Origin of the sequence: Shimia biformata, from assembly GCF_016888515.1 — a bacterium.
GTDB lineage: Bacteria > Pseudomonadota > Alphaproteobacteria > Rhodobacterales > Rhodobacteraceae > Shimia_A > Shimia_A biformata.
This window is the reverse complement of sequence record NZ_JAFEJK010000004.1, coordinates 1-54,797: the sequence shown is the minus strand read 5'-3', so window position 1 is coordinate 54,797 and position 54,797 is coordinate 1. Positions and strand designations below refer to the sequence as shown.

At 63.4% G+C, this 54,797-nt stretch carries 59 protein-coding genes and 1 riboswitch (1 of these 60 running past the window's edge); of the genes, 19 read left to right on the top strand and 40 right to left on the bottom strand.

Annotated elements, in window-relative coordinates:
* The 3 genes in view from xdhC to xdhA are tightly spaced (at most 11 nt apart) and all read right to left on the bottom strand, a layout consistent with a single transcriptional unit that may run on beyond the window.
* Window positions 1–86 carry the start of a xanthine dehydrogenase accessory protein XdhC gene (gene xdhC, locus JQ863_RS18630; RefSeq protein ID WP_204115850.1) on the bottom strand. Its footprint begins 742 nt before the window's first position, so the window shows 86 of its 828 coding nt (coding positions 1–86); the start codon lies at window positions 84–86; the stop codon falls past the left edge of the window.
* 4 nt (window positions 87–90) lie between these two features.
* Entirely contained in the window at window positions 91–2,403 is a 2,313-nt protein-coding gene (xdhB, locus tag JQ863_RS18625) for a xanthine dehydrogenase molybdopterin binding subunit (protein ID WP_204115849.1), read from the bottom strand.
* A gap of 11 nt (window positions 2,404–2,414) precedes the next feature.
* Entirely contained in the window at window positions 2,415–3,866 is a 1,452-nt protein-coding gene (gene xdhA, locus JQ863_RS18620) for a xanthine dehydrogenase small subunit (RefSeq protein ID WP_204115848.1), read from the bottom strand.
* Window positions 3,867–4,051: 185 nt separating this feature from the next.
* Here xdhA and JQ863_RS18615 point away from each other — a divergent pair, with 185 nt between their 5' ends.
* On the top strand, window positions 4,052–4,957 hold the full coding sequence (locus tag JQ863_RS18615; RefSeq protein ID WP_204115847.1) for a LysR family transcriptional regulator: 906 nt from the start codon (window positions 4,052–4,054) through the stop codon (window positions 4,955–4,957).
* Window position 4,958: 1 nt separating this feature from the next.
* Here the strand turns inward: JQ863_RS18615 and JQ863_RS18610 are convergent, their stop codons facing one another.
* The 6 genes from JQ863_RS18610 to JQ863_RS18585 all read right to left on the bottom strand — a co-directional run bounded on the left by JQ863_RS18610 (window position 4,959) and on the right by JQ863_RS18585 (window position 11,202).
* Window positions 4,959–5,954: a GGDEF domain-containing protein gene (locus JQ863_RS18610; RefSeq protein WP_204115846.1), complete on the bottom strand. Its 996-nt coding sequence runs from the start codon at window positions 5,952–5,954 to the stop codon at window positions 4,959–4,961.
* On the bottom strand, window positions 5,951–6,541 hold the full coding sequence (locus JQ863_RS18605) for a heme NO-binding domain-containing protein (protein WP_204115902.1): 591 nt from the start codon (window positions 6,539–6,541) through the stop codon (window positions 5,951–5,953). The genes JQ863_RS18610 and JQ863_RS18605 overlap by 4 nt, the downstream gene beginning before the upstream one ends.
* A gap of 78 nt (window positions 6,542–6,619) precedes the next feature.
* Complete coding sequence (locus JQ863_RS18600) at window positions 6,620–8,383, bottom strand: DUF4153 domain-containing protein (protein WP_204115845.1); 1,764 nt, start codon at window positions 8,381–8,383, stop codon at window positions 6,620–6,622.
* An 81-nt stretch (window positions 8,384–8,464) separates the two neighbouring features.
* The gene (locus JQ863_RS18595) at window positions 8,465–10,033 is read right to left on the bottom strand and encodes a trimethylamine methyltransferase family protein (RefSeq protein ID WP_204115844.1); all 1,569 of its coding nucleotides are present in this window, start codon (window positions 10,031–10,033) and stop codon (window positions 8,465–8,467) included.
* Window positions 10,034–10,144: 111 nt separating this feature from the next.
* A complete protein-coding gene (locus tag JQ863_RS18590) occupies window positions 10,145–10,834 on the bottom strand; it encodes an HAD family hydrolase (protein WP_204115843.1) in 690 nt (229 codons plus the stop codon).
* A gap of 83 nt (window positions 10,835–10,917) precedes the next feature.
* Window positions 10,918–11,202, bottom strand: coding sequence for a DUF3572 domain-containing protein (locus JQ863_RS18585; RefSeq protein ID WP_204115842.1), 285 nt, complete (start codon window positions 11,200–11,202; stop codon window positions 10,918–10,920).
* A gap of 83 nt (window positions 11,203–11,285) precedes the next feature.
* On the opposite strand from JQ863_RS18585, the gene JQ863_RS18580 reads away from it, so the two are divergent.
* Window positions 11,286–12,692, top strand: coding sequence for a diguanylate cyclase domain-containing protein (locus JQ863_RS18580; protein WP_204115841.1), 1,407 nt, complete (start codon window positions 11,286–11,288; stop codon window positions 12,690–12,692).
* Window positions 12,693–12,746: 54 nt separating this feature from the next.
* Here JQ863_RS18580 and JQ863_RS18575 read toward each other — a convergent pair whose 3' ends face one another.
* From JQ863_RS18575 to JQ863_RS18560, 4 genes are all read right to left on the bottom strand, one after another.
* The gene (locus JQ863_RS18575) at window positions 12,747–13,283 is read right to left on the bottom strand and encodes a periplasmic heavy metal sensor (RefSeq protein WP_204115840.1); all 537 of its coding nucleotides are present in this window, start codon (window positions 13,281–13,283) and stop codon (window positions 12,747–12,749) included.
* Between the two features lie 4 nt (window positions 13,284–13,287).
* A complete protein-coding gene (locus JQ863_RS18570) occupies window positions 13,288–13,668 on the bottom strand; it encodes a hypothetical protein (RefSeq protein ID WP_204115839.1) in 381 nt (126 codons plus the stop codon).
* The gene (locus JQ863_RS18565) at window positions 13,665–14,252 is read right to left on the bottom strand and encodes an RNA polymerase sigma factor (protein WP_204115838.1); all 588 of its coding nucleotides are present in this window, start codon (window positions 14,250–14,252) and stop codon (window positions 13,665–13,667) included. The genes JQ863_RS18570 and JQ863_RS18565 overlap by 4 nt, the downstream gene beginning before the upstream one ends.
* Before the next feature lie 82 nt (window positions 14,253–14,334).
* Window positions 14,335–14,847, bottom strand: coding sequence for an EF-hand domain-containing protein (locus JQ863_RS18560; protein WP_204115837.1), 513 nt, complete (start codon window positions 14,845–14,847; stop codon window positions 14,335–14,337).
* 201 nt (window positions 14,848–15,048) lie between these two features.
* Between JQ863_RS18560 and JQ863_RS18555 the strand changes: the two genes are divergently transcribed.
* Window positions 15,049–15,441, top strand: coding sequence for a DUF983 domain-containing protein (locus JQ863_RS18555; protein WP_204115836.1), 393 nt, complete (start codon window positions 15,049–15,051; stop codon window positions 15,439–15,441).
* Between the two features lie 26 nt (window positions 15,442–15,467).
* Window positions 15,468–16,166: an NUDIX hydrolase gene (locus JQ863_RS18550; RefSeq protein ID WP_204115835.1), complete on the top strand. Its 699-nt coding sequence runs from the start codon at window positions 15,468–15,470 to the stop codon at window positions 16,164–16,166.
* Window positions 16,167–16,175: 9 nt separating this feature from the next.
* Here JQ863_RS18550 and JQ863_RS18545 read toward each other — a convergent pair whose 3' ends face one another.
* The 3 genes from JQ863_RS18545 to JQ863_RS18535 are packed head-to-tail and all read right to left on the bottom strand — an operon-like array spanning window position 16,176 to window position 18,204.
* A complete protein-coding gene (locus JQ863_RS18545; protein WP_204115834.1) occupies window positions 16,176–17,078 on the bottom strand; it encodes a DMT family transporter in 903 nt (300 codons plus the stop codon).
* A 15-nt stretch (window positions 17,079–17,093) separates the two neighbouring features.
* Complete coding sequence (locus JQ863_RS18540; RefSeq protein WP_204115833.1) at window positions 17,094–18,008, bottom strand: fatty acid desaturase; 915 nt, start codon at window positions 18,006–18,008, stop codon at window positions 17,094–17,096.
* Window positions 18,001–18,204 (bottom strand): DUF2061 domain-containing protein, encoded by a 204-nt coding sequence (locus JQ863_RS18535; protein ID WP_204115832.1) that lies wholly within the window; start codon window positions 18,202–18,204, stop codon window positions 18,001–18,003. The genes JQ863_RS18540 and JQ863_RS18535 overlap by 8 nt, the downstream gene beginning before the upstream one ends.
* 106 nt (window positions 18,205–18,310) lie before the next feature.
* Between JQ863_RS18535 and JQ863_RS18530 the strand changes: the two genes are divergently transcribed.
* Window positions 18,311–19,168, top strand: coding sequence for a helix-turn-helix domain-containing protein (locus JQ863_RS18530; RefSeq protein WP_204115831.1), 858 nt, complete (start codon window positions 18,311–18,313; stop codon window positions 19,166–19,168).
* Here the strand turns inward: JQ863_RS18530 and JQ863_RS18525 are convergent.
* The 4 genes from JQ863_RS18525 to bcoG form a co-directional block, all read right to left on the bottom strand.
* Complete coding sequence (locus JQ863_RS18525; RefSeq protein WP_204115830.1) at window positions 19,165–20,640, bottom strand: carnitine 3-dehydrogenase; 1,476 nt, start codon at window positions 20,638–20,640, stop codon at window positions 19,165–19,167. The two genes, JQ863_RS18530 and JQ863_RS18525, sit on opposite strands and share 4 nt — an antisense overlap.
* Window positions 20,637–21,269 carry an SGNH/GDSL hydrolase family protein gene (locus JQ863_RS18520; protein ID WP_204115829.1) on the bottom strand — a complete coding sequence of 211 codons (633 nt, stop codon included), beginning with the start codon at window positions 21,267–21,269 and terminating at the stop codon, window positions 20,637–20,639. Before JQ863_RS18520 ends, JQ863_RS18525 begins: the two co-directional genes overlap by 4 nt.
* A 7-nt stretch (window positions 21,270–21,276) precedes the next feature.
* On the bottom strand, window positions 21,277–21,825 hold the full coding sequence (locus tag JQ863_RS18515) for a lipocalin family protein (protein WP_338055551.1): 549 nt from the start codon (window positions 21,823–21,825) through the stop codon (window positions 21,277–21,279).
* A 62-nt stretch (window positions 21,826–21,887) separates the two neighbouring features.
* Window positions 21,888–22,802: a 3-dehydrocarnitine:acetyl-CoA trimethylamine transferase BcoG gene (bcoG, locus tag JQ863_RS18510; RefSeq protein WP_204115828.1), complete on the bottom strand. Its 915-nt coding sequence runs from the start codon at window positions 22,800–22,802 to the stop codon at window positions 21,888–21,890.
* Between the two features lie 93 nt (window positions 22,803–22,895).
* On the opposite strand from bcoG, the gene JQ863_RS18505 reads away from it, so the two are divergent.
* The gene (locus JQ863_RS18505) at window positions 22,896–23,873 is read left to right on the top strand and encodes a GlxA family transcriptional regulator (protein ID WP_204115827.1); all 978 of its coding nucleotides are present in this window, start codon (window positions 22,896–22,898) and stop codon (window positions 23,871–23,873) included.
* On the opposite strand, the gene modC is transcribed toward JQ863_RS18505, so the two are convergent.
* From modC to JQ863_RS18460, 9 genes are all read right to left on the bottom strand, one after another.
* Window positions 23,870–24,952: a molybdenum ABC transporter ATP-binding protein gene (gene modC / locus JQ863_RS18500; RefSeq protein WP_204115826.1), complete on the bottom strand. Its 1,083-nt coding sequence runs from the start codon at window positions 24,950–24,952 to the stop codon at window positions 23,870–23,872. The two genes, JQ863_RS18505 and modC, sit on opposite strands and share 4 nt — an antisense overlap.
* Entirely contained in the window at window positions 24,945–25,646 is a 702-nt protein-coding gene (gene modB / locus JQ863_RS18495) for a molybdate ABC transporter permease subunit (protein WP_204115825.1), read from the bottom strand. Before modB ends, modC begins: the two co-directional genes overlap by 8 nt.
* The gene (modA, locus tag JQ863_RS18490; protein ID WP_239113608.1) at window positions 25,643–26,350 is read right to left on the bottom strand and encodes a molybdate ABC transporter substrate-binding protein; all 708 of its coding nucleotides are present in this window, start codon (window positions 26,348–26,350) and stop codon (window positions 25,643–25,645) included. Before modA ends, modB begins: the two co-directional genes overlap by 4 nt.
* Before the next feature lie 122 nt (window positions 26,351–26,472).
* Window positions 26,473–27,921: a cobyric acid synthase gene (locus JQ863_RS18485; RefSeq protein WP_204115824.1), complete on the bottom strand. Its 1,449-nt coding sequence runs from the start codon at window positions 27,919–27,921 to the stop codon at window positions 26,473–26,475.
* Window positions 27,918–28,451 carry a hypothetical protein gene (locus JQ863_RS18480; RefSeq protein ID WP_204115823.1) on the bottom strand — a complete coding sequence of 178 codons (534 nt, stop codon included), beginning with the start codon at window positions 28,449–28,451 and terminating at the stop codon, window positions 27,918–27,920. Before JQ863_RS18480 ends, JQ863_RS18485 begins: the two co-directional genes overlap by 4 nt.
* The gene (locus JQ863_RS18475) at window positions 28,448–28,801 is read right to left on the bottom strand and encodes a Lin0512 family protein (protein WP_204115822.1); all 354 of its coding nucleotides are present in this window, start codon (window positions 28,799–28,801) and stop codon (window positions 28,448–28,450) included. The genes JQ863_RS18480 and JQ863_RS18475 overlap by 4 nt, the downstream gene beginning before the upstream one ends.
* Window positions 28,798–29,145: a Lin0512 family protein gene (locus JQ863_RS18470; RefSeq protein WP_204115821.1), complete on the bottom strand. Its 348-nt coding sequence runs from the start codon at window positions 29,143–29,145 to the stop codon at window positions 28,798–28,800. Before JQ863_RS18470 ends, JQ863_RS18475 begins: the two co-directional genes overlap by 4 nt.
* A complete protein-coding gene (gene cobO / locus JQ863_RS18465; protein WP_204115820.1) occupies window positions 29,145–29,759 on the bottom strand; it encodes a cob(I)yrinic acid a,c-diamide adenosyltransferase in 615 nt (204 codons plus the stop codon). The genes JQ863_RS18470 and cobO overlap by 1 nt, the downstream gene beginning before the upstream one ends.
* A gap of 66 nt (window positions 29,760–29,825) precedes the next feature.
* Window positions 29,826–30,956, bottom strand: a complete 1,131-nt coding sequence (locus JQ863_RS18460) for an NnrS family protein (RefSeq protein WP_204115819.1) — start codon at window positions 30,954–30,956, stop codon at window positions 29,826–29,828.
* 32 nt (window positions 30,957–30,988) lie between these two features.
* A riboswitch (cobalamin riboswitch) is annotated at window positions 30,989–31,206 on the top strand.
* Window positions 31,207–31,285: 79 nt separating this feature from the next.
* Between JQ863_RS18460 and JQ863_RS18455 the strand changes: the two genes are divergently transcribed.
* Genes JQ863_RS18455 through cobJ form a run of 7 tightly spaced genes read left to right on the top strand, consistent with a single transcriptional unit; the run spans window position 31,286 to window position 39,296 of the window.
* Window positions 31,286–31,681, top strand: a complete 396-nt coding sequence (locus JQ863_RS18455) for a DUF1636 family protein (RefSeq protein ID WP_204115818.1) — start codon at window positions 31,286–31,288, stop codon at window positions 31,679–31,681.
* Window positions 31,678–32,715: a cobalamin biosynthesis protein CobW gene (gene cobW, locus JQ863_RS18450; RefSeq protein ID WP_204115817.1), complete on the top strand. Its 1,038-nt coding sequence runs from the start codon at window positions 31,678–31,680 to the stop codon at window positions 32,713–32,715. Before JQ863_RS18455 ends, cobW begins: the two co-directional genes overlap by 4 nt.
* Window positions 32,716–32,721: 6 nt before the next feature.
* Window positions 32,722–36,069: a cobaltochelatase subunit CobN gene (gene cobN / locus JQ863_RS18445; RefSeq protein WP_204115816.1), complete on the top strand. Its 3,348-nt coding sequence runs from the start codon at window positions 32,722–32,724 to the stop codon at window positions 36,067–36,069.
* A complete protein-coding gene (locus tag JQ863_RS18440) occupies window positions 36,066–37,199 on the top strand; it encodes a cobalamin biosynthesis protein CobG (RefSeq protein WP_239113607.1) in 1,134 nt (377 codons plus the stop codon). Before cobN ends, JQ863_RS18440 begins: the two co-directional genes overlap by 4 nt.
* Window positions 37,199–37,828: a precorrin-8X methylmutase gene (locus tag JQ863_RS18435; RefSeq protein ID WP_204115815.1), complete on the top strand. Its 630-nt coding sequence runs from the start codon at window positions 37,199–37,201 to the stop codon at window positions 37,826–37,828. Before JQ863_RS18440 ends, JQ863_RS18435 begins: the two co-directional genes overlap by 1 nt.
* Complete coding sequence (locus tag JQ863_RS18430) at window positions 37,825–38,553, top strand: precorrin-2 C(20)-methyltransferase (RefSeq protein ID WP_204115814.1); 729 nt, start codon at window positions 37,825–37,827, stop codon at window positions 38,551–38,553. The genes JQ863_RS18435 and JQ863_RS18430 overlap by 4 nt, the downstream gene beginning before the upstream one ends.
* Window positions 38,550–39,296 (top strand): precorrin-3B C(17)-methyltransferase, encoded by a 747-nt coding sequence (gene cobJ, locus JQ863_RS18425; RefSeq protein WP_204115813.1) that lies wholly within the window; start codon window positions 38,550–38,552, stop codon window positions 39,294–39,296. Before JQ863_RS18430 ends, cobJ begins: the two co-directional genes overlap by 4 nt.
* Window positions 39,297–39,403: 107 nt before the next feature.
* Here the strand turns inward: cobJ and JQ863_RS18420 are convergent, their stop codons facing one another.
* On the bottom strand, window positions 39,404–40,138 hold the full coding sequence (locus tag JQ863_RS18420) for a cobalt-precorrin-6A reductase (RefSeq protein WP_204115812.1): 735 nt from the start codon (window positions 40,136–40,138) through the stop codon (window positions 39,404–39,406).
* Between JQ863_RS18420 and cbiE the strand changes: the two genes are divergently transcribed.
* The 6 genes from cbiE to cobF all read left to right on the top strand — a co-directional run bounded on the left by cbiE (window position 40,137) and on the right by cobF (window position 45,391).
* Entirely contained in the window at window positions 40,137–41,336 is a 1,200-nt protein-coding gene (gene cbiE / locus JQ863_RS18415) for a precorrin-6y C5,15-methyltransferase (decarboxylating) subunit CbiE (RefSeq protein WP_204115811.1), read from the top strand. The two genes, JQ863_RS18420 and cbiE, sit on opposite strands and share 2 nt — an antisense overlap.
* On the top strand, window positions 41,318–41,701 hold the full coding sequence (locus tag JQ863_RS18410; protein WP_204115810.1) for a cobalamin biosynthesis protein: 384 nt from the start codon (window positions 41,318–41,320) through the stop codon (window positions 41,699–41,701). The genes cbiE and JQ863_RS18410 overlap by 19 nt, the downstream gene beginning before the upstream one ends.
* Window positions 41,698–42,492 (top strand): precorrin-4 C(11)-methyltransferase, encoded by a 795-nt coding sequence (gene cobM / locus JQ863_RS18405; RefSeq protein ID WP_204115809.1) that lies wholly within the window; start codon window positions 41,698–41,700, stop codon window positions 42,490–42,492. Before JQ863_RS18410 ends, cobM begins: the two co-directional genes overlap by 4 nt.
* A 114-nt stretch (window positions 42,493–42,606) precedes the next feature.
* A complete protein-coding gene (locus tag JQ863_RS18400) occupies window positions 42,607–43,920 on the top strand; it encodes a cobyrinic acid a,c-diamide synthase CobB (protein ID WP_204115808.1) in 1,314 nt (437 codons plus the stop codon).
* Window positions 43,917–44,639, top strand: coding sequence for a uroporphyrinogen-III C-methyltransferase (gene cobA / locus JQ863_RS18395; RefSeq protein WP_204115807.1), 723 nt, complete (start codon window positions 43,917–43,919; stop codon window positions 44,637–44,639). Before JQ863_RS18400 ends, cobA begins: the two co-directional genes overlap by 4 nt.
* Complete coding sequence (gene cobF, locus JQ863_RS18390) at window positions 44,639–45,391, top strand: precorrin-6A synthase (deacetylating) (protein WP_204115806.1); 753 nt, start codon at window positions 44,639–44,641, stop codon at window positions 45,389–45,391. The genes cobA and cobF overlap by 1 nt, the downstream gene beginning before the upstream one ends.
* A 4-nt stretch (window positions 45,392–45,395) precedes the next feature.
* On the opposite strand, the gene JQ863_RS18385 is transcribed toward cobF, so the two are convergent.
* The 10 genes from JQ863_RS18385 to JQ863_RS18340 all read right to left on the bottom strand — a co-directional run bounded on the left by JQ863_RS18385 (window position 45,396) and on the right by JQ863_RS18340 (window position 54,630).
* On the bottom strand, window positions 45,396–46,067 hold the full coding sequence (locus JQ863_RS18385; protein WP_204115805.1) for a DNA-3-methyladenine glycosylase I: 672 nt from the start codon (window positions 46,065–46,067) through the stop codon (window positions 45,396–45,398).
* 40 nt (window positions 46,068–46,107) lie between these two features.
* The gene (locus JQ863_RS18380; RefSeq protein WP_204115804.1) at window positions 46,108–46,803 is read right to left on the bottom strand and encodes an RraA family protein; all 696 of its coding nucleotides are present in this window, start codon (window positions 46,801–46,803) and stop codon (window positions 46,108–46,110) included.
* Window positions 46,800–47,495 carry an alpha/beta fold hydrolase gene (locus JQ863_RS18375; protein WP_204115803.1) on the bottom strand — a complete coding sequence of 232 codons (696 nt, stop codon included), beginning with the start codon at window positions 47,493–47,495 and terminating at the stop codon, window positions 46,800–46,802. Before JQ863_RS18375 ends, JQ863_RS18380 begins: the two co-directional genes overlap by 4 nt.
* Window positions 47,492–48,625 (bottom strand): cobalamin-independent methionine synthase II family protein, encoded by a 1,134-nt coding sequence (locus JQ863_RS18370; protein ID WP_204115802.1) that lies wholly within the window; start codon window positions 48,623–48,625, stop codon window positions 47,492–47,494. The genes JQ863_RS18375 and JQ863_RS18370 overlap by 4 nt, the downstream gene beginning before the upstream one ends.
* Before the next feature lie 83 nt (window positions 48,626–48,708).
* A complete protein-coding gene (locus tag JQ863_RS18365; RefSeq protein WP_204115801.1) occupies window positions 48,709–49,677 on the bottom strand; it encodes a cupin domain-containing protein in 969 nt (322 codons plus the stop codon).
* Window positions 49,678–49,699: 22 nt separating this feature from the next.
* Window positions 49,700–50,758, bottom strand: coding sequence for a GlxA family transcriptional regulator (locus JQ863_RS18360; RefSeq protein ID WP_204115800.1), 1,059 nt, complete (start codon window positions 50,756–50,758; stop codon window positions 49,700–49,702).
* A 35-nt stretch (window positions 50,759–50,793) separates the two neighbouring features.
* Complete coding sequence (locus JQ863_RS18355) at window positions 50,794–51,777, bottom strand: nuclear transport factor 2 family protein (protein WP_204115898.1); 984 nt, start codon at window positions 51,775–51,777, stop codon at window positions 50,794–50,796.
* A 5-nt stretch (window positions 51,778–51,782) separates the two neighbouring features.
* Window positions 51,783–52,817 (bottom strand): LacI family DNA-binding transcriptional regulator, encoded by a 1,035-nt coding sequence (locus tag JQ863_RS18350; protein ID WP_204115799.1) that lies wholly within the window; start codon window positions 52,815–52,817, stop codon window positions 51,783–51,785.
* Window positions 52,817–53,581, bottom strand: coding sequence for an SDR family NAD(P)-dependent oxidoreductase (locus tag JQ863_RS18345; protein WP_204115798.1), 765 nt, complete (start codon window positions 53,579–53,581; stop codon window positions 52,817–52,819). The genes JQ863_RS18350 and JQ863_RS18345 overlap by 1 nt, the downstream gene beginning before the upstream one ends.
* Window positions 53,578–54,630 carry an ester cyclase gene (locus JQ863_RS18340; protein ID WP_239113603.1) on the bottom strand — a complete coding sequence of 351 codons (1,053 nt, stop codon included), beginning with the start codon at window positions 54,628–54,630 and terminating at the stop codon, window positions 53,578–53,580. The genes JQ863_RS18345 and JQ863_RS18340 overlap by 4 nt, the downstream gene beginning before the upstream one ends.
* Window positions 54,631–54,797: the final 167 nt, after the last annotated feature.

The window sequence follows — 54,797 nt, the reverse complement described above, 5'->3', positions numbered from 1 at the left end:
CGTGGCGAAGACCCTCGCACACGGGTCAGCGTGACCCGGACCACCGGGCCGCTGGCAAGGAAGGATTGCAGACGGGCGGGGGTCATTGGACTACGCCCCCTGAAGACGGTCAATCGCCATCAGCACCCGTTCCGGGGTCGCCGGCGCGTCAAGGCGCGGGCATTCGCGGTAGTCAGCAACCGAGGCAACAGCCATGCCAAGCGCTTCGAACACCGAGATCGGCAGCATGAAGGGCGGTTCGCCCACTGCTTTCGACCGTTTGATCGTCAACTCGCGGTTTTCGGACCAATCCGCCAGCTTGACGTTGAAGACGCGCGGGATGTCGGATGCCAGCGGGATCTTGTAGGTCGACGGCGCGTGGGTTTTCAGCTGCCCTTTCTGGTCCCACCAAAGTTCCTCGGTGGTCAGCCATCCCATGCCCTGCACAAAGGCGCCCTCCACCTGGCCCTTGTCCAGAATCGGGTTCAGCGACTTGCCGACGTCATGCAAAACATCAACGCGATCAATGACATACTCACCCGTCAGCGTATCAACACTGACTTCCGAGACCGAGGCACCATAGGCATAGTAATAGAACGGGCGCCCCTGCCCTTTGGCCCTGTCCCAGTGGATCTTCGGCGTTTTGTAGAAACCGGCCGCCGACAATTGCACGCGGTCCATGTAGGCCGCCTTGATGAAGTCATTGAAGCCATGCACATCGTCGCCGACGCGCACTTCATTCGGCAGGAACCGCACCTCTTCCTCGGTCACGTTCCATTTCGCCGCCGCCCATTCGACCAGCCGCGTCTTGATCTGATCGCAGGCGTTCTGCGCCGCCATCCCGTTCAGGTCCGACCCCGAGGACGCGGCGGTGGCCGATGTGTTCGGCACCTTCTCGGTTGTGGTCTTGGTGATCTTGATGCGGTCGATATCGACCTGGAAGGCATCGGCGACGACCTGCGCAACCTTGGTGTTCAGCCCTTGCCCCATCTCGGTCCCGCCATGATTGAGCATGATTGAACCGTCATTATAGAGATGCACCAACGCGCCGGCCTGATTGTACCAGGTCGCGGTAAAGCTAATGCCGAACTTGACCGGCGTCAGCGCGATCCCCTTGCGGATCAACCCGCCCTTTGCGTTGTGATCCAGCACCGCCCTGCGCCGCGCCTGATAGTCGGCGTCCTCTTCCAACTCCTCGACCAGCCGCAGGATCACGTTATCCTCGACCGTCTGGTGGTAAGGCGTCAGGTCACGTCCCGGACCGCCGTAGAAGTTCAGTTTTCGGATCTCCAGCGGGTCCTTGCCCAACTGATAGGCGATTTCTTCGACCATGCGTTCCGCCGCGATCACCCCCTGCGGACCACCAAACCCCCGGAAGGCAGTGTTCGACACGGTGTTGGTCTTCATCGGCCGCGAGGTCAGGCGCACATGGGGATAGAAATAGGCATTGTCAGCGTGGAACAGCGCCCGGTCCGTCACAGGACCGCTAAGGTCCGATGTCCAGCCGCAACGCGCCGCGAATTGACCTTCGACCGCGTGAATCCGACCTTCCTCATCAAAGGCAACGTCATAATCGACGACGAAATCATGCCGCTTGCCGGTGCTTTCCATGTCCTGATCGCGGTCGGGGCGGATTTTCACAGCGCGGTTCCATTTCTTGGCGGCAACCGCCGCCACCGCGCAAAACAGGTTCATCTGGCTTTCCTTGCCGCCGAACCCGCCACCCATACGCCGCACGTTGACCACCACGGAATGCGACGGCACGCCAAGGACATGGGCCACCATATGCTGGGCTTCGCTTGGGTGCTGGGTCGAGGAATGCACAATCACGTCCTCATCCTCGCCGGGCTCGGCAAAGGCGATATGACCTTCAAGATACGTGTGATCCTGCCCGCCAACCCGCATCTGACCCTTGATCCGATTGGGGGCCTTCTGGCCCTCGGCCACGTCGCCACGTTCCAGTTTCAGCGGCTCGGTGACATGGGGATAGCCCTGCGCCATCGCATCGGCAGCGTCGGTGACGTGGGGCAGAATCTCGTAGTCCACCTTGGCGAGAGCCGCCGCACGGCGCGCCTGATCCCGCGACTCGGCAACCACGGCAAAGATCGGCTGACCCCAGAATTCCACGATGTCCGTTGCAAAGACAGGCTCATCGTGGCGCCCGGTTGGACTGACATCATTGACGCCGGGAATATCGGCGGCGGTCAGGATACCAACGACGCCCGGCGCGGATTTGACCGCATCGAAATCAATGTCCCTGATGCGCCCGTGCGCCACGGTCGAGGTGCCCAGATAGGCATGCAAAGTCCCGATTGGTTCAGCAATGTCGTCGGTATAGTCGGCCCGCCCGGTGACGTGCTTGACCGCGCTGTCGTGTTGAAGATCGGTATGGGTGGCACCCCGGATGCTGACAGTCTGTTTCATCTGATCCCCCTTCACGCGCTTTTCAGTTGGGCTTGGTCGCCCGTTTGATCGTGCCAGAAGCGGCGGAACAGGTTGCGGGCAACCTTCAACCGATATTCGGCGCTGGCACGCATGTCCGTAAGCGGTGTGAAATCGCGGCCCAGTTCATCCGCCGCCGCCTGCAACGTGGCCTCGGACCAGGGCCGACCGACCAGCGCGGCCTCTGCATGGGACGCCCGTTTCGGAGTCGCCGCCATGCCGCCAAAAGCAATCCGCGCGGCGGTGATGACGCCGTTTTCCACCGTGACATTGAAGCCTGCCGCCACGGAAGAAATATCCTCGTCCCGGCGCTTGGAAATCTTGTAGGCCGCATGTCGTCCGGGTTGATCCAGAGGTACCGAGATGCTTTCGACAAACTCGCCCGCCGTGCGGTCCTGCTTGCCGTAGTCGATGAAGAAATCCTCAAGCGCAACAACCCGGCGCGCGTCGCCCTTGCGCAGCGTGATGGACGCTCCCAGCGCGATCAGCACCGGCGGCGTATCCCCGATGGGCGAACCATTGGCGATATTGCCGCCAACCGTACCCATATTGCGCACCTGCCATCCGGCAATCCGGTCCCAATACGGGGCCAGATGCGGGAAATGGCGCGCCAGCACGTCCTGGCTTTCGGAATAGGTCACGCCAGCGCCAAACGTCAGACTGCCGTCGGTTTCGCTGATCTCCTTCAGCCCGTCCAGATGGCCGACAAAAACCGCCGGAGAGACGGTGCGCAGGAACTTCGTCACCCAAAGCCCGACATCCGTTGCACCCGCGATGATCGTGGCTTCGGGCGATTCCGACAGCACGGCAGAAAGGTCATCGACATCCGCCGGCAGGATCGCCTGAGACTCTCCCTTCTGGACCAACACCCGCTGCCCATCCTTCAACGCCGCAAGCCGCGCCGCAATCCTGTCGCGTTCGACCGTCAGATAGTCTGACGACGGCGTGCCATGTTCCGACACCGCCAGCGCCGCGCGGATGATGGGCGCATAGCCGGTGCAGCGGCAAAGATTGCCCTGAATTGCGGTCTCGACCTGTGCCGCTGTGGGATGCGGCACCTGCATCCAGAGCGCATAGAGCGACATCACGAAACCCGGCGTGCAGAACCCGCATTGCGAGCCGTGATGCTCGACCATGGCCTGCTGCACCGGATGCAGGCGGCCATTGGGCCCGGCAAGATGCTCGATCGTCACGACATGACACCCGTCCAACGAGGCAAGGAACCGGATACAGGCATTTACGGTTTCATAAACCAGCCCCCGCGTCGTCAACCGGCCAACCAGCACGGTACAGGCACCGCAATCGCCTTCGGCGCAGCCTTCTTTCGATCCCGTCAGCCGCCGATCAATGCGCAGGAAGTCCAGAACCGTGTCGTCGGCACCGACGTCGGACAGGCGGACCTCCTGGTCATTCAACAGAAACCTGATCTCGGGGCGATATGTCATGAAACCTCCTGCCGGCGCACACATGGGCACCGTTGAGTGTCAGCTTAGAACACTTGCAGGCTTCAACGAAATGAGGGTTTTCGCTAATCTATTTCAACGATTCCTTGAAAAACTGCTGCCGATTGCGGCGCTATGCTGAGGCAATCGGCAAAGTTCAGCCGCCGGGAGGCCGAAAGGAGACTGTCATGCCCTATCTCGAAAGCCTCAAGGTTTTTGTGCGCGTGGTCGAACTGGGAAGCATAACGGCAGGCGGGCGCGACCTGCGGCTGACACCGGCGGTGGCGTCGAATCGCGTCAAGGAACTCGAGTCGCGGCTTGGTGTGCGGTTGTTCAACCGCACCACGCGCAACCTGTCCCCAACCGAGGTGGGCAAGGTGTTTTACGATCACGCCAAGACGGTGATAGAACATCTGGAGGATGCCGAGGCCGTGGTCGCCGGGTTTTCTGACACGCCACGCGGGGTGATCAGCGTCACGGCCCCGCTTGGCGTCGGACGACGCATCATCGCGCCGCTGATCCCGCGGTTTTCCGAAACCTACCCAGAGGTGCAAATCCGGCTGCGCCTGTCGGATCGCAAGGTCGACATGTTCGAAGACGGGCTGGATGTCGCCTTCGTGCTGGGTGAACTGGTCGATTCCAACTTGAAGCTGCGCAAGATCAAGGACTGTGACCGGGTTTTGGTCGCCGCACCGTCCTATGTCGAGAGGTTCGGGGAACCGGAACGGCCCGAGGACCTGTTGCGCGGCCATAACTGCCTGCTCCTCCGGTTTCCCCGGTCGCCCGAGTATTTCTGGACACTGAAAACCCCTGAGGGCCCGCGCAAGCTTGAGGTCACGGGGCGTTTCGATGCCGATGACGGTGACGTGTTGACCGAATGGGCACTGGATGGGCGCGGCATTGCCAACAAGCCGCGATTTGACGTGGCACGTCATCTGGCCAGCGGCGACCTGGTGGAACTGCTGCCCCAGACCCCGCCGATGCCGGCCAGTTTCGGGTGCCTTTACCCGCACCGCAAGTTTCAGGATCCCAAGATCCGGCTTTTCGTGGACTTCATGACATCCGAAGCCCGCAAACGGCTTGAGGTGCTTTAGCTCAAACGCCCACCGCGTCCGTGTGGATGGCCGGATCAAACAGCGTGGCCTGCCCCCGCCCCGCGTGTTTCGACGCGTAAAGCGCAAGGTCGGAATCACCCAGGATCCGGTCCTCGGTCAGCGGGTCGGTCACGTCCGAAATCGCGATTCCGATGCTGGCTGAAATCTCGCACGTCGTTCCTTCGAACGGGATCGGCACACGGCAACGTGAAATGATGCGGTCTGCGATATCCTGAAGGCGGCGTCTGTCGGTCAGTTCGGCGAAGATCAGCAGAAACTCGTCACCGCCGGTCCGGGCGACGCAATCGCTGTCACGGGTTTCGGCCCGAAGGATAGCAGCGACTTCCCGCAGCACATGATCGCCAGCGGCGTGTCCGCGAGTGTCATTCACCGACTTGAAGAAATCAAGGTCCAACTGCATGACCGAAAACCCCCCGCCGCCGGCAATGAGACGCGGCAGGATATGGTTCACCGCGCGGCGGTTCTTGAGACCGGTCAACGTGTCGGTAAATGCCTTCTCCTCGGCCTCAACCATCGCGCCCTGCAGCCGCAGGTTCAGTTTGCGCGAGGCCGCCATCGCCGCCGATTTTGCCTCAACGAGGAACAGCATTTCCATGGCGAGGTCGGTCAGTGCGAAATCCGCGCTATTCAACCCGAACTGCCCAACCGCGTCCGGCAAAGAGATACCAAACGACAGGTTTACGATGGCCCCGCCGCAGGCCTGCGGCACCAGAAGCCCCTTGAGGCGGGTCGCGGGCGGACACCTCAGGCGCAGGCGCAGCGGCACTCCGACATGTGTCATCAGGTCGGCAAAGGCGCGGACGTCGCGCGGGTGGATCAATTCGAACAACTCAAGAAACCTTTGGCCCGCGACCGGCCGATCAACCAGTTTGGCTGCGGTGGGCCCGGCATGGGTCACGTGCCCGGTTCCGGACAGGCGCAGGTGCATCGGACAAATCAGGTCCAGCATCCCGGCATCGATGGCAACCGCACTCATCCCACGGCCCGCGCGCCCAGGTCAAAGGCTCGCCCATCAGCAAAGGCCGTTTCGATCACGGTAATGTCGATCAACTCGGATCGTTGCACCCGCCCCATGTGTTCAAGCAGAACCAGTGTGCCGTAATCATCCGCCATTGCCCGCAGCATGCCGACCAGCACGTGGCCGCAGCCCGGATAGCGGGAGTCGACGCGCAGGCTGAACATGTTGCAGCTATGTTCCCGCAGCTCCAGCCGCGGCGGGTCGAGGTCGTCCACCGCAAGGCGGGCGCGTTCGGGCAATTCGTCAAGTGAATGCAGGAACTCGACAAAATCGGCACCGCCAAACCGCAAAAGCCGCCGCACTGCCTGAACCTTGGGATTGGCAACCAGATAGGTGCCGACATCCTCAAGCACCGTGTCATAGGGCGTGCCAAAAGTTCTCGTGATTGCGTCGATGACCTGAAGCGTCATACGGTCAGGGTAATGCAGCATGGTTTCGAACTCGACGAATTCCAGCCCGGCAAGATGGGCGATCTCCACCCACCGCGCGCGTCCGAAGTTGTCCTGAACGAAACCTTGTATCGACCTGTTGACCAGCCCGTGCATTCCTGTCCCCATCTGAACCGACGCCAGCGCGCCATTGCCATCAAGGTGGGGCAGAAGGTTTAAGACTTCCTCAAAAGATCAATTCTTAGGGAAAATCTCCTTGCCGCGGATCCACAGCGCCTTTTTCCGGGGGGCAGCGGCGCGCCAGTTCCCGTTGAGCACATCGCGCACATCATCCTGAGTCAGATCGACCCGGCCCGATCCGGCCATGGCATCGACGTAACGGCCCAGCACCAGGTTGCCGTCGATCACGCGAAGGGATACGGCATCATAGGTATCAAGGCCTCCCTTGCGGGGCAGCAGCATCACGCCTTCCAGCCCCCGTTCGCCGGGGTCGAACTGCGACAGAACCATCACGCAGCCCGGTGGTGCTGCGCCAATGCAGACGTCCTCCCAGTCTTGAAAGACATAGTCGCCAAGCGTGCCCAGAGTGGCCAGAGACAGGGTTTCGTTTTCCGGCCGAAACGAAATCGACCCGTGCAGCTTCTCGATCCGATCAGACTTGTCCAGAACCGCAGTTTCCCGGTCGTATTCGAAAAACGTGTCAGTTTCGCGCGCCTTGGTTATGGCGACCTGCAGCTCGGCTGTGTCTTCACCGGGCAGCGCGTCCAACTCGGCAAGTGCGGCACGGCCGGGTTGCCCCCAGTCACGCGCCATTTCCCAAAGCGGCATCTGGCCAACGGTCACACCGCCACGCATCCAGCGGGCGAGCTGGCTATTGGCCGAAATCTTCTCGGCGTTGAACAGCGGTGTCAGCCACAGGCACGAGACCAGTACAACAAGCGCCGCCATCACCACATTGGCTGCACGGATGCGCGCCATCCAGCCCGCGCCCATGACCACGGAGACCGCATAGACCAGCGCATATGCCAAAGCAAACCCCGCAGCAGTGGCCGCCGCCACCCGGTCCGGTGTCCAGCCATATTGCCCAAAGCGCAACCAGACCGCATAAAGCGCAAGCCCGGAAACCACGGGCAACAAGAGGGCCAAAACCCGCGTCGCGGTCTTCATCCAACCTGCTGACACGGCCTCGCGGTCATTTTTGTCCAGGGCAGTCGAGATCAGCGTGATCGCGCCCAGCGCCACTGCCATCAACGTGGTCGCGGCGGAAAAGTTGCGGAACAGCCCGTCGAGGCCACGGAAAGGCAGCGCGGCGATAAAAACCGCGACCACGACCACCAGCAGCGGCAAGAGAAGCCGCAGCAGGCGAAGAATCAGGAAGGGCGAGACATAGGCCCGCATCTCATGCACCACCGACAGCGCCAGTCCCAGCATCAGGCCGCTCAGGGCAAAGGGCACGGCGTCGATGTCGATCAAGTCCTCGATCAAGGTGATCCCGACCATCTCGAGCAACGCATTCGACAGAAACAGAACCAGCCAGAAGATGCTGACAAAAATCCACGCGGCGGCATAGCGGACGACGATGTTCCAGCTGTGGTCGAACAGATGCGCATAGTCCGGCCAGCGCCCCCGAACTTCCAGCATGGCCGAGGCAATCGGCGTCGCGACGAACAGGAAGACCCCCCACGCCAGAAGCGCGTAACTGCCTTCGATGAACGGATCAAGCGCATCGTAGCGCAGTGAGGACCAGCCGATCAGCGCCGCTCCCAGCCCGGCCAGAATTGCCGCGGCAAGCACCGAAACCCCAATACGTGCCGGGCCCGCCAGCGCCAGGAGAACCGAGAAGAAGCCGGCCACTGCGGTTGTCACCACAAGATAGAGATGCGGGCTGATCAGAACATCGTCCAGCCACTCGATCAATGCCCACAGGGACAGGCCCGCCAGCCCCCCGATCAGAGCCATCAAAAGGCGGCCTCCAAGGTCCCCGGTTTCGTTTCGCATGTGACGTCCCTCACGGCTTTCCCGGAACTCTAGGGTCAAATGCCGTGCGAAAACAGTTTTGTTTGCGTGACCAATCGGGGATCAGAAGTCGGTTGGTGCGCCGCCTTCTTCTTTGCGGCGGGCCACAAAAGCGGCGAGTTCCTCGCGGATGGCCTCATCCATTGGCGGGGCTTCGAAGCTGGCAAGTATGTCCTTGAAGATCTGATGCGCACGTTCTGGCGTCCAGACCGCTCCGGCCGCTTCCCACGCCTCGTAGTTGCGCCAGTCCGACACGAAGGGCTGATAGAATGCGGTGGTATAGCGGTCCTGCGTATGCTGGATGCCAAAGAAATGTCCGGCACTGCCAACGTCGCGAATTGCGTCCAGGGCAATCTCATCCGGGCCGGTCGCGGTGATCGAAGGTTCGAAATAGCGCTGGATCATCTGCAGCACTTCGCAATCCATGATGAATTTTTCAGGGCTCGCGATCAGCCCGCCTTCAAGCCAGCCAGCGGCGTGATAAACCATATTGGTGCCCGACTGGACCGCCGACCAGAGCGAGTTCGACGTCTCCCACATGGCCTGACCGTCGGGCACGTTGGCCGCACAGACGCCGCTGGCGCGCATCGGCAGCTTGTAGAACCGCGCCATCTGCCCGGTCATCTGGGTTGCGCGCATGTATTCCGGGGTGCCGAAGGCCGGGGCGCCGGACTTCATGTCGACATTCGAGGTAAACGTCCCGATCGCGCAGGGCGCGCCCGGACGGATGTACTGCGCCAGGGCAATCGCGCACAGCCCCTCGGCCAATGACTGCGCCACCGCGCCCGCCATGGTCACGGGCGCCATCGCGCCCGCCAGCGTGAACGGCGTCACCACCAGCCCCTGCCCACGCCGCGCCAGCCGCATCCAGCCATCCATCATCGGCTCGTCATGTTTCAAAGGCGAGGTCGAGTTGATGTTCGTGTACATGCGCGGCGTGGCGTCAAACTCCTCATGGGTCAGACCACCGGCAATCCGCACCATCTCCATCGCATCTTCGACCCGTTCGGCCCCCAGCGAATAGGTATGGGCCACCTTGTCGGTCAGCGTCAGCTTGTCATAGAGGACATCAAGATGCCGGACCGAGGCATGAATGTCCTGCGGCTCAACCGGATAACCCCCGGCAAAGTGGATACAGTTGAAATATTGTGTCAGTTTCAGAAGGTTGGCGCATTGTTCGCGGGTACCCGGCACCTTGCGGCCCAGTTCCAGATCCCAGTAATTCGGCGGGGACGAGACATTGCCGAACACAATGTGATTACCGCCAATGGTCAGGGTTCTGTCGGGATTGCGCGGGGTCAGGGTCCAGCTTTCGGGCGCCTTGGCCACCATCTCCATAACGAAGTCTCGGCCCATGCGGACGGTATCACCTGAAACCGTGCAACCGGCCTCTTTGAGGATGGCGCGAGATTCGGCGTTGAAGAATTCAATCCCAATCTCTTCGAGGATCCGCATCGCGCCCTCGTGGATCGCGGCGACGCCCTCCTCGGTCAGAGGTTCGGTCGGACGGTCGGTATTGACGGGGATCCGCCATGGCATCTGGTCAATTACTGCCGTCCCGCGCCGTGCTGCATTGCCAGCGCGCCCGCCGCCGCGTTTTCTTCTGCCAGCCTGTGTCGCCTGATCCGCCATGACACCCTCTCTGTTCGCGTCCCTGTCTTCAGGAAACACGCAAACCAAATGGGGAAACACGTCCGAAAGCGACAGAAGCTGTCGATTTCATGGCGCCAGCCAAATGCAGGGTCAGGCGGACAGCCAATCGGGGATGTGGCCGATATCGGGAAACACCACGTCGGCAAAGGGCGCAAGTTCATCCGCCCCCGCCATTCCGGTCAGGACGGCGACGGTCTGCATCCCGGCCGCGCGCCCGGCAATCAGATCGTGGGTGCTGTCACCAACCATGACGACCCGCGCAGGTTCCAGCCCCATACGGTCGGCAAACGCCAGAAGCGGGTCCGGGTCTGGCTTGGCGCCATAGCCGCTGTCAAAACCGAGGATCAGGTCAAAATCCTGCTCGACGCCAATCGTGCGCAGGTGCGCGCGCGCTGCAAATTCCGTGTCATTGGTCATCACGCCCAGCCGCAAACCCTGCGCCGAAAGCCCCGCAAGATAGTCGCCCAACCTCAAGACCGGCATCGGCGGCGCCTTGGCCGCGCTTTCCATCAGAACAATCTCAAGGGCCGAGACGTCCGACCCCGGCAGGGCCGATGCTACGGCCTCGGCCGCGTCGCGGTTGGTACCCGCGATAATGGCGCTGTGCGGCAGGAAGGTTCGGTTGGCCAGATCATATGCCAGGGCATCGGCAATCCGGTTCGCCGTTTCGATGTCGCCCTCGGCAAAGTCCGCGATCATCTGGCCGGCCCAGGCATTCCAGGTACCTGCGAAATCGATCAACGTGCCGTCCTTGTCGAACAATATCCCGTCAGCCCGCATTATCCTCGCCTGCCCGTTGACCCGTGTAACGATTGCAACCTGCCTGCCCCGGTGTTGATTAACAAGGGGCTTCGAAGTGGCGCTCAGGTCCAGTGCCGCCCGGCCTCGCCTGCAAGCACCGCGCTGGCGATCATCGGTGCCTCGTAAGGGTCGCCTGTCGTATCGCAGAATGCCACGACCCACGCGTCGTCCATGGTCAGAAAGCCAAGCACAGAACCAAGGAACGCGCGGTCGGTGGCGGCCGATTTCAGATCATCGACAGAAGCCCCGGACGCACCGAGAAACACGCCCAGTAGTTCATCATTGCCGGCCAGCCAGCCCAACGCGCGCAAGGCCAGAAGTTCGGCGGCATCCTCGGTCATCGACATTTTTTGTCACTCCCGAAAGGTTTCCTTAACCAATCCGATTACAGACTGGTTTAACCCGTTGGCAAGCACTGAGGTCGTCATCCATGCCCGGAAAGATCCTGATCGTCGACAGCACAGCCACGAACCGCATCGTGCTGAAGGTCAAGCTGACCGGCGCCTTCTATCAGGTCGTTCAGGCGGCATCGCCGGAAGAGGCACTGGACGCACTCAAGTCATCCCCACCGGATCTGGTGCTGCTGGGCGATGGTGGCTCGAAAGAGGCGATGGAAGGGTTGTGCCGTCACCTGAAAAACGACCCGAAGCTTGCCGTGACGCCAATCATCGTCGTCAGCGCCACCCCGACACCGCGCCTGCGTCTGGCGGCACTGCGGGCCGGCGCCGATGATGTTCTGGACGCGCCGGTGGATGACCAGTTCCTTCTGGCCCGAATCCGCGGCCTTTTGCGCAGTCGCGATTCGATGGAAGAAATGCGGATGAAAGGCGGCACCGCGCAATTCTTTGGCCTGGCCGAGGCGCAACAGGAGTTTGCCGGATCCGCAAACGTGCTGATCTCGGGTGGAGATGCGGGATCGGCCCTGCGATGGCGCGCTTTGCTGAAACCGCTGGTGCCCTACACTGTCCGCAGCCAGCGCATTGGCGAAACCATGATGAGCCTGTCGAAATCCGCTGCGCCGGACGCGGTTATCATCGTCCCGGGACCGGGTGATGGCGACGATGGGCTGCGACTTTTGGCGGAACTGCGCGCCCACAAGGACACCCGCCGCGCAGCGATACTGGTGGTTGGACAAACCCCCAACCGCGATGTCCTGGTCGACGCGCTTGACCTTGGCGCCGATGACGTGATGCCTGCCGGGTTCGATCCAGAAGAGGTCGCCCAAAGGCTTGAGGCACTTTTGCAGCGAAAACGCCTGACCGACCGGCTGTTGCGCGACGTGCAATCGGGTCTGACGGCTGCCATCGTCGATCCCCTGACCGGGTTGTTCAATCGCCGCTACGCCATGCCGCGACTGTCTGCCATGGCTGACCTCGCCGCCACCGCTGGGGGCGAGGACTGCGCGGTCATGGTTGCTGATCTCGACCATTTCAAAAGCATCAACGACCGTTTCGGCCACTCCGCCGGGGACGACGTGCTGATCGAAGTCGCACGTCGGCTGCGATCCGTTCTGGGTCCAAGGGACCTGATCGCGCGGATCGGTGGCGAAGAGTTCCTGATTGCCCTGCCCACCGCCACCAAGTCCCGCGCCCAGGATGTTGCCCGCCACCTGTGCCAGCGCGTCGGCCAAACGCCCGTGGTTCTGGCACGACAGGATATCTCGATCCCGGTGACAATTTCCATCGGTGTGGCAATGGGCAGCGAACTGGCGGAAAATTTCGCCTATTGTGATGGGTCACAGCTGGCGGCCTCGATCCTCGACCGGGCCGACCGCGCGCTTTATGGGGCGAAGTCGCACGGCCGCAACCGTGTCACGATGAGCCTTCCGGTCGCCTGACCCAAGCCAAAACTAAGCTACGCAACGGTCAGAAGTCAGAGGTAAGTATCCAGCTTAGTCGTCGTGACCGTCGCGCTTCTTTTTGTCGTCCTTGTGGCCCTTGTCCTTACGGTCCTTGTGCCCCTTGTGTTCCAGCACCTCTTCCAGCCGGTCGGCATAGGCTCGGCGGGTCTTGGCATCCATTGCGATGACATGAGCCAGCCATGCCTCCTGGGATGTCGTGAACCGGGTCCGCGCGGTGGCTGCCTGCCGCTCGAGCAAAGCGCGCATCGCATCGACGTCGAAAGGGTCGGCGCGCAGCGCGGCAACCGCGGCCTGATAGTCCTGGCGGTCGCCGTCCCGGTCGATCCCGATGTTGCGATATGCTTTGCGGATTGCCCGTCCGACTTCGCGACGGTCGTGCGAATCCAAAGCCCGCACAAACGGAGGCGCGCCGCTGTCCACGCGATGCGGCGGCGGGCCGTCCCGCGCGATTTTTGCACCCACCCCGACTGCTGCGCCGATGACCAGAAGATTCAGCCCAAGGGAAAGGATCAGCACGACGCGCATCTTGCGGCCCATTCGCTGCGGTGTTTCTTGTGTCTCGCTCATGGCATCAACCTTCTTCGGTCTCAAGCGTCAGGTCAAACCCGCCCGACAGCTCGGACAGGTAAACTTCGGTGCCAGCACTTGTCAGGCTGTCCAACCCGTCGGGTAAATAGGTCGACGACAGCCCGAAGCCGATCCAGACCCCGGCGAGCGTTGCGACTGCCAGCCCGCCAACCGGCTGCCAGCCGCCCAACGCCGCGACCAACGCCGCTATCGGCCCTTTGCGCTTGCCACGCACCGGTGCAGGCGCGGTTGCCGCGAACTGCTCTGCGGCAGCATCCGCCATGATGCGCTGCAACAGCGCCTCGGACGGGGTCGCGGACGGATCGGCGCGGGCTGCGTCGAAGAACGTCTCTAGCACGTCTGTGTCGTCGTGTTTTCCGGTCATTCCGTATACCCCAACTCATCCTTGCGCCCCTGAAGGGCCGCTGTCAGTCCCCGTTTTCCCCGTGCGACCAGGCTTTCCACTGCCTCGACCCCGATGCCCATGATCCCGGCGATCTCGGGATTGCCCAGACCCTCGATGTGCCGCAAGATCACGGCCTCGCGCTGTCGGTCGGGCAGCGTCGCAAGCGCGGCCTGCAATGCTTCGGCCCGCGTGCGCGCCTGTATCTGATCGGCCGCGCTTGCGGTTTCGTCCTCGGGTTCAGCCACGCTGTCCAGCGCCTGACCTCGCCGCCGCCGCAGACGGTCGGTGCACAGGTTCGCCGTCACACGATACAGCCAGGTCGTGACCTTGGCCTCACCCTGCCGCCAGTCCGGGGCCTGCTTCCACAGCCGCAACATGGCCTCTTGCGTGACGTCTTCGGCCTCGGCCCGGTCAGAGAGAAGCCGGTAGGCATGACCAAAAACCTGCGGCGTCAAGCGTAGCGTCAAAACCCGTGCGGCATCCGCGTCGCCGTTGGCATAAAGCACCAACAACGCTTCGTCCGGGGCCGCCTCCGGGTCATCGTCACGCGCATCATAAGGCATCTCTGTCACACGTCTGGCCTAGCCCGTTCCCGCCAACCTGACAAGCGGGGCCGCGTATCCGGACGCGACCCCGCCCTACGTCTTATTGATCGTCCGCCTTGCCGTGGCGCTTCTTCTTCCATTCGGCCTTGCGCATTTCGCGGGCTTTCGCCGCCTCTTCCTTCGAGATCAGGCCGTCGCCATCGGTATCCAGCATTTCGAACATCTTGTCCTTGCGGTCGCTGCGGGCCTGCATGTCTTCAAAGCTCAGCTTGCCGTCCTTGTCCGTATCCATGCGTTCGAACATGCGTTCGGCACGTTTGTTCATACGCTCCTTGTGCTCGGCTTCGCGCCCGGCAACGAATTCTTCGGCCGAGATAAAACCGTCACCGTCCGTGTCCATCTTGTCAAAACGCGCCTTTGCATGGGCATCCAGTTCCTCGCGGCTGAGCATGCCATCACCGTTGGTATCGGCCTCATCGAACAGCATCTCGAAACGCGGGCCATGGTGTTTGCCCTTCGGCCCCTTGCCTTCGCCATCATGCGCGACTGCGATGCCCGACGTCGTGGTCAGGGCAACGGCAATGGCGCTGGTCAGCAGAATGATCCGTTTCATGTTATGTCTCCTGTCTCGGGTCTTGATTGTCATTGAAACCGACGTTTCCGCCGCTTTCTGAAGTGTCTTACGGAGCCGCAGACTCTTTCCGTCGCAAAAAATTTGTCGACTTTTTTGCGACATCGGGACGCGGGGCGGTTTTGTCCCCTTCAAAATGCCCCATCTTGCTTCCATCCTGCGAACGGGACGAGCGAGGACAAGATGACTGATATGGTGATGGCGGCGGACGACCGACCGCTCTGGCCAGCTATTTTCAAGGGCTGGCGGCGGAAATGCCCGAATTGCGGCAATGGGCCTCTGCTGAAGAGCTATCTCAAGGTGCGTGACAGGTGCCCGGTCTGCCGGGAAGAGTTTCACCACCATCGGGCGGACGATGGTCCGGCCTATCTGACGATCCTGATCGTCGGGCATATCCTTGCGCCGATGCTGCACATCGTCTTTGTCACATGGCGTCCCGAGCCTTTAATCCTGTTCACCATTTTCGCGGTTGGCTGCGTCGCGCTCTCGCTCTACCTTCTGCCAAGGCTCAAGGGGGTCGTGGTGGCGTTTCAGTGGGCCCGGCGAATGCACGGGTTTGGGAAGACGGCCGAATGACCCCCGTCACAGGGGAGTGAGCGAAGATGGACAAGACCGCCATTCGCAACGCCGCGACGGTGATCGTGCTGCGCGACAGGAAGACCGATCCGCATATCCTGATGGGACAGCGCGGCGCCAAGGCCGCGTTCATGCCCAACAAGTTCGTCTTTCCCGGCGGCGCAGTGGATGCCGATGACGCCCGCATCCCGCTGGCCCGCCCCCTGCCCCGCGTCTGTCGCGACCGTCTGGCCGAGCAATGCACGAAGGACATCAGCCACGCGCTGGCGGCAGCGGCGGTGCGCGAATTGTGGGAAGAGACCGGGCAAATTCTGGGTCAGACCGGAACATGGCCCGTCGACCCACCGGATGACTGGTCGGATTTCGCCGATACCGGCCATGTTCCAACCGCCAATGCCCTGCAATTCGTGTTTCGTGCGATTACGCCTCCGGGCCGCCCGCGCCGTTTCGACGCGCGTTTCTTCCTGCTGGACGCGGATGCGCTGGTCAGTGATCTGGACGATTTCTCATCGGCCCATGACGAGCTCTCGCACCTGCAATGGATTCCCCTGAAAAAGGCGCGCGAGTTTGACCTGCCGTTCATCACCGAGGTCGTTCTTGCCGAGGTCGAAGGCCGCCTGCATGACACCGCGCCGCCCTACAGCGTGCCGTTTTTCAAGAACGATGACGAGGAAAGCCTGTTCCTGCGCCTGAAAGGGCGCAGCCCCGATGCGCGGGACGAATGACGCGCGCGTTCAGTGCAGCAGGACCAGCGCCACAATTGACAGGCTGAGAAGCGCGATACCCGTGACCTCGCGCCCTGTGATCTTTTCGCGGAAGAACAGAACCGAGGCGGCGATCGAGAAAATCACCTCGACCTGACCAACGGCAAAGACATAGGCCGCGTTCTGAAGCGTGAAGGCCGTGAACCAGCACAAGGACCCGGCGAGCCCGGTGATCCCGGTCCAGACCGCCGTGCGCCGCGCGGCCCAGACGCGGCTCAGCTCTCCTTTTTCGCGCCAACCCAGCCACAGCGCCATGCCAATGGCCTGAGACAGCGTGACCGCCATCAGTGACAGCGACGCGCGCATCAGCGGATCTGTGCTGGAAATCTCAAGCGTTGCGCCGCGATAGGCCACCGCGGAAACGGCAAAGAACACCCCAGACAACAGGCCCAACCCCGCCGCGCGGTTGATCAGACGCCGCGCCCAGCCACCCGCCCCGCCGGGCATTTCCGACAGGATCAGCACTCCGATCAGCCCGATCAGAATGGCGATCAACCCCGACAGGCTGATGCTGTCGCCCAGCACCACAAAGCCAACCAGCGCGGTCAGGACGACTTCGGTCTTCTTGAAGGTTATGCCGACGGCGAAATTGCGGCTGGCAAAGATCGCCACCACGCACCATGTCGCCAATATCTGGGCCAGCCCGCCAACCAGCGCATAAGCCCAGAACACGCCCGAAAGGGCACCGGGTGTGTCCGGGGTGACCTGCCAGTATGCGGCCGTCAGCAGGGTGATGAAGGGCGCGGAATAGGCAAACCGCGCAAATGTCGCGCCACCGGTGCTGAGTTCACCAGTGCTGAGGTGCTTTTGCAGCATGAAACGCAACGTTTGAAACGCTGCCGCTGCGATTGAAATGAAGACCCATGCGCTCATCCGCGCAGTTGTGGCCTAGTTTCCGCGCCCTGACCAGAGCGGATGCGGCACCGGGTCCTTGGCGCGCCAGAAATACTGCCGAAACACCTGCCGGTATGAGCGGAAGTAATAGCCATCATTGCGCGACAGGTATCGGTCGCGATTGGCGGCAAACAGCTTCGGAAGCCGGTACCAGGGCATCTTGGGGTGCATGTGATGGACGACGTGCAGATTGTTGTTGAGGAACATCCACGAAAGCGGCCCCTTGTCCTCGATAATGACCGTACGACCACGGGCACGTTCATGTGCCTGATGCTCAAGGAAGGTGCGGATCTTCAGGACCGACAGGGCGGCATAGGCGCAGATCAGGTAGGCCCAGAACGGCATCCTGGCCACGAACACCACCCAGACCAGCGTCAGCATCAGCGCCGGAACGTGCCACATCCAGCCCTTCAAAACCGCCCGGTTCCCGCCCCGGATCGCCTGCCAGTCGTTTGCCATGAAACTTGCCTGCCCCAGCGCCGGCCCAATGACCAAGCGCCCCAGAAGCGTGTTGTTGAAACGGTGAAGCACTTTTCTCCACCCCGGCAACGCATCCCAGACAAGTGGGTCCAGATAGTTCGATTCCGGGTCGTCATAAGGATCGGTCAGGATCGAATCCTGATGATGCGCCAGATGGGTGTCGCGGAACCTGAGGTAAGGGATGAACAGGCCGACGGCAGGAAAAACCAGCGCCTCGGACGCGGCGCGATTGTTGAACGGGTGGCCGTGCAGGACCTCGTGAGACAGCGAGGAATGCAGAGCTATGGCAAGCGTGGTGAACGCCATGCCCAGAGGCAGCCACAGCGCCGTTGCCCAGGTCGTGCCGAGAGCAAACAGACCGTAACACAAGCCGATCATGGCCAATGTCGGCCATTCGATATCAAATCCGATCACGCGCCGATCAGACATGGCGCCCCCAGCGGATCGCCGTCCAGACCCGTTCATAGATGACGTAGAATGCCAACCCGACTGCGGTATTGATCAACGCCATCATGCCGCCAAGGGCAACTGACCCCGTCGAGATCAGTCCAACGACCGACATGACAATCAGTCCGATGACATTCCAGATGACGGCCTTCACGACCGTTCTTGTGCGGCTTTCCATTTGGTCCTCTTTTCGCGATCTTCACAAAAGCGTTACACCGCCCCCGGGACTTGCGGAATTCGGGCTTTGGTTCACAAAACTCGGCAATTGTGATATTTCTCACCATATGAGTGAAAAAATAGACAAACGAGACCGCGCCGACCTGTTTCGTACCCGCCTGGCGCGTGCCATGCGGGACCGGGACAGCAACCAAAGCGCCCTTGCCCGCGCCATTGGTGTCGACCGATCTACCATTTCCCAGCTTCTGAAGGATGAGGGCGCACGCCTGCCCAACGCCCATGTGTTGGGGGAATGCGCCTTTGCGCTGGGGGTGTCGGCGGACTGGCTTCTGGGGCTGACGGACCGGCCAGAGCGGGCCGCCGATGTGCTGGCCAACAGCCTGACCCTGACCGAAGCGCCGCGCGCGCTGGTCGACGAACAGATCTTTGCCTGGCACCAAGAGGCGATGGGCTACAAGATCCGCCACGTTCCGGCGGGGCTGCCCGATATGCTGAAAACGCCCGAGATGCTGGAATGGGAATACTCGCCCCATCTGGGCCGCACCACCGAACAAGCGATCAATGCCTCGCGCGACCGGCTGGACTGGATGCGTGCCTCACCTTCGGATTACGAGATCGCGCTGCCGATGCATGACCTTGCCGCCTTTGCCGCCGCAGAAGGTTATTATCGCGGGGTGCCCATCGACATCCGCCGCCGCCAGTTGGACCATTTCGCCGAGATCAGCGCCGAGATCTATCCCCGCCTGCGCGTTTACCTGTTTGACGCGCGCCAGCTTTATTCATCCCCCATCACGGTGTTTGGCCCGCTTCTTGCGGTTCTGTATCTGGGGCGGAACTACCTTGCCTTCCGCGACAGCGAACGGGTGGAGAATTTCACCACCCATTTCGACAACCTTGTCCGGCAGGCGACGGTGACAGCGCGGATGCTGCCCGATCACGCCATCGCGCTGCGCAACCAGCTTTAGCGCGGCTGCCCCACATACCGCCCCGCCCCTTCGGGTGCGGGCAGACCGGCATGAGCCGCCACAAGCGCGCTCAGGTTCTGCGCGATCTCGGCCGAAGGCGGCGAAGGGCGGCGGGTTTCAAGGCTGACATGCAAAAGGAAATGCTCGCCCGTGGCCAGCAATCGGTCGCCGCAAAACATCTCGTGCCACAGGTGCATCTTCTTGCCCTCGCCTCTAAGGACACGGGTGCGGACCTCGATCACCTCGCCCAGCTTCGCCTCATCGATATGGCGGATATGGGTTTCGGCGGTAAAATAGCTGCCGCCCGAAGCGATATAGTCCTGATTGCAGCCGATGATCTCCATCAGCCGGTCGGTGGCGTCGGCAAAAGCCTGCAAATAACGGCTTTCGGTCATGTGGCCATTGTAGTCCAGCCAATCGACCGGCACGGCGCGGCGCTGGGTCAGGACGGGTTGAGAGAGGTCGCCGATCCCGTCCATGTCGCGCGGCATCGCGCCTTGTTCGGACAAGCGGCGGTCATGGGCATTCATCACCGCCCCCGCGCCCCAGTCCTGTCCTTTCAGCGCCCGCATCATCGACACGAGGTTGTCATCACGGATCCGCTCCATCTGGCGGATCGGGATATGGCCTGACTGCGCATCCGACTGGCCCGCGATCAGGTCGACCAATTCGTCGTTGAACTCGGGCACATCCATCAACTTGGTCCATGGCCATTCCAGCGCCGGGCCGAACTGCGCCATGAAATGCCGCATCCCGGCCTCGCCGCCCGCCACGCGATAGGTGTCAAACAGACCCATCTGCGCCCAGCGGATACCGAACCCCATGCGGATCGCCTCGTCGATCTCTTCGGTGGTGGCAATGCCGTCCTTGACCAGCCACAGCGCCTCGCGCCAGACCGCTTCCAGGAACCGGTCCGCGACATGGGCGTCGATTTCCTTTTTCAGGTGCAGCGGGAACAGGCCAAGACCCTCAAGCGTCTCTTTGGCGCGGGCAATCAGCGCGTCCGGGTTCTGTGGTGTCGTCACCAGTTCGATGAGCGGCAACAGGTAGACCGGGTTGAAGGGGTGCGTGACCACGATCTGGTCGGGGCGTGAAGCGCAGCCCTGCAACTCGGACGGCTTGAACCCAGAGGTGGACGAGCCGATGATCACCCCCGGATCGCAATGTTCCTGAAGGGTCTGGAACACTTTGCGTTTCAGGTCCAACCGTTCCGGCACGCTCTCCTGTATCCATTCCGCCCCGGCGACCGCGTCCGACATGGTGTCGTGAAAACTGAGTGCACCCTCGGGCGGCAGGGGCGCATCGCTAAGACCTGGCAAAGCGCGGCGGGCATTGGCCAGCACTTCGCCGATCTTGCGCTGTGCTTCGGGATCGGGATCAAAGACCCGCACATCCCAGCCGTTCAGCAGGAACCGCGCGGCCCACCCGCCGCCAATCACGCCGCCACCGATGATCGCTGCCGTTTTTGTCATGATGCCCCCATCAGCTTCGCAACTTCATCCGCCAGCGCCCGCCCCAGCGCGTCATGCGCCTCGGGACCGAAATGCACGCCATCCAGCGGATCGGTCGCAATCACCGAATTGGCGTCGAAAAACGCTGCCCCGGTCTTGGCCGCAACGGCGTGGATATGATCGGCCAGCCCCTGCCCCCGCGCCTCGGCCCCGGCAAAGACTTCGGCCAGACAGCCGCGTTCCTGCACCATGGGCGGGCAGACCAGCAGGGTCCGGGCGACAAATCCGGTGCCTTTGGCGAATGTGATCAGACCGCGGATGTCTTCGGCAATGGTATCTGCTGCGACGCCATGCACCGCCTTCAGGTCATTGGTCCCGAGCATGAACACCATCACGTCGATCGGCCAATGGCTTTCGAGAATCGCCGGAAAGACGCGGGTGGCGTTGCGGTGTGGTCCCACGTCAGGGTCGTCGCGCGTGGTGGTGCGGCCCGGGTTTCCTTCCTCGACCAGATGCCAGCGCTCGCCCAGCGCCCGCCGCATTACCCACGGCCAGCGGATATCCGGCCCGAACCGCCGCTTGTCCTCAAGATGCACCATCGGCGGAGTGCCGAACGTGTTGCTGTCTCCGAAACAGAGGACCGTGGGCATGGGCTGTTTACCTTTCCATCTGCGGCACTGCACGCAGTTCAGTCACATCATAGCCGTTGTCGGAGAGAACCTGCATCGCTTCGCTGAGCGCCGCATCTGAAATCTGCGGGCTGCGCGCCAGGATCCAGCCGGTCCTGCCCGCAGGAGTTCCTACAACGGCAACCGAGTAATCGGGCGTCACATCCAGAACCCAGTAGTCCCCGCGCAGAAACGGCAGGACACTGGATCCCGGCGCAAAGCCTACCTCAAGCTTGCCGGGTTCCGCGACAATTGCCACGCCTTCCGCCTGTTTCACGGGGCCGTCCACCGCCCCCGTCCGGCAGGTGTTCACCACCGAAATCTTGCCGTCCTCGCGCAGTGCGTATTCCGCGGTCACGGCAAAGCAGTTTTTCTCGAATCGGTTGGGAAACCGGGCGATTTCATACCAAAGCCCGGAATAGCGGTTCAGGTCCAGCCCGGTGTCGACCTGCATCGGAACGGCGGTATCGCGATAGCTGTCGGCAATGGCGGGCGTGGTGGCAAGCATCAGGGAAAGGGCGGCAACAAGGCGGATCACGGGTGTCTCCTTCAGGTCAGCGATCAAGGTCACCTCTTGAACGTCCGGGACCGGCGTTTGGTTCACTTTGAAACCGGCGCCCGCTTGGTCAGACGCAGTTTTTCGCGCACCTCGGCGGGGCCAATGACCCGCGCTCCCATGTTCTCGATGATCGTGCCTGCTCGTTCGACCAGTTGCCAGTTTTCGGCCAGCACCCCCTTGTCCAGCCATAGATTGTCCTCAAGCCCGACACGCACGTTGCCGCCTGCCAGTACCGCCGCCGCGACATAGGCCATCTGGTTGCGGCCCAGCGAAAACGCGCTGAACGTCCAGTCCTGCGGCACGTTGTTAACCATGGCCATGAAGGTGTTGAGGTCATCCGGCGCGCCCCAAGGCACCCCCATGCACAGTTGTACCAGCGCATCCGATTCCAAAACGCCATCTGCAACCAGTTGCTTGGCATACCACAGGTGGCCGGTGTCAAACGCCTCGATCTCGGGCTTTACGCCAAGCTCGGTCATCATTCGCCCCATCGCCTGCAACATGCCCGGCGTGTTGGTCATGACGTAATCGGCCTCGGCGAAATTCATCGTGCCGCAATCCAGTGTGCAAATCTCGGGCAGGCACTCGGCGACATGGGCCACACGTTCGGTTGCGCCGACCATATCGGTGCCCGCAACGGGGGGCAGCGGCGTTTCGGTGCCGCCAAAGACGATGTCGCCACCCATGCCGGCAGTCAGGTTCAGGACCACGTCGGTGTCACTGTCGCGGATGCGTTCTGTGACCTCTCGGTAATACGCCAGATCGCGGCTGGGCGCGCCGGTTTCGGGGTCGCGCACGTGGCAATGCACGATCGCCGCCCCAGCCTTGGCCGCGGCAATGGCGCTGTCGGCGATCTGTTTCGGAGATCGCGGGACATGCGGGCTGCGGCCCTGTGTCCCGCCCGACCCGGTGACGGCACAGGTGATGAAAACCTCGCGGTTCATGGCAAGCGGCATGGCGGACCTCTCTTTTCCCGACCTGATTCCCACGGTCTGATTGACAGTATCTCCTGACTTGGCAGCAACTATTTGATGTTTTACGAATCACTTATGACTAAAATCGAAGACACCAAGTGGGCCGAACGCGGCGATCCTGTTTCGGTCGTGGCGCTTGTTCTGACGGACACGAACACGTTGACCTTTGCGGCCGCGATCGACCCGATGCGCGCGGCGAACCGGCGTGCCGGGCGGCAGCTGTTTGACTGGCGTTTCGCAACCCCCGAGGGCGCCACGGTGACGCTGACCAGCGGGGTTGAGATTGCCGGGGCGCCCCTGCGCCAGATCGACAGTTGCGATCTCTTGATGGTGCTGGGCTCATTCGGAGTTTCGGCACAGGCGACCCCTCCTCTTCTTGCCGGTCTGCGCCGCCTCGCGCGGGCGGGCGCGCGGGTCATCGCCGCCGATGGCGCGGTCGAAGTGCTGGCCCGATCCGGGCTTCTGGACGGGCATCGCGCCACCTGCCACTGGGAGGACCTGACCGACTTCGCGTCGCGCCACCCCGCGATCCATCTGGTCCGTGACCGCCATGTCATCAGCGGCCCATATGCCACGGCGGGTGGCGCGTCGCCGACACTGGACCTGATGCTGCAGCTGATCGGGTCATGGTTTGGCGCGTCATTGGCAACGCAGGTCGCGAGCGCCCTGGTGCATGAGGCCCCCCGCCCCGGTAACCGTCCGCAAGGCCCGCTTCTGTCGCTGCGCCCAGAGGTCAGCGATCCCGTTGTGGCGCGCGCCCTGAACTGGATGGAGGCAGCCATTGACGATCCGATACCCATCGCCGCCATAGCCGCCCGGCTTGACCTGTCCACGCGCGCCCTGGAGGCCCGCTTTCACAAGCAGGTCGGCGCCGCGCCGAAACAGGTCTACATGGCGCTTCGGCTGGACGAGGCGCGGCGACTGGCCGAGGAAACCCGCCTCCCCGCCGGAGAAATCGCCTTGGCCACGGGGTTCAACGATCAAGCCAGTTTCGCCCGCGCATTTCGGCGGGCACATGGGGTGTCGGTCCGGGATCTGCGGGCGCGCGGTTAGGCCCCGACATCGCTTTGGGAAACCGCCACCGATTTGATCACCGCATGGATCGGCTGCCCCACCGCCAGCCCCATGGCGCGGGCCGAGCGCCGGGTGATGCGCGCCAGCAGCATGGCGTCTGCGCATTTGATCCGCACCAGAACACCGGGACCGTCGCCCTCGCGAATCTCGGAAATCTCACCGGCGAGGTGGTTCAGGGCGGACGTATCGACAGGCCGCGACCGGGCCAGCAGCACGTCATGGGCCAGGATACGCACCCGCAGCTCCGTCCCGACCCCGGCCCGGACAGCTGGCAGGAACAGCGATCCGCCGCAGCCCTGCAACTCGGTCAGCCCATCGTCGTGATGCGCAACAACCCGGGCCGAAAGGACCGATCCGGCCTCGCGGATGCCCATCGCGGTCACCGCGCCTGTGTCGGAGAAGACCGAGGCCACGCCCCCCTGAGCAGCAACCCGACCCTGATCCAGCATCACCACCTTTGTCGCCAGACGCGCAACCTCGGCCACGGAATGCGAGACATAAAGGATCGGAAGCGCCGCTTCGTCGCGGAGTCGTTCAAGGAACGGCAGTATCTCGGCCTTGCGCGCCTCGTCCAGCGCCGACAACGGCTCGTCCAGAAGCAGGAGTTCCGGCGATGACAGCAAGGCGCGGCCAATCGCAACGCGTTGCTTTTCGCCCCCAGAAAGAGCGGCGGGACGGCGATCCAGAAGGGGGCCGATGCCCAACAGGTCGACCACATTCGAAAACGCAACCGAGTCTGCCGCCAACCCCTGCACCTTGCGGCCAAAGACCAAATTGCGGCGCACATCGAGATGGGGAAACAGCCGCCCCTCCTGGAAAACGTAGCCTACCCGACGCTGGTGCGGCGGCAGCCAGATACCCTTTTCGTGGTCGCAGAGAACCCGCCCGCCGACGACAACCCGTCCTGCGTCGGGCTTCAACAACCCCGCCACCGCGTTGACCACGGTTGTCTTGCCCGCACCGGACCGCCCGAACAGCGCGGTCACCCCGGCGGGCCCGTCAAAGGCGACGTCGAGCATGAACGCCCCAAGTCGGCTTTTGACACGGACCTCAAGCATCCTGCCCCCCGATCCGCCGCGCGATCCGGCGGCTGACGACTTCGGACAGGGCCAGTGCGCCCATCGCCACGCAAACAGAGACCAGCACCAGTTTCATCGCATCGTTCTCGCCCCCCGGCACCTGCAGGAAAGCATAGATCGCCGATGGCACCGTCTGGGTCTCGCCAGGGATGTTCGACACGAATGTAATCGTTGCCCCGAACTCTCCCATTGCCTTGGCGAAGGCAAGGACGGTTCCGGCAAGGATACCCGGCGCGATCAGGGGCAGGGTTACAGTCAGAAAGACCTGCAAACGCGAAGCTCCAAGTGTCGCGGCAGCCTGTTCCAGCTTCGGGTCAACCGCCTCGACCGCGATACGGATGGCGCGCACTGTCAGCGGGAAAGCCATGATCGCCGCCGCCAATGCCGCCCCGGTCCAGCGGAAGGCGAAGGTGATCCCGAAGGTGTCTTGCAGGAAGGCTCCAAGTGGCGCCTGCGGTCCAAGACCAAGCAGCAACAGATAGCCCGTTACCACCGGCGGCAGGATCAACGGCAGATGCACCAGCCCGTTCAGAACCCCATGCCCCGGGAACCGTTTGCGGGCCAGAACCCAGGCAACGGCAACGGCAAATGGCAAACTGACCAAGGTCGCCCAGAACGACACTTTCAGCGACAGCACCAGCGCGGCCCAGCCTTCGGGTCCCAGCCAGCTCATTCCCGTGCCTCCACAAGGCCAAAGCCGTGTCTGGCAAAAACCTCCGCCGATTGCCCGGTCAGAACGTCAAGGAAGCCCCGTGCCGCATCGGTATCGTGCACCAGAGCCACCGGGTAGCGGATTGGCCCATGTGTATCCTCGGGAAAGGTCGCAAGGATGGCAACGCGCGGCTCGGCCCGCGCGTCGCTGGCATAAACCGCCCCCAAGGGTGCGGCGCCCAAAGCCACCAGCGCAAGCGCGGCGCGCACGTTGTCGGTTTCGGCCAACCGCCCGGCCACGGCTGGCCACAGGCCCAGTGACGTCAGCGCCTGTTTGGCATAGATGCCCGCGGGGACGGCATTGGTCATCGCAACCGCCAACCGCCCATCCCCCAAACGCGCGACAAGGTCATCGGACGACAGTTCCAGCGGTTTTCCCTCGTGCCCGACCAGAACAAGGCGGTTGGTCAGAAGGTCGGTCCGGCTGTCCACGACCAGCACCTCTGCACGCTCCAGTTCATCCATCCAGTCGGTGCTGGCCAAAAACACGATATCCGCAGGCGCTCCCGCCTGAACCTGCCGCGCCAGCCGCGCACTGCCTGCATAGGTCAGGACAACGTCGTGGCCGGTGTCAGCCTCATACCCTGCGGCGATCTCATCAAGCGCGTTTTTCAGGCTGGCGGCGGCAAAAACCGAGATCCGGTCCGCCAGAACCGGTCCGGCCAACAGCAAAAATGCCGCCGCCAGTCCGAGAATTCCGCCTCTCTGTCGCCTGTCCGACACGTCCGTCCGCCATTTCACCAATTGCCACGGGACTTTGCCCGCGACGCCGGACAATGACAAGCGGCTCAGCGGGCCGCCGCAAGAAGGCCCGTGACGTCCAGATGGGTTTCCATGTGGTCGGCCAGCTGGTTCAGCACCGTTTCCACGGTTGCATCATAACACTGCGCGCCAGCCTGACCGCCAATGGCGGCAAGGAAGGCCGCGCGAAAACCGTCATCGCGGAACATGCCGTGCAGATAGCTGCCCATGACCCGCCCATCCGGGGACCGCGCGCCTTCGGACCGGTCCGACACCGTGGCAAACGGGCGGGCACAGTCTGCGCCCGAGGTGCGGCCAATATGGATTTCATAGCCGCGAAACGGCGTGCCCGAGGACGCATCGACTGCGTCAACCTCGGTCAGCCGTTTTTCCGGTGTCATCTCGGTCTCGACCTGCAACAGGCCCAGCCCCGGCGTTTCACCCGCCGGACCTTCGATCCCGTCCGGGTCGCGCACCACCTGCCCCAGCATCTGGTAGCCGCCGCAAATTCCCAACACATGCCCCCCGCGCCGCACATGGGCGGCAAGGTCGATGTCCCAGCCCTGCTCGCGCAGGAATTCCAGATCCCCACGTGTCGACTTGCTGCCGGGAAGAATCACCAGATTGGCATCGCCCGGCAGCGCTTCACCAGCCCGCAACACCGTGAGGCGCACATCCGGTTCCTGCGCCAGCGGGTCGAGGTCGTCGAAATTCGCAATCCGGCTGAAGCCGAGCGCCACAACGTGAAGCGCCCCGGTGCCGCGATTCCCGGAAAGGTCCAGCGCGTCCTCGGCGGGCAGTTTCCACGCATCCGTGAAATAGGGCAGCACGCCGAAACCACTCCAGCCGGTCTGTTCCTCAATCAGCCGGTAGCCGTCGTCAAACAGTGAAGGATCACCCCGGAATTTGTTGATCAGGAAGCCCGCAACCTGCGCCGCGTCCTCGGCGCACAGCACCACCTTGGTGCCGACCATCTGCGCGATCACCCCGCCACGGTCAATGTCTCCGGCAAGAATGACGGGCACGTCAGCCGCGCAGGCAAAGCCCATGTTGGCGATATCGCCCTGACGCAGGTTGACCTCAGCCGGACTGCCCGCGCCCTCGACGATCACAAGGTCGGCGCGTGACTTCAATCGGTTGAAACTGTCCAGCACCGACGCCATCAACTGCGGCTTCAATTTGGCATATTCGCGTGCGCGGACAGTGGTCAGCCGCTTTCCCTGAACGACGACCTGCGCGCCGACATCGGTTTCGGGTTTCAGCAGGACCGGGTTCATGTCCACCGTCAGCGGCACGCCGCATGCCAGCGCCTGCAACGCCTGGGCGCGCCCGATCTCGCCACCATCGGCGGTCACGGCGGCATTGTTGGACATGTTCTGCGGCTTGAACGGCAGCACTTTCAGCCCCCGCCGCACCGCCGCCCGGCACAGGCCGGCCACCAGCATCGACTTGCCGACGTTGGACCCCGTCCCTTGGATCATGATGGCGCGGGTCATCCGAATATCCTTTTCGCCGCGTCGAAATGTGGCCTGATCGCTGCAGAGTTACGATCCGCCCAAAGCCGACAATAATCACTGACGAAACCTTCGTCTGGTACATTGTCGGGATCAAGATCATCCGGGCCGAGGTTCATCTGTTCGAAAAGCGTACCCAATCCAACTAGCAAGTCCATGTTGCCTTGCGTTCTCAGTGGCTTGGCGACAAGGGATCGCACTCTTTCGTCAAGCAGCGCAGGCGAGCCGAGCGCCGGCAGAATGCGACACGCCTTCCAGATCAGGTCGGCCTCTTCATGGTCCCGGATGCGCGTCATGCCGATCTCGTCGATTCCACGCCGGACTGCGTCTTCGAAAGCGGTCGGCCACATGGTTTCCGCTTCGTTGGCCAATTGCGATATGGTGGCTGTTGCGTATCCCGCCTCGATCAGCTTCCAACTCAGCGCCGACCACCGGTGCGGTTCGAAATTCGAGCAACCGACCCATGCGATTTCCGCCAGTACTTGCAGCCCCAGCGGCGCGGGCAGGTTCACGACGCTTCTGCCCGTTTCGGAAGGAAGGCTTCGACCGCAGCAGAGGCAATCACCACCACGTTGCCGTCGTCGGGATTGGTCACGTTCAGCCCACCAAACACGGCACTGACTGTCGCCTTGCCACGCGGCAGCTTGGCCGCAAGCGCGTCGCAATCGACCTTGTCAGGCTCCTGCACGCCTACCGTGACCTTAACCCGCATCTGGGCTGGATCGATGCCAAGCGCAGAAAACATCGGAATGGCGGAATGGCGGATGGCGTCCTCGATCGCGCGGGCGGCGGCCTTGGTATAGTCCTGCCCATACTGGTCGTTGCCCATGCCCATTTCGATGATGAACCGCTGATCGCTCATGCCGCATCTCCAAGGTCCAGAGCAACCGAAATCGCCACGTTTGCCATGACGGTCGGGTTTCCGTCCGGGCGCGGCACGTCAAGGCCACCCCGCACCGGCAGCACTGTAACCTGCCCATAAGGAAACACCTCGGCAATAGAGGCTGTGTCGATCTTGTCGGGCTGCTGAACGGCGACTTCGACGGTGATCCGCATGTCCGACTTGTCCTTGTCGAACAGTTCGGCAAGATTGATCGAATTGTGCCACAACGCGTCCTTGACCGCGCGGATCGCGGCCCCGGTATAGTCCTGCCGGCGGAGGCTGCTGCCCATGCCAAACTCGGTCAGAAGGCGTTTCTCAGCCATCAGAATTCCACCCCCGCCTGCGCCTTGATCCCATCGCGGAACGGGTGTTTGACGACGGCCATCTCGGTCACGAGGTCAGCAGCCTCGATCAATTCCGGCTTTGCATTGCGCCCCGTCAGAAGTACATGGGTCATTTCGGGTTTTTCGGTCAGCAGGAAATCGACCACGGCGTCGATGTCGAGATAATCGTTGCGCAGTGCGATGTTGATCTCGTCCAGCATGACAAAGCGGTTGGCGGGGTCGCGGATCAGGGACTTGGCCAGTTCCCAGCCTGCTTCGGCCTTGGCTATGTCGCGCTCGCGGTCCTGTGTCTCCCATGTGAACCCTTCGCCCGAGACATGGAATTGCACCTTGTCCGGGAAGTGTTCCTCTAGGAAGGCCCGCTCACCGGTGGCCATCGCCCCCTTGATGAACTGCACCACGGCGACGGGCATGTCATGGGCGATGCAGCGCATGATCATGCCAAAGCCCGACGACGACTTGCCTTTTCCGGGGCCGGTATGGACGATGATCAGCCCTTTTTCACCCGTCTTGGTCGCCATCATCCGGTCGCGGGCGGCCTTGATCTTTTTCATCTTTTCGGCGTGGCGGGTGTTCTTGTCGATCTCTGTCATGGCGGCCTCGTCGCGTCACTGGGTCGGCGGGCACAGAACCATAGCATCTGAGGCGGCGCAAGGTGGTCAGGGCTGACGCGCGCCGCTGAACACAGGGCGCGGGACCGGACCGCGCAGACCGGGCAGCATGGTCAGAAGGAACAGCCCCCAGCCCGTGGACCAAAGCGCGGCAGCTTCGGGCAGCACCTCTGCAACCCGCAGCCAGACCGACACCCAGACAAAGGAAAAGGCCACGATCTGCCCATTCCGCGCCCGAAGCCCAATTGAGGTTCGCCTTGCAAAGGCGCGGGCCGAGACCGCCATGACCAGCCCACCCATTCCGCCCATCAGCAACAGGTGCAGCGCAGGGGTCGAAGACGCGCCAAAGGCCAGCGCGACAGCCCATGCCACAAGGCCAAGGGGCAGCCAGAGATAGCCTAATGCCAGCATGGTCAATAGCCCTTCGCAACACGCGGAAGCCAGCGGCCAGCACAGCCACCGCACCAGTTGAGTCAGCCCCGCGACAGCCAGCACAACACCCCCCGCCCGGTCCCAGCCCAATGCCAGAACCGGGGCGGCGGTGACCAGCGAGCAAAGCCCAACCCAGCCCAGCCATGCCCGGTCCGCGCGCAAGCCCTGATCCGCGCCCGGCACGGCGCGGTTCAGAAAGGCCGGGACCATGCGCCCGCCCACCGCTATAAACAGCCCGGCAAACAGCAGGGTTGCGCCGGGCAGTACCGGGAACACCCCCTCGACCACCAATGCACTGAAACCGCCCGCAACGATGCAGAACGCTAGAAAACCGGGTTTCTGCCCGCGCCCCGCGATGCGCGCCTCGGACCACAGAAGCCATGCCAGCCAGAGGAACGGCAGCGGCGCCAGCGCACCCAGCCCGGCGATGGCCCCCAACCGTGCAGCACCCCAACACACCGCCAGCCCCATGACCCGCCAGCCACAGACCGGCGCGCGGCCTGTCCAGCTGGCCGAGGCCGTGGGCAGATACCCCATCAGCGCCGCGCCACCCAATCCGAACAGCATCTCATGCGCATGCCAGCGCACAGGATCGGACAGGCCGAATCGCGCCCCGCCCCATTGCCACAGCCAGACCGACGCCACCGCCCAGATCGCAGCGAGCGGAAACATCACCCGGTAGGGCGCACCAAGCATGCCGCTTGCGGGCCATGTGGTGCCGGTATCTGTGCGGGACGTTGCGATCACCTGCTCTCCTGCTTGACAAACCCCGCCCTGCTGCCGCAGGTGGGGCTGCTGGTTCCTGTGACTCTTACAGGTGAAAAGGGAATGCGACAGGGGGTCTCCCCCAAAAAGCGCAGCCGCCCCCGCGACCGTGACCGGAGAGGTCGCCCGCTGCCACTGGCCCCATGGGGACACGGGAAGGCAGGGTGACCGAAGGGCCAAAAAAGGCCCGAAATCCGCAAGCCGGGAGACCTGCCAGCAGACGAGACTACCAACCGGACGGGGGTTTCCGGTGTCGGGTCAGGCCGCGCGCTTTCCCGTTCCCGCCCCGTCCCTGTGAAGGGATTGAACGAATGGCTGATGCCACTGAACCCGTCGAGTTGCTGGTCTGCACGACCTGCCGCGCCGGTGCCCCAACCGATCAGGATGGCCCCCGTGCCGGAGCCGCATTGTTTGACGCGCTTGGCAACGCGGAACTGCCCGCGAACATCACCCTGCGCCCGGTCGAGTGTTTCTCGAACTGCGACCACGGCTGTTCGATCACCCTGCGCGGCGGCGACGCCCGCTGGACCTATGTCTATGGCCGTTTTTCCGGCCCCGAGGATGTCGCGCTTGTGGCCGAAGGTGCCAGCAAATACGCCGCGACCACCGACGGGCTGGTGCCATGGCGCGAACGCCCCGTCCATTTCCGCAAGAACTGCATCGCCCGCATCCCCCCGCAATCCCCGGCTGAGGAGCCAAAACTATGACCGATCTGGCAAAACTTCCCGTCACCGTGATCACCGGCTTCCTTGGGTCCGGGAAAACCACTCTGGTGCGTCACCTGATGCAGAACCCGCAGGGCAAGCGGCTGGCCGTGGTGGTCAACGAGTTTGGTGATGTCGGCGTCGATGGCGAGATCCTGAAATCCTGCGCCATCCCTGATTGCCCGGCGGAAAACATCATGGAACTGGCCAACGGCTGTATCTGCTGTACCGTGGCCGACGATTTCATCCCTACGATCGAAGCGCTGATGGCTCTTGAGCCGCGCCCCGATCACATCCTGATCGAGACCTCGGGACTGGCCCTTCCGAAACCGCTGCTGAAAGCGTTTGACTGGCCCGATATCCGCTCGAAGATCACCGTTGACGGCGTGATTGCGCTGGCCGATGCCGAGGCGGTGGCCGACGGTCGTTTTGCGCCCAATGTCGCCGCCGTGGATGCCCAGCGCGCCGCCGATGACTCGCTCGATCACGAAACCCCGCTGTCCGAAGTGTTCGAGGACCAGATTTCCTGCGCCGACATCATTCTTCTGACCAAGCCCGATCTTGCCGGGACCGAAGGCGTGGCCAAGGCCAAGGCCGTGATCGCCGCCGAAGCACCCCGTCCACTTCCAGTGGTCGAGGTCGCCGAAGGCGCGGTGGACCCGCGCGTGATCCTTGGGCTGGGTGCTGCCGCCGAGGATGACATGGACAACCGCCCCAGCCACCACGACGGCCATGACGACCACGAACATGACGATTTCGAAAGCGTCGTGATCGACCTGCCCGAGCTTGACGACGCGGCCCAGCTTGTCACGCGGATCGAACGCATGGCGAAAGAGCAGAACATCTTGCGGGTCAAAGGCTATGCCGCCGTCAAGGGCAAGCCGATGCGCCTTTTGGTGCAGGCGGTAGGCGCGCGTGTGCGCCACCAGTTCGACCGCCCGTGGAAGCCGGAAGAAAACCGCCGCGGCCGTGTTGTCGTGATTGCCGAACATGACGACGTGAATGTCGAAGCGATCCGCGCCGCGCTGACGGAATAATCGACCATGCATGTCGTCTTTCGTGAAAGCCACGGGTTGGAAGAGACCGAGACCCCGACGGACCTGGGCCAAAGCCCGGCCGATCTGGTGGTCCTGTCGTTCTCGGATTCCGACCTCGGCGCTTTTGCGGCGGGATGGCACCGGGCCAAGGGGGATTTACCGTCGCTGCGGCTGGCGAACCTCGCTGCGCTGAAACACCCCCTGTCCGTCGATACCTATGTCGAACAGACCTTGTCTGGGGCCAAGGCGATCCTGATCCGGCTGATCGGCGGGATTTCCTATTGGTCCTACGGCATCAGCCAAGTGCAGGCGCTGGCGCAGGAAAAGGGCATCGCGCTGGCGGTGCTGCCGGCGGACGGGCGGCCCGATCCAGCGCTGGACGGGGTCTCGACCCTGCCAGCGTCGACCCTGCACAGGCTGGCCCATCTTTGCGACACCGGTGGCGCTGTGGCGGCACAGGCGGCGCTGGCGCAGGTGGCGATCGCGGCGGGGCTTTACGCCAAGCCGGTGGTGGGGAAGAAGACCCTGCCGGATTTTGGCGCATGGACACCGGAAACCGGCGTCTGCGATGCTCAACCATCCGACAGGCCGCTGATTGCGCTGACGTTTTATCGCGCCTATTTGACCGCGGCGGATACGCACCCGCTGGAGGAGCTTTTTACCGCTTTCCGCAGCCGGGGCTTTGACGTCATCGGCCTGTTTGCGCCTTCGCTGAAGGAACCCCGCGCGGCCGCTTGGCTGGCGGACAAGCTGCGCGACCTGCGCCCTGTTGCCGTGGTTAATGCCACCGCATTTTCCGGCAAGGGCGATGACGGAACCTCGCCTTTGGACGCCACCGACGCGCCGGTTTTCCAGGTGGCGCTGGCGACAAACGAGGAAAAGGCATGGGCCGAAGCCGAGCGCGGCCTGTCGCCCGCCGACCTAGCCATGCATGTTGTCCTGCCCGAGGTCGATGGACGCCTTTTTGCCGGTGTCGCCAGTTTCAAGGCCGCCAACCCGCGCGACGTGGCATTGGAATATGCCCGCTTCGCGCATCGGGGTCACAGCGACCGCATCGCCGCGATTGCCGACCGGGTTGTGGCGCAGGTCAGGCTGGCGGGGCTGGAAAACCACGACAAACGGTTGGCTTTGGTCCTGTCCACCTATCCGGGGCGCGACTGGAACATGGCCCATGCGGTCGGGCTGGACCCGTTGGCCAGCGTCGAGGCGATTCTGGCGGATTTGGCGGAGGCGGGATATGTCACAGAGGATCGCGCCCGACCCGAGGGTGGGTGCGAGAATCGCACCCGCCCTGGGGGGCGGGTCGGGTGCGATCCGGTCCGCGACGCGGACCGGGAACTGGCCTTGGCGTTGACCCATGACGCAATAACCTTCCCGTTGTCCGATTACCGCATCGCCTTGGCCTCTCTGCCCCAATCTCTGCGCGACGACCTTGCCACCGTTTGGGGCGATCCCGAGACCGACCCCGATTTCCGCGACGGGGCGTTCCATTTCAAGGCCACGAGGCGGGGCAATGTCCTGATTGCACTCCAGCCCGAGCGCGGTCAGCCCGAGACCCGCGACGCGGAGTATCACGACCTCGCCCGCACCCCGCGCCACGCCTATGTCGCCTTCTACCTGATGCTGCGACAGCAAGCGGACGCGCTGGTCCATGTCGGCGCTCATGGCACGCTGGAATGGCTGCCCGGCAAATCCGTCGCCTTGGGCGCGACCTGCTGGCCCGAGGTTCTGACGGGTCCGATGCCCGTGATCTATCCCTTCATCGTCAACGACCCCGGCGAGGCGGCGCAGGCCAAACGCCGCATCATGGCGGTCACGATCGGGCACATCCCCCCGCCGCTGGCGACCTCTGCCACGCCGGACCGCTTTGCCACGCTGGAATCGCTGCTGGACGAGTTCTCAAACGCCGACGGGCTTGATCCGAAACGGCGAGACCGGCTTCAGGAAAACATCCGTGACGAGGCCAATGCGCTGGGGCTGGCGGATGAACTGGGGCTGGACGGCGCGACCTCATTGGCCGAGGCGCTGACGCGGATCGACACCTTTGTCTGTGACATCAAGGAAAGCCAGTTCGGGGACGGTCTGCATGTCTTTGGCCGTCCACCAGAAGGCCAGACGCATTTCGACGCCGCCCCCAGCGCCGCCGCCGAATGTGCCGCCCTGCTGCGCGCATTGGATGGCAAGCGGATCGATCCCGGCCCCTCGGGGTCACCCTATCGCGGGCGCGGTGATGTCCTGCCGACGGGCCGCAACCTGTTCACCACCGATCCACGTTCCGTGCCGACCCGCGCCGCCTATGCCCAGGGCGTCAAGCTGGCCGAGGAACTGGTGCGCAAACATCTTCAGGACGAAGGCGACTATCCGAAGTCGTTGATTGTCGACCTCTGGGGTTCCGCGACAATGCGCACGGCGGGTGAAGAATTCGCCATGGCGCTGCATCTACTTGGTGCAAAACCGGTCTGGGATGAGGGGTCGGAGCGGGTCTCGGGCGTGGAAATCCTGCCGATTGCCATGCTGGAACGACCACGGATCGACGTCACGCTCAGGGTCTCTGGCTTGTTCCGTGATGTCTTTCCCACCCTGTCTGGCCTGTTCGCACAGGCGGTGAAGGCGCTGACGGAACGCGACGAGGCGCCGGATTGGAACCCGTTTGCGGGCCGCGATCTGACCCCGCGCGTCTATGGCCCCGCGCCGGGGTCATATGGGTTGGGCATGGGGCACAGCCTTGAGGATTATTCGGACGAAGGCCGCCGCGCGGCCGGCGAAGCATGGATGGCCGCCAGCGCATGGGCACTGGACCGTGCCGAACCTGTCCGGGACCGGGACGGCATCGCCGCGCGGGTCGCCGGGGCCGACAGTTTTGTCCATCTTCAGGATCTGCCGGAAACCGATCTGTTGCTGGCCTCCGACTATGCCGCGCACGAGGCCGGGTTTGCCGCCGCGCAACAGCTCACCGGCGGCAGGGCGGCGCTCTATCACCTCGACAACACCGATCCCGCCCGTCCCCGCGCCCGAGGATTGGCCGAGGAAATCGCCCGCGTCGTCCATGCCCGCGCCGCCAATCCCAAATGGATCGAAGGCATGATGCGCCACGGCTTCCGTGGCGGGGCCGAAATCGCGGCGACGCTGGAACACATGGCCGCCTTTGCCCATCTTGCCGGTGTGGTCGCGCCCACATTGTTTGACGCCTATCACGACGCCACGCTTGGCAATGATGACGTGACCGCCTTCCTTGAGGCCGAGAACCCCGAAGCACTGTCGGCAATGCGTGACCGCTTTGCCGAACTGATGCGCGCGGGGCTGTGGACCACGCGCCGCAACTCGATCCTCGCCGATCTGGAGCGCCTGACATGACCCGCCCCGCCGCCAAGGGATGGTGCCCCGGCGCCTATCGTCCGATGATGTCCGGTGACGGGTTGGTGGTGCGGGTGCGGCCGCGTCTGGCGCGGCTGACCATGGAACAGGCATTTGCCCTGTGCGAGGCAGCGACCCGGCACGGCAACGGCATGATCGACCTGACCAGCCGCGCAAACTTCCAGATCAGAGGCGTGGCCGAAGCCGATCACGAGGCGCTGTTGCAGGAACTGCATCAGGCCGGTTTGCTTGATACCGACCCCACGCTTGAGGGCCGCCGCAATATTCTTGTCGCACCGATTTGGCAGGCGCATGACGACACCAGCCGGTTGGCGCAGGCACTTCTGGACCGGCTTAGTGAGTTTCCCGACCTGCCTGCAAAGGTCGGTTTCGCCGTGGATTGCGGGACAAACCCGATGCTCACCGAATGCTCAGCCGATTTCCGCCTTGAACGGGGGGCAGCGGGCGGATTGATCCTGCGGGCAGATGGCGCGTCGACGGGGTGTTCGGTCACCGTCGAAAACGCGGTGGATGCTCTCATCGACATGGCCAATTGGTTTGTCGAAAGTGGCGGGCCGGAGAACCGGCGCATGGCCGCACATCTGACACGTAACGACCTGCCCGACAGGTTCACCGGTAACATGCCCGCTCCATCCGCCGTCCCGGTCTTGCCGGGTGCTACCGACATCGGTCCTGCCTTCGGTGTCGCCTTCGGTCAGGTTGAAGCCAGTGCATTAGCCGTCATCCTTGCAGAAAGCCACGCGACCGCCCTGCGGGTGACACCCTGGCGGATGATGATCCTGGAAGGTGGGCAATTGCCCCGTCATACCGATGCCATCACTGATCCCGGAAACCCCCTTTTGGCCATCGACGCCTGCCCTGGTGCGCCCTTTTGCACCTCGGCCACGGTCGAAACCCGCGACCTTGCCCGCACCCTCGCCGGTCGAACTGGGCACCACCTGCATGTCTCGGGCTGCGCCAAGGGGTGTGCCCGCCCCCGCAAGACCGCGCTGACGCTTGTTGGCGATAACGGTCACTTCAACCTTGTCCGCGACGGCAACCCGTGGGATGAGCCCGCCCTGACGGGTCTTTCCCCTGACACCCTGCCCGACCGCATCGGAGAGTTTTGATGCCTTACGAATACGAAACCGATGGCGCCGCCATCTATAAACAAAGCTTCGCCACGATCCGGTCCGAAGCCGATCTGGACCGCTTCGACAAGGACGAGGAACAGGTCGCCGTGCGCATGATCCATGCCGCCGGAATGGTCGGGCTTGAAGAATACGTGCATTTCTCGCCCGGTTTCGTGACCGCCGCCCGCGCTGCGCTTGAGGCCGGCGCGCCGATCCTTTGCGATGCGCGCATGGTCTCGGAAGGGGTCACGCGGACGCGCCTGCCCGCCAAGAATGACGTGATCTGCACCCTTCATGCCGAGGGCATTCACGATCTGGCGGCGAAGATGGGCAATACCCGCTCGGCCGCCGCGCTGGAATTGTGGCGCGACCGGCTTGAGGGCGCAGTTGTCGCCATCGGCAATGCGCCGACCGCCCTGTTTCACCTGCTGAACATGCTCGAAGACCCAACCTGCCCGCGCCCAGCCGCGATCATCGGCTGTCCGGTCGGCTTTGTCGGAGCGGTTGAATCGAAGGACGCATTGTGGGCCGCCCAGCCCGTTCCGTGCTGCATCGTGAAGGGGCGGCTAGGCGGCAGCGCCATCACCGTCGCCGCCGTCAACGCCATCGCGAGCCGCGCAGAATGAGCGTCGGGACAATTTACGGCCTCGGGCTTGGCCCCGGTGACGCCGACCTGATGAGTGTGCGCGCCGACCGGCTGCTGAGGAACGCACGTCACGTCGCCTTTTTCCGCAAGAAGGGCCGCAAGGGACAGGCCCGCCAGATCGTCGAAGGGATGCTGCGCGACGATGTGATCGAGTTCCCGATGGAATACCCTGTCACCACTGAAATCCCGGTGACCGACCCGCGTTATAACGAGCTTCTCAGCGCGTTCTACGCCGAGACCACCGCCCATCTGCGCCACCTGTCGGCCGCAGGCGAGGACGTGGTGGTCCTGTGCGAGGGCGACCCGTTCTTCTATGGCTCGTTCATGCATCTCTATTCCCGTCTGGTAGACCACGTGCCGGTCCAGATCGTGCCCGCGATCACCGGCATGTCGGGCGCCTGGACCGCGACAGGCGCGCCGATCACCTGGGGCGATGACGTGCTGACGGTGCTGATGGGGACGCTGGACCAACCCCGGCTTGAGGCGCATATAAAGGCGACTGACGCGCTGGTTGTCATGAAGATCGGGCGCAATTTCGACAAGGTGGTCGCGGCGCTGAAAAATGCCGGGAAATACGATGATGCGTGGCTGGTCGAGTTCGCGACGATGCCCAACCAGACCGTGAACCGCCTGCGCGATGTCGGCGGCAAGATAACGCCCTATTTCTCGATCATCGTCGTGCATGGGCAGGGACGGCGGCCATGACAGGCTGGGTCGTGATCGCCGGGATCGGGCCGGGCAATGACGCCATGGTCACGCCCGAGGTGACCGCGGCATTGGCCGAGGCGACGGATGTGGTGGGCTACATTCCCTATGTCGAACGCATCGCGCCGCGCGATGGCCTGACCCTTCATGCCAGCGACAACCGGGTCGAGATCGACCGATCCCAGCACGCTCTGCAGATGGCGGCCGAGGGTCGGCGCGTTGTCGTGGTGTCCTCCGGCGACCCCGGCGTCTTTGCCATGGCCGCAGCTGTGTTCGAGGCGGTCGAGTTCGGCGACCCTGCGTGGCGCCAACTGGATATCCGCGTTCTGCCCGGAATCACCGCGATGCTGGCGGCATCTGCCGCCTGCGGCGCGCCCCTGGGCCATGATTTCTGCGCCATAAACCTCAGCGACAACCTGAAACCCTGGCACGTGATCGAAAAGCGGCTGAGGCTGGCGGCAGAGGCGGATTTTGCCATGGCCTTCTACAATCCCCGCTCGAAATCGCGGCCAGAGGGGTTCGCCAAGGCCCTGAATACATTACAGGAAACCTGTGGCGACAATCGACCGATGATCTTTGCCAGCAACGTATCGCGCCCGGATCAGGCGATCCGTGTGGTGCCGCTGCAAGACGCCAAGCCCGAGATGGCGGACATGCGAACGGTGGTTCTGCTGGGCAATTCACAAACGCGGATCATTCCGGGGACCGAGATGATCTATACCCCGCGCCGGTCGGATTTGTGACGGGCCGTTCCCGAGGCAGGGACATCGCCCGGCCCGCGCAGGCAGGGCGCAAAGCGCCCGCCCCGTGGGGTCAGGGCGCTGTCCGGGTCGCATGCCACCCGAACCAATCAGTTCCCAACCCATCCCAACACGTCCGCCACTGTCGCCAGTTCCAACCGACCCGGCAGCTTTGGCCGATCAATCATCACGACGGGCAATCCCAGCTGACGCGCGGCGACCAGTTTGGCTTCGGCCCCGGCCCCGCCCGAGTTCTTGCAGACCACAAGGTCGATCTCGTGATCCCGCAAAAGAGCAAGATCGCCTGCAACGCTGAAGGGCCCCCGATCGACGACCACAGTGCAATCTGGCAGTGGCAGAGGTGCATCGGGCGCATCGACCAGCCGCAGGACATAGTGGTGTTGCGGCGCGGTGGTGAAGGCGGGCAGGTTCAACCGCCCCAGCGCCAGAAAGACCCGTTTGCGTGCGCCTGCCAGCGCCGCAACCGCCCGCTCTATATCTGCCACCGCGTGCCAGTCGTCGCCCGCACCGGGCTTCCACGCGGAGCGCTGCAAGGCCACCAGAGGCACGCCTTCGGCGGCGCAGGCGGCGACCGCGTTGCGGCTCATCTGCGCGGCAAAAGGGTGTGTGGCGTCAATGACATGGGTGATGCTATGGTCGCGCAAATAGGTCCGCAACCCGTCCACCCCGCCAAAGCCGCCCACCCGTACAGGGAGCGGCTGGGACTTGGGCGCGGCGACGCGGCCTGCATAGGAAAACACCGCGCGCAGACCCTGTTCGGAAACGGCACGGGCCAGCGCGCTGGCTTCCGTGGTGCCACCCAGTATGAGGAGGTTGGGGCGCATGGCTGAAACTCCGTGGCTGACCATTGTCGGTCTGGGCGAAGATGGACCGGATGGCTTGCCGCCTGCAAGCCGCCGGGCGCTGGAAAAGGCGGAAATCGTCACAGGTGCGGCACGGCATCTGGACCTGCTGCCGGAGGTCGCGGCCAAGGCCCGCCCGTGGCCAGTTCCCTTTGCGGATGGAATTGACGCACTGTTGCAGCTGCGCGGACGTGACGTGGTGATGCTGGCCTCGGGCGATCCGTTCTGGTTCGGCGCGGGTTCGGTGCTGGCCCGGCACCTGAAGCGTGGTGAATGGCGCGCCCTGCCCGCGCCCTCGTCCTTGTCACTGGCGGCGGCGGCACTGGGCTGGCCCCTGGAGCAGACCCCCTGTTTCGGCCTGCATGCCGCACCTTTTTCGCGGCTGCGTCCGGCACTGCACCCCGGCGCACGGCTGCTGGCAACGGTCCGGGATGGTGCGGCGGTGGCGCGGTTGGCCCATTGGCTTGAGGCGCAGGGTTTTGGCGAAAGCGGGCTCTATGTGCTTGAGGCGCTTGGCGGTCCGCGGCAACGTATCCGCCTGATCCCCGCCGACGGCCCCATCCCCACCAACATTGCCCACCCCGTCATTGTCGGGATCGAGGTCGCTGGTCAGGGCGCGGTGGTACCGCTGGCCTCGGGACGCCCCGACACATTGTTCGACCATGACGGCCAGATCACCAAGCGGCCGATACGGGCCATGACCCTGTCGACCCTCGCCCCCTGCCCCGGCGAACACCTTTGGGACATTGGCGGCGGCTCGGGTTCGATCGCCATCGAATGGCTTTTGGCCCACCCTTCAACCACCGCCTGCGCTTTCGAGATCAATCCCGCCCGCGCCGCGCGGATCGAGGAGAACGCCCACAGTCTTGGCGTCGACCGGCTTGAGGTGCTGGAAGGCGACGCGCTGACCCGGATCGGCGACCCGGACCTGCCCGACGCGGTGTTCATCGGCGGCGGCATCTCGGGCGCACTCCTAGCCGAGCTGTGGGACATGCTGCCCGAAGGCGTGCGGGTCGTCGCCAATGCCGTAACGCTTGAGGGCGAATCCTTGCTGACGGAATGGCAGGGTATGAAGGGCGGAGAATTGATGCGGATCGAGCTGGCGACGGCCCAGCCGCTTGGCCGTAAACGCGGCTGGAAGGCCAGCTACCCGGTGGTGCAATGGAGCGTGGTGACATGATGGTTGCAGGGATCGGCTTTCGCGACGGGGCCACGGTTGAGGCGCTTCAGGACGCGGTGCGCCGCGCCGCTGGTGACAGTAAAATTCACTGCGTCGCGGTGCCTTGGGACAAGGCCCAGGATGAGGTCGTCACCGCGCTGGCGGTGTCGCTCTCTGCCGGGATCCGGCCGGTCTTTGCCAGCGAAATGAAGGCCATCCAGACACCGACCCAATCGGCAATTGCCCTGCGGCATCGCGGCACCGGCAGCGTCGCCGAAGCCTGCGCCCTTGCAGCCGCCGGGCAATCGGGGCAATTGGTGACGGGGCGGGTGATTTCCGGGGATCGGATGGCCACCTGCGCCACAGCGACAAAGGGCCAGCGATGACCGTTCACTTCATCGGCGCCGGACCGGGCGCCGCCGATCTTCTGACCTTGCGCGGCCGCGACTTGATCGCGTCCTGCCCGGTCTGCCTTTATGCGGGTTCACTGGTTCCCGACGCGGTGCTGTCCCATTGTCCCGACGGCGCGCGGGTGGTGAATACCGCGCCAATGGACCTTGATGCCATCATCGCCGAGTGCAAGGCCGCGCATAAAGCCGGACAGGATGTCGCCCGGCTGCATTCCGGCGATCTCTCGGTCTGGTCTGCCATGGGCGAACAGATCCGGCGTCTGAAGGAAATTGGCATCCCCGTCTCGGTCACCCCGGGCGTGCCCAGCTTCGCCGCGGCAGCCGCCGCGCTGGAAACCGAACTGACACTGCCCGGGCTGGCGCAATCGGTGGTCCTGACCCGCACACCGGGACGCGCCTCGACCATGCCCGCGGGCGAAACGCTGGCCAATTTCGCGGCTACCGGCGCGACGCTGGCGATCCACCTGTCGGTTGGCAATCTTGACCATGTCACGGGCGAACTGTCCCCGGCCTATGGCGGCGACTGCCCGGTCGCCGTGGTCTACCGCGCAAGCTGGCCCGATCAAAAGATCATCCGCACCACCCTGTCGCGACTGCCGAACGACGTGCCCGAGGACGTGACCCGCACCGCGCTGATCCTTGTCGGTCCGGCTCTTGCAGGAGAAGGCTTCGACGAAAGCCGCCTTTATGCCGCCGACTATGACCGCCGCTATCGCCCGCAAAGCGCCGACAGCCCTTGGTCCGGTTGGAGACACGGCGATGACTAAGCACCTCGTCTTGCCCGCTTCCTCTTGCCCGAAATACCTCGGGGGTGAATTGAGCCGCATGGCTCAAGAGGGGGCTGGCCCCCTCTCCCCTACAGCCGAACCGGAATACCTGGCATGACCCAAACCGCCCCCGGCCTCCTCATTTCCGCCCCGTCCTCTGGCACCGGCAAGACCACCGTGATGCTGGGGTTGCTGCGTGCGCTGGCCGACGAGGGTCTGACTGTTCAGCCCTTCAAGTCCGGCCCTGACTATATCGACCCCGCCTTCCACCATGCCGCCGCGCGCCGTGAGGCGTTCAATATCGACACATGGGCGATGCACGAGGGGCTGATCGGCGGCATTTCCGAGCGTGCAGATGGCGCCGACATCATCGTTGCCGAGGGCTCGATGGGGCTGTTCGACGGGGTGGCCACGCGTGGCGAAAGCGGCTTTGGCTCATCCGCGGAAACCGCGCTGCACATGGGCTGGCCCGTGGTTCTGGTGATCGACGTGGGTGGTCAGGCGCAATCCGCCGCCGCCACCGCACTTGGCTTCAAGACCTATAACCCTGACCTGCCCTTTGCGGGTGTCATCCTGAACCGATGCGCCTCTCCCCGGCACGAAAGGCTGGCGCGTCTGGGTATGGATAAGGCTGGCATCGACGTGCTGGGTGTCCTGCCCCGACGCGGAGACCTGACATTGCCGGAACGCCACCTTGGACTGATCCAGGCGGTGGAACATCCAGACCTTGAAACCGCCATCTCGGGGTACGCGTCCTTCCTGCGCGAAAACGTCGACCTTGCGGCGATCAAGGCTGCCGCCCGGTCCGGCCCCGCCCGCACCGGCACCCTGCCCCCGCCCCCGGCCCAGCGCATCGCGCTGGCCCGCGATGCGGCCTTCAGCTTTACCTATCCCCACCTCCTGACCGGCTGGCGCGAGGCCGGGGCCGAGATCCTGCCCTTCTCGCCCCTTGCGGACGAGGCCCCCGATCCCACCGCCGACCTTGTGTGGCTGCCCGGAGGCTACCCCGAACTGCACGCGGGCAGGCTGGCCGCCGCCGAGACCTATCTGGCAGGGCTGCGCAAACATGCCGAGACCCGGCCCGTTCACGGCGAATGCGGCGGCTACATGGCGCTTGGGCAGGCGTTGATTGACAAGGATGGCAGCCGTCACCAGATGGCGGGGCTTTTGGGGCTGGTGACGTCCTATGACAAACGCAAGTTTCACCTTGGTTACCGTCAGGCGACGCTGAACGCCCCGATGCCGGGCTTTGGCGCGGGCGCACGGCTGCGCGGGCACGAGTTCCACTATTCCACCATCCTTGACGAGCCGGACGCGCCGCTGGCACAGGTCGGGGATGCCGACGGCAACCCGGTCCCCGAAACGGGATCCGTCCGGGGCAACGTCACCGGCACGTTCTTTCACCTCATCGCGGAGGCAATCGCATGAGCGGTTTTGTCAGCTTCGTCGGCTCTGGTCCCGGCGACCCCGAACTTCTGACCCTGAAGGCCGTGAAACGGCTGCAAGAGGCGGACGCGATCCTGTTTGATGACCTCTCGTCGGGGCCGATCCTGGAACATGCCGGACCGGATGCCGACCTTGTCGGAGTTGGCAAACGCGCGGGCCGTGCGTCGCCCAAACAGGACCATGTCAGCCAGCTTCTGGTCGACTATGCCAAGACCGGTGCGCGGGTGGTGCGGCTGAAATCGGGCGATCCGGGGCTGTTCGGCCGTCTGGAAGAGGAAATCGTCGTGCTGCGCGCCGAGGGTATCCCGTTTGAAGTGATCCCCGGTGTGACCTCGGCCTGCGCCGCTGCCGCAGCTGCACAAATCCCGCTGACCCGCCGGTTGGTGGCGCGGCGGGTGCAATTCGTGACGGGCCATGACGTCGCCGGTGCCCTGCCCGACGATCTGAACCTGCGCGCCCTCGCCGATCCGCTGGCCACCAGCGTCGTTTTCATGCCGAAACGCACCTTCCCTGCCCTCGCTGACCGGCTGATCGAGGCCGGGCTGTCGCCCGACACGCCCGCGATGCTGGCCGAAAGCGTCAGCCATCCCGACCAGCATATCGAGCGGTCGACCCTTGGTGCGCTGAAGGCAAAGCTGGCGCAGGAAGTCGGCACCGCGCCGGGGCTGATCCTGTTCGGCGAACTTCTGGAAGACGCCTGATGTTCCGGCTGGCTCTTGTTGGCATCGGGTCGGGCAACCCCGCCCATCTGACGCTTCAGGCGATCCGCACGTTGGAAGGCGCCGACGTCATCCTTCTGCCGCGCAAAGGGGCTGACAAGGCCGACCTTGCCGATCTGCGCCGGATGATCGCGACCGAGATCCTGACCGACGCGCCCCCGGTTGTCGAATTCGACCTGCCGGTTCGCGACGAGGCAACCCCCGACTACCAATCCCGCGTGAAGGACTGGCATGACGAGATCGCCGGTATCTGGGCCGAAACCCTGCGCGGCGCCCTGCCTGACGGCGGCACCGCCGCTCTGATGGTCTGGGGCGACCCGTCTCTTTATGACAGTACCCTGCGGATTGCCGAGCGCCTGCCGGGATTGGGCGTGCCGGTGCAAGTCGCCGTGGTGCCGGGGATCACCAGCTTGCAAATGCTGACAGCCGCCCATGCGATTCCGCTGAATACCGTGGGTGGCCCGGTGCAGATAACCACCGGGCGGCGGCTGCGCGATCATGGCTGGCCGGATGGCGTCGATACGGTGGCGGTGATGCTGGACGGGCAATGCTCGTTTCAATCCCTCGACCCGACGGGCCTGCATATCTGGTGGGGCGCCTATGTCGGGATGGATCAACAGGTCCTGATCGAGGGGCCGTTGCCCGAAGTCACAACCCGGATAGTCGAGACACGCGCCAAGGCGCGGGCTGATCATGGCTGGATCATGGATATCTACCTGATCCGCAGGGTTTAGCGGCTCAACTGCCGACGCTGAACGCCAGAACCCGGCTGATCTCGGTCAAGCTGCGGCCCGACTGTTCGGCCCAGATGTTGAACGCATCCTGCACCGCCGCCATGTCGCGCTTGGATGACGGCACCTTGTCCACCACGCCTTCGGCGATCAGCCGTGCAGTTACATCCCGCGACAGCATGAACCCGTCCTTGCCCATCACCCGCAACATGCGCTGGCCGGTGTTTCCGCCCAGACGCGCGCCGTTTTTCTTGAGGTGATCCAGCAAGCCGATGAATTCCGTGCCCGGCCAGTCGGCCACGAACCGCCCCATACCGCCGTGTTCCGCTGCCAGGTCAACGACATAGCGGGCGTTATCCATCACCGCCGCGATCTTTGGCCCGTTGCGCACGATCCCCTTGTCCGAGATCAGCCGATCCATGTCCTCGTCATGGTAATGGGCCACCCGAACCGGGTCGAAACCGTGAAATGCCGTCTCGAACCCGTCCCACTTGGCGTCGATGACCTTCCAGTTGAACCCGGCCTGAAAGATTGACTTGGCCATCGCTGACAGCCAGCGGTCATCGGGCTGCGCGGCAACCTTTTCCGGGCTCATAGGCCGGGACAGCATTCCTTCCAGCGCCTCGATCCCGCCCTTGCGGTCGGCTGCGATGGTGAAAATCTCATCGAATGTGCGCATCGAATCCTCCGTGTTGGACGGAGCCTAGCAGATGCGTGTTTCAAGTCCGTGCTTTTTCAAATGCACTCCACGCCTCGGCGAATTTCTCGATGTCAAAACCCGGCTGGCGGGCGGGATCAAGGATCACCTTCTCGGTTTCCAAGAGCTTGAGGATTGCCTGTTCAAGCACAGGGATCACTTCGGGCGGCACCACCAGCGCACCGTGACGGTCGGCATGGATCAGGTCGCCATCCGTGACCGACATCCCGAATATCGTGACCGGCTGGCCGACCGAACGCACATGCACAAATCCGTGGCTTGGACCGATTGACCCCGCGACCACGGGAAACCCGTCAGGCAGGTCGCCAAGGTCACGCATCACGCCATTGGTCAACGCACCGGACAGCCCAAGCCCCTTGTGGACGGTTGTATTGATCTCGCCCCAGAAGGCGCCGATGCAATGCGGGAAGTCCAGGTCCTCGACCACCGCGACGCGTGGCCCCGGCCCAGACGCCATGTGACGGTAATAGTCCATGCGCCGGGCCTTGATGACGTCCGCAGCCTCGGTCGGGGGGGCCACGGCTGCAATTTGCGCGGTGCGGGCATAGCCGACCATCGCGCCTTCGTCGGGGGCGCTGCACAGCATGGTGCCACGGGTAAAAACGTCAAAGCCGCGTTTGCCTTGCGCCACTTCGATGGCGTTGCAGACCGTGGGAGTGTCGACCTTGCGCAGCAGGGTCAGAAGAGTGTCATTCATGATTCCTCCAGCCAGCGCGCCAGCGCTGCATTGGTGTCCACAGGGTTTTCAAGCGTGGGCAAATGCCCTGCACATTCAATGACTTCCAGTGTCGAGTTCGGCAAAAAATCGTGCATCAGTTCGTGCCGCGCCACCGGGCACAGCCCGTCATCGCGACCGCAAAGGACAAGTGCGGGACGATCATAGCCGCGCAGGGTGTCAGTTTGATCCGGTCGGTCACGCAGGGCAATCGACTGGCGCACGAAAACCTGTGGCCCAAGGTCCATCGCCATCGCCATGCACAAGTCAAGGATCGCCCCACGATTGGGACCGTCCGTCAGGTAGTTCGGCTTCATCTCGTCCCGCATCACCTGTCGCAACCGGCCAGCATGGGCAGCGGCGATCTGCGGTGTGCGGCGCGCCTTGACCTGATCGAGTTCCGCCAGCGGATTGGTGTCCAGAAGCGCCAGCCGATCCACCCGATCAGGTGCCTGCCGCACCATCTCCATCGCCACGATCCCACCCATCGACAGCCCTGCCAGCGCAAAGCGCGGCGGGGCGTGGGCCAGCACCTCGGCGGCAATTTCGGTCATGGTTTCATGCCCGCCAATCGGCGCGCACATGACCGGCATCTGGTGTGAAAACGCGTCAATCTGCGGTCCGAACAACCGAGCATCGCACATCATTCCCGGCAAGAGCAACAGCGGGATCACATCCGCCCCCCGGCCAGCGCCGCCCCTTCGGACAGGGTTGCAAGCTTGGCATAGGCAATATCGGGATCGACCGCGCCGAAACCTGCAAACGTCCCAAAGCCGCAATCGCTGCCCGCAATCACCCGGTCCGCGCCGACAATGTCGGTGAACCGTTCGATCCGCTGGGCGACCAGTTCGGGATGCTCGACGAAGTTGGTGGTCGTATCCACCACGCCCGGCACCAGCACCTTGTCGTCTGGAATTTCGGATTTGCGGTCGCGGAACACGGTCCACTCATGGGCATGACGGGGGTTCGAGGTTTCGAACAGCAGATAGCGCGCCTTGGTCGACATCAGCGTCGAAAACACCTTGTCCATTCCGATATCGCAGCAATGAGGCCCCTCGTAGTTGCCCCAGCAGATATGCACCCGAACTTTATCAGCAGGCACATCGCGCAGCGCATGGTTCAGCGCGGCGACATTCTGGTTGGCGATCTCGACAAACTCGTGGTCGCTGAGATCGTTGAACAGCATATGCCGCGACACCGCCAGGTCGGGACAATCCAGTTGCAGGTCAAGGCCAGCGGCGATGATCGTCTCGTATTCTTCCTTCATGGCATCGGCCAACGCGGCAAGATATGCCTCGCGCGAGGGGTAATAATCGTTGGGCAGAAACAGGGAAATCACGCCGGGACTGGCCGCGTTCATGAAGCCGCGCGCCGCGCCGTGTTCCGCCATTGCCGCCTTGAGATTGGCAATGTCCTTCTGCAACTCGCCCTGCCCTTTGGATCGGACCTCGCCAACGCACATGGGTCGGGCATAGGTCGGGGTGCCACCGTCATCGGCCAACCGCTTCAGAAAGCCCGGAAACATCTTCAGATCGGCCGGCGCATTGCGCGGGCTGTCGCCTGCAAAGCCGGTGTACCGATCCTTGACATAAGTGGCATATGAAATCTTCGAGGTCTCACCATCGCTGACGATGTCGATGCCCGCTTCCACCTGCTTACGCACGGTTTCGGACACCGCCGCCGTCATGCAGGTATCGAAAGCGGCCTGATCGTATGGCTGTTCCTTCTCGCGGGCGAAGATGAAATCCACAACGTCCTGCGTGCGTGGCAGGCTTCCTACGTGGCTGGTCTGGATTTTTGTCATGTTCGGTTTCCTTCATCCGTTTCCGGCAACAACGCCAAACGTGGAAAACGGGGCCACAATTGTTGCGGCCCCGTGAAAGCGCCTCAGGCGCCTGTCCAGGTCGCGCCCGCCGGGTCGTCGGTCGCGGTGATGCGATAAAGCCCGGCCTCACCGGTCATCGAGGGCGCAACACTATAGCTTTCGCCGGGCAGAACCACCGCGGTGTCGCCCCTGGACAGGGTGACCTCAACCTCGTTGATGCGGATACGCCAATGGCCGCTGGCAGGCATCAGGACAACAGGCTTCACCGCCTTGACCGGTTCGTCCACGCTGGATCCGCGCGACAGGAAATCGACCTCGAAACCGGGGCGGTCCTTGATCAGACCGTTTTCGCCAATCACCACGGCTGGTTTCTTCGCCGACAGCGCCATCAGGTCCCAGTAGCGGGCGACATAGTCGCGCACGACGTTCTCGACAGGCACTTCGGGGTAATCTTTCAGCTGCTCCTCGGTCAGAAGCGGCATCGGGGCGACCCCTTCGGGCAGTGCCTGCCCCTTCTTGCTGTCGTAAAGCTTGCCGTTTTCACCCAGCACCAGCCCGTGATCGCGCGCATCCTCGATCACCTGCGGCGCCCAGGTCACGCCGCCGCCGGCATCGTCGCCGCCAAGGATCGACATGATCATCCCATAGTCCTGGCCGACGTTTTCGAAACCACGGAAGATGCCCGTGGGAATGTTGAAGATGTCGCCTTCCTCGGCGATGAACTCACCCGCCGTCCCGTAACGGCCCCAGAAGAACCGCCACCGGCCCTTGGCCACAAAGAACACCTCGGCGGTGGTATGGCTGTGCAGCGAGTTTCGGCATTTCGGCGGCTGGCCCGCGGCGCCGATGTTAAAGCCGATCTTGTCGGTGATGTGGACATGCTGGTCGGGGCTTTCCGACACGCCACCGCCGACGATGGTGAAGTTTTCCTTCTTATCGCTGCCCGGGGTATGGGCGTCGATGAAGGCGGTTTTGCAAGGCTGCAGGTCGCCGTAGCGGACGATCCGCGAGTGAATGTCAGAGTTACTCATACGTCATTTCCCTTATTAACGTTCATTGTCCTGTGTCCCGGTTGGGGCCGCGTTCGTGCCATCCCTTGCGATAGGAATGCGGGGAAGATCCGAAGCGGGCGCGGAACCGGCGCGCGAAATGGGGGGCGGCAAAGCCCGTGGCGGCGGCGATTTCCGCAACCGAAAGATCTGTTTCATTGATCAGCGCAAAGGCGCGGGCCAGGCGCAGTTCGGTATAGAACCGCATCGGCGTCTGGCCGGTGTGTTGCCTGAACAGCCGCTCCAGCTGGCGCTTGGAGATGCCCGCCCTCTCTGCCACCTGTTCCATGGTCAGCACGTCTTCGAACTGTTCGCGCATGACGGCAACGGCGCGGATCAATTGCGGGCTACGGCTCCCCAGGGCAGCGGAATCCGGTGACCTTTGATGGCTGATCTCATCGGCACCGCGACGGTGCAGACACATGTCGGCGACAATCAGCGCAAGGTCCGTGCCATAGTCCTGTTCGATCACCGAAAGCATCATGTCCGTGGCCGCGTGGCCTCCGCCGCAGGTCATCAGCCCCCGGTCGATTTCGAAAAGACGCGACGACGGGGTCAGGTCGGGGAATGTCTCTGAAAAGGCCGGCTGGTTTTCCCAGTGAAGCGTGAACGTGCGGCCTGACAGCACCCCAGCCCGCGCCAGCGCAAATGCACCCGAGCAGATGCCACCAACGCCACCTCCATGCACCGCATGGCGACGCAGACCGTCGATGATGCGGCGGTCCGTGATGTCCTGGGGTTGCACGCCACCGCAGGCAAACACAAAGGCCCGTGGCGGCACCCGGGACAGCGCCATGTCGGGGGTAATGCTCAGGCGGTTCGAACAGCGCGACGGCGCGCCGTCCACCGTTACCGTGAACCAGCGATAAAGCGCGCGCCCCGCCAGCTGATTGGCCACACGCAGGGGTTCGATCGCGGCGGTGAACCCCAGCATTGTGGCATGCGGCAAAAGAAAAAAGAAAAAGTCCCGCGCCGCGCCCTTGTCAGGCACATCCAGATGTGCAGCGCCACGCGGCACAAAGCCGTCGTCTTCGGGCACGGGCAAGGTTGGGTGCAGGGACATCCTTCTTTCTTTCAAAGGGTGGCGCGCCGATGGCGTCAGCCGGTTTGCAACACGATCTGTTTCCAGACCGAAGTTTCATCGAACAGGGTGAATTCACGGCGCAGTTTGGGCGCCCCCCCAACAACGGCGCCGAACTCGGCATGGCTGATACCCAGCACATAGACCTCGGCCCCGGTTGGCACACCGAAGGCACCCCAGCCGTCATGTTTTCCCCAAAGGCTCCAGCGGACGGCGGCGCGCGGGCACATCATCGGGTCGTCGCGACCGATCACGTGTTCAATCTTGAACTCGGCATTGGGGAAGGCGGCCCGCAGCCCCATCCAGAAAGTGTCGGCCGATCCCCAGCCGTGCCCGGTGACACCACCGGGGTATTCGGTCTGGACCGCACGGTCATAGTCACGTTCGATCACGCCCATGTCCGCGCCCATGATCCGGGTCAGGATATCGGCATATCGCTGCCCCCATTCATTGTCGTTGCCCTTACCCGAATAGGGGCCGGGTTTGTCCGTCCGGGGCGTCAGTGGTTTGACGCAATTCTCGGGTCCGCCTTCGTTTTCAATAAGTTGCGCGGCATACTCCTTCGGATCCCACCCCATCTGGCGCACAATCGCACCCTGATCGCGGATCAGCCATTCGTCGTTGATCTGGTTGTCGATGGCATGGCAGTCCGCAAGGATGCGGTATTGCAGCTTCTTGCCCGTCGCCTTGCCATAAACCCCGTCTCCCGCGTGGGTCGCGGTCGAGATGATGCGGTGACTGGACAGCATCCCGTCTTCCGGCGTGCCGGACCAGATCACATCCTCGCCCAGAAGCTCCCGGTCAGGGAATTCCGCCAGCGTCGCCATGGTCGCGCCGATCACGTTCTGGTTGCCGATCACGACCGACGCCGGCGACCGCACAACAATGTCAGGCGAATAATAGTGGTGCAGGGTCGCGATGCCGCGATCCTCCCAGATTTCCTTGGTAATCCCGATGATATAGTCGGGAAAATCCACGAACTTCTCGTCAAAGCCTTTCATCTTGCTCATCCTGTCCTTGTGCGGTTGGTCGGGATCCGGGCCGAGCCGCGCACGACCAGAGGCCCGTCGATGGCCACTTTGCGCGGTTCCACCATTCCCGGGTTTTCAATATTTTCCATCAGGGTCGTCACGGTCTCGGCCACCATCAGATTGGCGCGCTGGCGCACGGTAGTCAGGTCATAGGCGGCCCATGACGCGGGCGGCACGTCATCAAACCCCACCACGGAAACATCCTCGGGGACAGACAAACCCAACTCGAAGCGCAATACGTCCATGACCGCTATGGCCATGTGATCGTTGGCAACAAACACGCAGTCGGGGCGCGCATCCTCGGGGCGGTCGAACATGCGTCGGGCCGCGTCCTTGGCCCCATCGACAGTGAAATCGCCCACACCACGCGCGAACAGGTCCTGCCCTGCTGCGGCAAGCCCGGCCCGAAACCCCGCCTCGCGGTCGCGCTGGGTCGAGGCCCCCTCCCATCCGGCAATATAGCCGAAACGGCGGTGCCTGCCTTCCACCAGGAATTCGGCCAGCTTTCGCCCACCTGCGACATTGTCGGACGTCACCGCTGAGATATGGTCAATGTCCTGGCTGCGGTTGAACAGCACAACCGGCACCCCCGCCGCCTGGCAGCGCGACGTGATATCCGAGGACAACGCGACACTGGCCAGAACAATTCCATCGACCTGGTAATCGAGGATTTCCTCCATCACGTCATCTATGTTTCCCGCCGTCTGTGACGCCATGAAAACCAAAACGTGATAGCCCTGTTCCTGAAGCGCGTTCGACAGCTTTTCCAGCGCAGACGGATAGAAATAGTTTTCCAGATAAGCGACGACCAGCCCGATGATCCGGCTCTTGCCGGACACCATCGCGCGCGCCAGGACATTGGGCCGATAGCCCAGTTCAGCCGCTGCCACCCGCACCTTTTCCGCGGTGCGCTTGCTGACAGATGCCCCCGGCGTAAAGACACGACTGACCGCCGACTGGCTGACCCCGGCCCGTTCCGCCACTTGCAGAGATGTGACCTTTTCCTTCATCAATCTGCTGTCCACCCGCCGTCAATCATCATCGCGCTGCCGGTCACCAGCGCCGAGGCATCCGACGCCAGATAGACCACAGCCCCCATGATATCCTCGACCTCGCCGACGCGCCCCAACTTGATCTTGTCCTCGATCCACTTGCGGCGTTCGGGGATCTCAAGCGTCTGCGCGCCAAGCGGTGTGCGGATGAAAGTCGGGCAGATCGTGTTGATGCGGATCTGGTCCGGCCCCCACTCGATCGCCATGGATTTCACCATGCCTTCCAGCCCGTGCTTGGTGGCGCAATAAACCGCGCGGTCGATACCGCCCACATGCCCCATCTGGCTTGAGATATGGATGATGGACCCCGGTTTTCCTTTCCCCTTCAAGGCCTTGGCTGCGAAAGCTGACAGGAAATAGGCGGACCGAAGGTTGATCGACATCACCGCGTCAAAATCTTCCACCGTGGTCTCGATGGCCGGGCTGTGACGGGCAAGCCCGGCCGAGTTCACCACGACATCAAAGTCCCGCTTCGCAAACACCGCCTCAAGCGCGCCCAGATCGGCCTGGTCCAAAACCAGCGCTTCAGCTGACTGCCCTCGTGCGGCAATCGCGGCAACTGTATCCTGCAGCTTGTCCGCCCCCCGCGCGGCACACACCACATGTGCCCCCGCCGCGGCCAACGCCGCCGCGCAGCCCTGGCCAATACCCGAAGAGGCTCCGGTAACCAGGGCTGTTCGGCCCGCGAGTGAAAAGGAAGGGGTGTCAGGCAACTGGGTCATAGGCTCATTCCATCAGGGATATTCAGACGCCCCATGTTGCGAACCTTGTTGAACTCACGCAACCGGGCAAAGACATCGACGCCAAGCTGGTCGTAGACATCAAGAAGATCGACCAGAACCCAGTTCTCGCGGATCTTGCCGTTCTCGATGCGCCAGAAATCAAGGCTGCGCATGGTGATTTTCCTGCCGGCGGGCGCGATGCCCAGCCAGCCGCCCTGTGTCAGGGTCTGGGCCATGTCCGGCCAGCCGGTCACGGCGGCATAATCCCCGTCGCCGAAAAAGTGGTGACTGATCTCACCACCGTGTTGCCCGCGGTCGGGCATAGCCTTCAGAAAAGGGATCTGGTGCCAGTTGCGGAACCCCGCGATGCCGCGGGCCGTGCCGATACCAGAAGGTCCATACCAGCTCATCTTGTCGTGCCAGAACCGGTCCATCTCCATCACCTCGGGACCACCCATGGAAGGGTGACGTGTCATATGCTCCAGCATGTCGATGATATGCTGGCACGAAGCGGCACTTTTCTTTTGGTCATACGGCCCCGGCACGATGCCGTCGCAGGTCGCTGGCCCCGGCACATGCCACTCCCGCCCGAGCGACGGCGCCAACGGCCAAGCGCGCGCCTGCACCATGACCTCGGGAATGTCCCAGACGCCCTGAAACTCCACGATCTTACCGCCTTCGATCCGAAAGAACTCGTGAAACCGCATGTGGGTCTGATGACCCGTTGGCGGAATATCGAGCCATGGCGAAATGAAACTGCCGGTATAATACCCGCCGCAGCCAACCCATTCGGCCCCATCCTCGTCCGGCCCCGCCATCACGATCCAGTCGCGCCGTTCAAGATCAGGCCAGGCATCCAGAAGCGCGCCATAGGCATGGTCACAGAATGCCTCGGCGCCAACCGTGTCGCCAAAGGGAAAACACAGGCGGAAGACTGCATCCGGCGTGGTCGCAGCGGACAGGACACGTTTCAGCCGGTCCATGTCAAAATCATACATAGCCGCCCGGATTGGCGCGATCAGGTCCTTGTTGGCCGTTTGGGTATCCATCTCTTCCTCTTGCCCGCAATACCTCGGGGTGCGCGAGGGGCTGGCCCCTCGCTTCTGTTGTGTGTTTACTCTGCGGCGTCCCGATAGGGGGCGCCCTCGCCATAAGGCACGTTGATCCCGCCATAGCGGCGCACGCGGATGTTGCATTGTTCGGCATGGCCGACGAA

Coding starts and splice junctions, on each gene's coding strand:
- JQ863_RS18540 (WP_204115833.1), bottom strand. CDS start 18,008: ATGTCTGATCGGCGCGTGATCGGATTTGATATCGAATGGCCGACATTG.
- JQ863_RS18545 (WP_204115834.1), bottom strand. CDS start 17,078: ATGAGCGCATGGGTCTTCATTTCAATCGCAGCGGCAGCGTTTCAAACG.
- cobN (WP_204115816.1), top strand. CDS start 32,722: ATGCATGTCGTCTTTCGTGAAAGCCACGGGTTGGAAGAGACCGAGACC.
- JQ863_RS18340 (WP_239113603.1), bottom strand. CDS start 54,630: ATGGATACCCAAACGGCCAACAAGGACCTGATCGCGCCAATCCGGGCG.
- JQ863_RS18430 (WP_204115814.1), top strand. CDS start 37,825: ATGAGCGTCGGGACAATTTACGGCCTCGGGCTTGGCCCCGGTGACGCC.
- JQ863_RS18595 (WP_204115844.1), bottom strand. CDS start 10,033: ATGGCGGATCAGGCGACACAGGCTGGCAGAAGAAAACGCGGCGGCGGG.
- JQ863_RS18350 (WP_204115799.1), bottom strand. CDS start 52,817: ATGAAGGAAAAGGTCACATCTCTGCAAGTGGCGGAACGGGCCGGGGTC.
- JQ863_RS18365 (WP_204115801.1), bottom strand. CDS start 49,677: ATGAGTAACTCTGACATTCACTCGCGGATCGTCCGCTACGGCGACCTG.
- JQ863_RS18585 (WP_204115842.1), bottom strand. CDS start 11,202: ATGTCGATGACCGAGGATGCCGCCGAACTTCTGGCCTTGCGCGCGTTG.
- cobO (WP_204115820.1), bottom strand. CDS start 29,759: ATGACAGAGATCGACAAGAACACCCGCCACGCCGAAAAGATGAAAAAG.
- JQ863_RS18605 (WP_204115902.1), bottom strand. CDS start 6,541: ATGCACGGGCTGGTCAACAGGTCGATACAAGGTTTCGTTCAGGACAAC.
- JQ863_RS18505 (WP_204115827.1), top strand. CDS start 22,896: ATGACTAAAATCGAAGACACCAAGTGGGCCGAACGCGGCGATCCTGTT.
- JQ863_RS18370 (WP_204115802.1), bottom strand. CDS start 48,625: ATGACAAAAATCCAGACCAGCCACGTAGGAAGCCTGCCACGCACGCAG.
- JQ863_RS18590 (WP_204115843.1), bottom strand. CDS start 10,834: ATGCGGGCTGACGGGATATTGTTCGACAAGGACGGCACGTTGATCGAT.
- JQ863_RS18345 (WP_204115798.1), bottom strand. CDS start 53,581: ATGACCCAGTTGCCTGACACCCCTTCCTTTTCACTCGCGGGCCGAACA.
- JQ863_RS18550 (WP_204115835.1), top strand. CDS start 15,468: ATGGACAAGACCGCCATTCGCAACGCCGCGACGGTGATCGTGCTGCGC.
- bcoG (WP_204115828.1), bottom strand. CDS start 22,802: ATGCCGCTTGCCATGAACCGCGAGGTTTTCATCACCTGTGCCGTCACC.
- JQ863_RS18530 (WP_204115831.1), top strand. CDS start 18,311: ATGAGTGAAAAAATAGACAAACGAGACCGCGCCGACCTGTTTCGTACC.
- JQ863_RS18380 (WP_204115804.1), bottom strand. CDS start 46,803: ATGAATGACACTCTTCTGACCCTGCTGCGCAAGGTCGACACTCCCACG.
- JQ863_RS18570 (WP_204115839.1), bottom strand. CDS start 13,668: ATGACCGGAAAACACGACGACACAGACGTGCTAGAGACGTTCTTCGAC.
- JQ863_RS18355 (WP_204115898.1), bottom strand. CDS start 51,777: ATGAAAGGCTTTGACGAGAAGTTCGTGGATTTTCCCGACTATATCATC.
- xdhB (WP_204115849.1), bottom strand. CDS start 2,403: ATGAAACAGACTGTCAGCATCCGGGGTGCCACCCATACCGATCTTCAA.
- cobF (WP_204115806.1), top strand. CDS start 44,639: ATGTTCCGGCTGGCTCTTGTTGGCATCGGGTCGGGCAACCCCGCCCAT.
- cobM (WP_204115809.1), top strand. CDS start 41,698: ATGACCGTTCACTTCATCGGCGCCGGACCGGGCGCCGCCGATCTTCTG.
- JQ863_RS18440 (WP_239113607.1), top strand. CDS start 36,066: ATGACCCGCCCCGCCGCCAAGGGATGGTGCCCCGGCGCCTATCGTCCG.
- JQ863_RS18525 (WP_204115830.1), bottom strand. CDS start 20,640: ATGACAAAAACGGCAGCGATCATCGGTGGCGGCGTGATTGGCGGCGGG.
- JQ863_RS18535 (WP_204115832.1), bottom strand. CDS start 18,204: ATGGAAAGCCGCACAAGAACGGTCGTGAAGGCCGTCATCTGGAATGTC.
- JQ863_RS18615 (WP_204115847.1), top strand. CDS start 4,052: ATGCCCTATCTCGAAAGCCTCAAGGTTTTTGTGCGCGTGGTCGAACTG.
- cobJ (WP_204115813.1), top strand. CDS start 38,550: ATGACAGGCTGGGTCGTGATCGCCGGGATCGGGCCGGGCAATGACGCC.
- JQ863_RS18580 (WP_204115841.1), top strand. CDS start 11,286: ATGCCCGGAAAGATCCTGATCGTCGACAGCACAGCCACGAACCGCATC.
- JQ863_RS18455 (WP_204115818.1), top strand. CDS start 31,286: ATGGCTGATGCCACTGAACCCGTCGAGTTGCTGGTCTGCACGACCTGC.
- cobW (WP_204115817.1), top strand. CDS start 31,678: ATGACCGATCTGGCAAAACTTCCCGTCACCGTGATCACCGGCTTCCTT.
- JQ863_RS18470 (WP_204115821.1), bottom strand. CDS start 29,145: ATGGCTGAGAAACGCCTTCTGACCGAGTTTGGCATGGGCAGCAGCCTC.
- xdhA (WP_204115848.1), bottom strand. CDS start 3,866: ATGACATATCGCCCCGAGATCAGGTTTCTGTTGAATGACCAGGAGGTC.
- JQ863_RS18360 (WP_204115800.1), bottom strand. CDS start 50,758: ATGTCCCTGCACCCAACCTTGCCCGTGCCCGAAGACGACGGCTTTGTG.
- JQ863_RS18485 (WP_204115824.1), bottom strand. CDS start 27,921: ATGACCCGCGCCATCATGATCCAAGGGACGGGGTCCAACGTCGGCAAG.
- JQ863_RS18400 (WP_204115808.1), top strand. CDS start 42,607: ATGACCCAAACCGCCCCCGGCCTCCTCATTTCCGCCCCGTCCTCTGGC.
- JQ863_RS18520 (WP_204115829.1), bottom strand. CDS start 21,269: ATGCCCACGGTCCTCTGTTTCGGAGACAGCAACACGTTCGGCACTCCG.
- cobA (WP_204115807.1), top strand. CDS start 43,917: ATGAGCGGTTTTGTCAGCTTCGTCGGCTCTGGTCCCGGCGACCCCGAA.
- JQ863_RS18555 (WP_204115836.1), top strand. CDS start 15,049: ATGACTGATATGGTGATGGCGGCGGACGACCGACCGCTCTGGCCAGCT.
- JQ863_RS18600 (WP_204115845.1), bottom strand. CDS start 8,383: ATGCGAAACGAAACCGGGGACCTTGGAGGCCGCCTTTTGATGGCTCTG.
- JQ863_RS18610 (WP_204115846.1), bottom strand. CDS start 5,954: ATGAGTGCGGTTGCCATCGATGCCGGGATGCTGGACCTGATTTGTCCG.
- JQ863_RS18575 (WP_204115840.1), bottom strand. CDS start 13,283: ATGAGCGAGACACAAGAAACACCGCAGCGAATGGGCCGCAAGATGCGC.
- JQ863_RS18475 (WP_204115822.1), bottom strand. CDS start 28,801: ATGAGCGATCAGCGGTTCATCATCGAAATGGGCATGGGCAACGACCAG.
- cbiE (WP_204115811.1), top strand. CDS start 40,137: ATGGCTGAAACTCCGTGGCTGACCATTGTCGGTCTGGGCGAAGATGGA.
- JQ863_RS18385 (WP_204115805.1), bottom strand. CDS start 46,067: ATGCGCACATTCGATGAGATTTTCACCATCGCAGCCGACCGCAAGGGC.
- JQ863_RS18560 (WP_204115837.1), bottom strand. CDS start 14,847: ATGAAACGGATCATTCTGCTGACCAGCGCCATTGCCGTTGCCCTGACC.
- JQ863_RS18435 (WP_204115815.1), top strand. CDS start 37,199: ATGCCTTACGAATACGAAACCGATGGCGCCGCCATCTATAAACAAAGC.
- JQ863_RS18410 (WP_204115810.1), top strand. CDS start 41,318: ATGGAGCGTGGTGACATGATGGTTGCAGGGATCGGCTTTCGCGACGGG.
- JQ863_RS18420 (WP_204115812.1), bottom strand. CDS start 40,138: ATGCGCCCCAACCTCCTCATACTGGGTGGCACCACGGAAGCCAGCGCG.
- modB (WP_204115825.1), bottom strand. CDS start 25,646: ATGAGCTGGCTGGGACCCGAAGGCTGGGCCGCGCTGGTGCTGTCGCTG.
- JQ863_RS18565 (WP_204115838.1), bottom strand. CDS start 14,252: ATGCCTTATGATGCGCGTGACGATGACCCGGAGGCGGCCCCGGACGAA.
- modC (WP_204115826.1), bottom strand. CDS start 24,952: ATGCTTGAGGTCCGTGTCAAAAGCCGACTTGGGGCGTTCATGCTCGAC.